General features: G+C 64.4%; 52 protein-coding genes, 4 tRNA genes and 1 pseudogene (2 of these 57 running past the window's edge). 41 read left to right on the plus strand and 16 right to left on the minus strand.

Going from position 1 to position 56,239, the window contains the following annotated elements; translation table 11 throughout:
- The 4 genes from moeA to AC1DQ3_RS18135 all read right to left on the minus strand — a co-directional run.
- Positions 1-329, minus strand: partial view of a molybdopterin molybdotransferase MoeA gene (gene moeA, locus AC1DQ3_RS18120; protein ID WP_477121543.1) — the start only. 949 nt of this gene lie to the left of the window's left edge; only the first 329 of its 1,278 coding nucleotides appear in the window; the start codon lies at positions 327-329; its stop codon lies off the left edge, out of view.
- A 35-nt stretch (positions 330-364) separates the two neighbouring features.
- Entirely contained in the window at positions 365-964 is a 600-nt protein-coding gene (gene mobA / locus AC1DQ3_RS18125) for a molybdenum cofactor guanylyltransferase MobA (protein WP_477121544.1), read from the minus strand.
- 50 nt (positions 965-1,014) lie between these two features.
- Complete coding sequence (moaA, locus tag AC1DQ3_RS18130; RefSeq protein ID WP_477121545.1) at positions 1,015-2,139, minus strand: GTP 3',8-cyclase MoaA; 1,125 nt, start codon at positions 2,137-2,139, stop codon at positions 1,015-1,017.
- 255 nt (positions 2,140-2,394) lie between these two features.
- The gene (locus tag AC1DQ3_RS18135) at positions 2,395-5,547 is read right to left on the minus strand and encodes an Rne/Rng family ribonuclease (protein ID WP_477121546.1); all 3,153 of its coding nucleotides are present in this window, start codon (positions 5,545-5,547) and stop codon (positions 2,395-2,397) included.
- 766 nt (positions 5,548-6,313) lie between these two features.
- Here AC1DQ3_RS18135 and AC1DQ3_RS18140 point away from each other — a divergent pair.
- Genes AC1DQ3_RS18140 through AC1DQ3_RS18155 form a run of 4 tightly spaced genes read left to right on the plus strand, consistent with a single transcriptional unit; the run spans position 6,314 to position 9,566 of the window.
- The gene (locus tag AC1DQ3_RS18140) at positions 6,314-7,315 is read left to right on the plus strand and encodes an RluA family pseudouridine synthase (protein ID WP_477121547.1); all 1,002 of its coding nucleotides are present in this window, start codon (positions 6,314-6,316) and stop codon (positions 7,313-7,315) included.
- Positions 7,316-7,340: 25 nt separating this feature from the next.
- On the plus strand, positions 7,341-8,000 hold the full coding sequence (locus AC1DQ3_RS18145; RefSeq protein ID WP_477121548.1) for an HAD-IA family hydrolase: 660 nt from the start codon (positions 7,341-7,343) through the stop codon (positions 7,998-8,000).
- Entirely contained in the window at positions 7,993-8,412 is a 420-nt protein-coding gene (locus tag AC1DQ3_RS18150) for a Rieske (2Fe-2S) protein (RefSeq protein ID WP_477121549.1), read from the plus strand. The genes AC1DQ3_RS18145 and AC1DQ3_RS18150 overlap by 8 nt, the downstream gene beginning before the upstream one ends.
- Entirely contained in the window at positions 8,409-9,566 is a 1,158-nt protein-coding gene (locus tag AC1DQ3_RS18155) for a S49 family peptidase (RefSeq protein WP_477121550.1), read from the plus strand. The genes AC1DQ3_RS18150 and AC1DQ3_RS18155 overlap by 4 nt, the downstream gene beginning before the upstream one ends.
- Positions 9,567-9,624: 58 nt before the next feature.
- Here the strand turns inward: AC1DQ3_RS18155 and AC1DQ3_RS18160 are convergent, their stop codons facing one another.
- Together AC1DQ3_RS18160 and AC1DQ3_RS18165 are read right to left on the minus strand one after the other, a co-directional pair.
- Complete coding sequence (locus AC1DQ3_RS18160) at positions 9,625-10,356, minus strand: SAM-dependent methyltransferase (RefSeq protein ID WP_477121551.1); 732 nt, start codon at positions 10,354-10,356, stop codon at positions 9,625-9,627.
- A 57-nt stretch (positions 10,357-10,413) separates the two neighbouring features.
- Complete coding sequence (locus tag AC1DQ3_RS18165) at positions 10,414-11,013, minus strand: Maf-like protein (protein ID WP_477121552.1); 600 nt, start codon at positions 11,011-11,013, stop codon at positions 10,414-10,416.
- Positions 11,014-11,246: 233 nt separating this feature from the next.
- Here AC1DQ3_RS18165 and AC1DQ3_RS18170 point away from each other — a divergent pair, with 233 nt between their 5' ends.
- The 23 genes and pseudogenes from AC1DQ3_RS18170 to nagZ all read left to right on the plus strand — a co-directional run bounded on the left by AC1DQ3_RS18170 (position 11,247) and on the right by nagZ (position 31,543).
- A complete protein-coding gene (locus AC1DQ3_RS18170; RefSeq protein ID WP_477121553.1) occupies positions 11,247-11,843 on the plus strand; it encodes a DUF177 domain-containing protein in 597 nt (198 codons plus the stop codon).
- Between the two features lie 120 nt (positions 11,844-11,963).
- Positions 11,964-12,143 carry a 50S ribosomal protein L32 gene (gene rpmF, locus AC1DQ3_RS18175; protein WP_045235589.1) on the plus strand — a complete coding sequence of 60 codons (180 nt, stop codon included), beginning with the start codon at positions 11,964-11,966 and terminating at the stop codon, positions 12,141-12,143.
- Positions 12,144-12,466: 323 nt separating this feature from the next.
- On the plus strand, positions 12,467-13,543 hold the full coding sequence (plsX, locus tag AC1DQ3_RS18180; RefSeq protein ID WP_477121554.1) for a phosphate acyltransferase PlsX: 1,077 nt from the start codon (positions 12,467-12,469) through the stop codon (positions 13,541-13,543).
- A gap of 59 nt (positions 13,544-13,602) precedes the next feature.
- A complete protein-coding gene (locus AC1DQ3_RS18185; protein WP_477121555.1) occupies positions 13,603-14,583 on the plus strand; it encodes a beta-ketoacyl-ACP synthase III in 981 nt (326 codons plus the stop codon).
- A 72-nt stretch (positions 14,584-14,655) separates the two neighbouring features.
- Entirely contained in the window at positions 14,656-15,591 is a 936-nt protein-coding gene (gene fabD / locus AC1DQ3_RS18190; protein ID WP_477121556.1) for an ACP S-malonyltransferase, read from the plus strand.
- A 14-nt stretch (positions 15,592-15,605) separates the two neighbouring features.
- On the plus strand, positions 15,606-16,355 hold the full coding sequence (fabG, locus tag AC1DQ3_RS18195; RefSeq protein WP_477121557.1) for a 3-oxoacyl-ACP reductase FabG: 750 nt from the start codon (positions 15,606-15,608) through the stop codon (positions 16,353-16,355).
- Positions 16,356-16,523: 168 nt separating this feature from the next.
- Positions 16,524-16,763 (plus strand): acyl carrier protein, encoded by a 240-nt coding sequence (gene acpP, locus AC1DQ3_RS18200; protein ID WP_008644813.1) that lies wholly within the window; start codon positions 16,524-16,526, stop codon positions 16,761-16,763.
- A gap of 199 nt (positions 16,764-16,962) precedes the next feature.
- Positions 16,963-18,195: a beta-ketoacyl-ACP synthase II gene (fabF, locus tag AC1DQ3_RS18205; protein WP_477121558.1), complete on the plus strand. Its 1,233-nt coding sequence runs from the start codon at positions 16,963-16,965 to the stop codon at positions 18,193-18,195.
- A gap of 52 nt (positions 18,196-18,247) precedes the next feature.
- On the plus strand, positions 18,248-18,715 hold the full coding sequence (locus AC1DQ3_RS18210) for a hypothetical protein (protein WP_477121559.1): 468 nt from the start codon (positions 18,248-18,250) through the stop codon (positions 18,713-18,715).
- Between the two features lie 129 nt (positions 18,716-18,844).
- A complete protein-coding gene (rpoE, locus tag AC1DQ3_RS18215) occupies positions 18,845-19,444 on the plus strand; it encodes an RNA polymerase sigma factor RpoE (protein WP_045235582.1) in 600 nt (199 codons plus the stop codon).
- Positions 19,445-19,590: 146 nt separating this feature from the next.
- Entirely contained in the window at positions 19,591-20,220 is a 630-nt protein-coding gene (locus AC1DQ3_RS18220) for a sigma-E factor negative regulatory protein (protein ID WP_477121560.1), read from the plus strand.
- An 8-nt stretch (positions 20,221-20,228) separates the two neighbouring features.
- The gene (locus AC1DQ3_RS18225; RefSeq protein WP_477121561.1) at positions 20,229-21,302 is read left to right on the plus strand and encodes a MucB/RseB C-terminal domain-containing protein; all 1,074 of its coding nucleotides are present in this window, start codon (positions 20,229-20,231) and stop codon (positions 21,300-21,302) included.
- A 155-nt stretch (positions 21,303-21,457) separates the two neighbouring features.
- Positions 21,458-22,927 (plus strand): DegQ family serine endoprotease, encoded by a 1,470-nt coding sequence (locus tag AC1DQ3_RS18230; protein ID WP_477121562.1) that lies wholly within the window; start codon positions 21,458-21,460, stop codon positions 22,925-22,927.
- 10 nt (positions 22,928-22,937) lie between these two features.
- Positions 22,938-23,073, plus strand: a pseudogene (locus tag AC1DQ3_RS18235) (glutaredoxin family protein); the annotation flags it as partial.
- A gap of 297 nt (positions 23,074-23,370) precedes the next feature.
- Positions 23,371-25,164: a translation elongation factor 4 gene (gene lepA / locus AC1DQ3_RS18240; protein WP_477121609.1), complete on the plus strand. Its 1,794-nt coding sequence runs from the start codon at positions 23,371-23,373 to the stop codon at positions 25,162-25,164.
- Between the two features lie 84 nt (positions 25,165-25,248).
- Positions 25,249-26,148, plus strand: coding sequence for a signal peptidase I (gene lepB / locus AC1DQ3_RS18245; RefSeq protein WP_477121563.1), 900 nt, complete (start codon positions 25,249-25,251; stop codon positions 26,146-26,148).
- A gap of 51 nt (positions 26,149-26,199) precedes the next feature.
- A complete protein-coding gene (locus AC1DQ3_RS18250; RefSeq protein ID WP_477121564.1) occupies positions 26,200-26,610 on the plus strand; it encodes a DUF4845 domain-containing protein in 411 nt (136 codons plus the stop codon).
- 1 nt (position 26,611) lies between these two features.
- The gene (gene rnc, locus AC1DQ3_RS18255; RefSeq protein WP_020205117.1) at positions 26,612-27,382 is read left to right on the plus strand and encodes a ribonuclease III; all 771 of its coding nucleotides are present in this window, start codon (positions 26,612-26,614) and stop codon (positions 27,380-27,382) included.
- On the plus strand, positions 27,379-28,314 hold the full coding sequence (gene era / locus AC1DQ3_RS18260) for a GTPase Era (protein WP_477121565.1): 936 nt from the start codon (positions 27,379-27,381) through the stop codon (positions 28,312-28,314). The genes rnc and era overlap by 4 nt, the downstream gene beginning before the upstream one ends.
- Positions 28,307-29,185 carry a DNA repair protein RecO gene (gene recO, locus AC1DQ3_RS18265; RefSeq protein WP_477121566.1) on the plus strand — a complete coding sequence of 293 codons (879 nt, stop codon included), beginning with the start codon at positions 28,307-28,309 and terminating at the stop codon, positions 29,183-29,185. Before era ends, recO begins: the two co-directional genes overlap by 8 nt.
- A gap of 83 nt (positions 29,186-29,268) precedes the next feature.
- A complete protein-coding gene (gene pdxJ / locus AC1DQ3_RS18270) occupies positions 29,269-30,051 on the plus strand; it encodes a pyridoxine 5'-phosphate synthase (protein ID WP_477121567.1) in 783 nt (260 codons plus the stop codon).
- A complete protein-coding gene (gene acpS / locus AC1DQ3_RS18275; protein ID WP_477121568.1) occupies positions 30,048-30,497 on the plus strand; it encodes a holo-ACP synthase in 450 nt (149 codons plus the stop codon). Before pdxJ ends, acpS begins: the two co-directional genes overlap by 4 nt.
- Positions 30,494-31,543, plus strand: a complete 1,050-nt coding sequence (gene nagZ, locus AC1DQ3_RS18280) for a beta-N-acetylhexosaminidase (protein ID WP_477121569.1) — start codon at positions 30,494-30,496, stop codon at positions 31,541-31,543. The genes acpS and nagZ overlap by 4 nt, the downstream gene beginning before the upstream one ends.
- A gap of 96 nt (positions 31,544-31,639) precedes the next feature.
- Here nagZ and efp read toward each other — a convergent pair whose 3' ends face one another.
- A complete protein-coding gene (gene efp, locus AC1DQ3_RS18285; RefSeq protein ID WP_477121570.1) occupies positions 31,640-32,197 on the minus strand; it encodes an elongation factor P in 558 nt (185 codons plus the stop codon).
- A gap of 216 nt (positions 32,198-32,413) precedes the next feature.
- Entirely contained in the window at positions 32,414-33,616 is a 1,203-nt protein-coding gene (gene earP / locus AC1DQ3_RS18290) for an elongation factor P maturation arginine rhamnosyltransferase EarP (RefSeq protein ID WP_477121571.1), read from the minus strand.
- A 111-nt stretch (positions 33,617-33,727) separates the two neighbouring features.
- Between earP and uvrC the strand changes: the two genes are divergently transcribed.
- From uvrC to AC1DQ3_RS18325, 7 genes are all read left to right on the plus strand, one after another.
- Positions 33,728-35,845 (plus strand): excinuclease ABC subunit UvrC, encoded by a 2,118-nt coding sequence (gene uvrC, locus AC1DQ3_RS18295; protein ID WP_477121572.1) that lies wholly within the window; start codon positions 33,728-33,730, stop codon positions 35,843-35,845.
- A 102-nt stretch (positions 35,846-35,947) separates the two neighbouring features.
- Positions 35,948-36,550, plus strand: a complete 603-nt coding sequence (pgsA, locus tag AC1DQ3_RS18300; protein ID WP_477121573.1) for a CDP-diacylglycerol--glycerol-3-phosphate 3-phosphatidyltransferase — start codon at positions 35,948-35,950, stop codon at positions 36,548-36,550.
- Positions 36,551-36,717: 167 nt separating this feature from the next.
- A tRNA-Gly gene (locus AC1DQ3_RS18305) sits at positions 36,718-36,793 on the plus strand.
- A 69-nt stretch (positions 36,794-36,862) separates the two neighbouring features.
- Positions 36,863-36,938, plus strand: a tRNA-Gly gene (locus AC1DQ3_RS18310).
- 104 nt (positions 36,939-37,042) lie between these two features.
- Positions 37,043-37,116 (plus strand) — tRNA-Cys (locus AC1DQ3_RS18315).
- 371 nt (positions 37,117-37,487) lie between these two features.
- Complete coding sequence (locus tag AC1DQ3_RS18320) at positions 37,488-37,949, plus strand: pilin (RefSeq protein ID WP_477121574.1); 462 nt, start codon at positions 37,488-37,490, stop codon at positions 37,947-37,949.
- Positions 37,950-38,610: 661 nt separating this feature from the next.
- The gene (locus AC1DQ3_RS18325; protein WP_477121575.1) at positions 38,611-39,849 is read left to right on the plus strand and encodes a cation:proton antiporter domain-containing protein; all 1,239 of its coding nucleotides are present in this window, start codon (positions 38,611-38,613) and stop codon (positions 39,847-39,849) included.
- Positions 39,850-39,867: 18 nt separating this feature from the next.
- Here AC1DQ3_RS18325 and AC1DQ3_RS18330 read toward each other — a convergent pair whose 3' ends face one another.
- Positions 39,868-40,770: a LysR family transcriptional regulator gene (locus AC1DQ3_RS18330; RefSeq protein ID WP_477121576.1), complete on the minus strand. Its 903-nt coding sequence runs from the start codon at positions 40,768-40,770 to the stop codon at positions 39,868-39,870.
- Between the two features lie 125 nt (positions 40,771-40,895).
- On the opposite strand from AC1DQ3_RS18330, the gene AC1DQ3_RS18335 reads away from it, so the two are divergent.
- On the plus strand, positions 40,896-41,987 hold the full coding sequence (locus AC1DQ3_RS18335) for a YeiH family protein (protein WP_477121577.1): 1,092 nt from the start codon (positions 40,896-40,898) through the stop codon (positions 41,985-41,987).
- Between the two features lie 76 nt (positions 41,988-42,063).
- Here AC1DQ3_RS18335 and AC1DQ3_RS18340 read toward each other — a convergent pair.
- Positions 42,064-42,150, minus strand: a tRNA-Leu gene (locus AC1DQ3_RS18340).
- Between the two features lie 214 nt (positions 42,151-42,364).
- Between AC1DQ3_RS18340 and AC1DQ3_RS18345 the strand changes: the two genes are divergently transcribed.
- The 3 genes from AC1DQ3_RS18345 (at position 42,365) to AC1DQ3_RS18355 (ending at position 43,855) form a co-directional block, all read left to right on the plus strand.
- On the plus strand, positions 42,365-42,706 hold the full coding sequence (locus AC1DQ3_RS18345; RefSeq protein WP_477121578.1) for a hypothetical protein: 342 nt from the start codon (positions 42,365-42,367) through the stop codon (positions 42,704-42,706).
- Between the two features lie 279 nt (positions 42,707-42,985).
- On the plus strand, positions 42,986-43,252 hold the full coding sequence (locus AC1DQ3_RS18350) for a hypothetical protein (protein WP_477121579.1): 267 nt from the start codon (positions 42,986-42,988) through the stop codon (positions 43,250-43,252).
- A gap of 195 nt (positions 43,253-43,447) precedes the next feature.
- Positions 43,448-43,855 (plus strand): GlcG/HbpS family heme-binding protein, encoded by a 408-nt coding sequence (locus AC1DQ3_RS18355; protein ID WP_477121580.1) that lies wholly within the window; start codon positions 43,448-43,450, stop codon positions 43,853-43,855.
- Between the two features lie 281 nt (positions 43,856-44,136).
- Here AC1DQ3_RS18355 and AC1DQ3_RS18360 read toward each other — a convergent pair whose 3' ends face one another.
- The 4 genes from AC1DQ3_RS18360 to AC1DQ3_RS18375 all read right to left on the minus strand — a co-directional run bounded on the left by AC1DQ3_RS18360 (position 44,137) and on the right by AC1DQ3_RS18375 (position 46,599).
- The gene (locus AC1DQ3_RS18360; protein WP_477121581.1) at positions 44,137-44,469 is read right to left on the minus strand and encodes a hemin uptake protein HemP; all 333 of its coding nucleotides are present in this window, start codon (positions 44,467-44,469) and stop codon (positions 44,137-44,139) included.
- A 265-nt stretch (positions 44,470-44,734) separates the two neighbouring features.
- Entirely contained in the window at positions 44,735-45,148 is a 414-nt protein-coding gene (locus tag AC1DQ3_RS18365; protein ID WP_477121582.1) for an ExbD/TolR family protein, read from the minus strand.
- Positions 45,149-45,177: 29 nt separating this feature from the next.
- A complete protein-coding gene (locus AC1DQ3_RS18370; protein ID WP_477121583.1) occupies positions 45,178-45,906 on the minus strand; it encodes a MotA/TolQ/ExbB proton channel family protein in 729 nt (242 codons plus the stop codon).
- Between the two features lie 36 nt (positions 45,907-45,942).
- The gene (locus AC1DQ3_RS18375; protein WP_477121584.1) at positions 45,943-46,599 is read right to left on the minus strand and encodes an energy transducer TonB; all 657 of its coding nucleotides are present in this window, start codon (positions 46,597-46,599) and stop codon (positions 45,943-45,945) included.
- Between the two features lie 433 nt (positions 46,600-47,032).
- On the opposite strand from AC1DQ3_RS18375, the gene AC1DQ3_RS18380 reads away from it, so the two are divergent.
- Positions 47,033-49,333: an AAA family ATPase gene (locus AC1DQ3_RS18380; protein ID WP_477121585.1), complete on the plus strand. Its 2,301-nt coding sequence runs from the start codon at positions 47,033-47,035 to the stop codon at positions 49,331-49,333.
- Positions 49,334-49,357: 24 nt separating this feature from the next.
- On the opposite strand, the gene murI is transcribed toward AC1DQ3_RS18380, so the two are convergent.
- Both murI and AC1DQ3_RS18390 read right to left on the minus strand, forming a co-directional pair.
- Positions 49,358-50,170 carry a glutamate racemase gene (murI, locus tag AC1DQ3_RS18385; RefSeq protein ID WP_477121586.1) on the minus strand — a complete coding sequence of 271 codons (813 nt, stop codon included), beginning with the start codon at positions 50,168-50,170 and terminating at the stop codon, positions 49,358-49,360.
- A 115-nt stretch (positions 50,171-50,285) separates the two neighbouring features.
- A complete protein-coding gene (locus tag AC1DQ3_RS18390; RefSeq protein WP_477121587.1) occupies positions 50,286-51,809 on the minus strand; it encodes a fumarate hydratase in 1,524 nt (507 codons plus the stop codon).
- A gap of 401 nt (positions 51,810-52,210) precedes the next feature.
- Between AC1DQ3_RS18390 and acs the strand changes: the two genes are divergently transcribed.
- Positions 52,211-54,193 (plus strand): acetate--CoA ligase, encoded by a 1,983-nt coding sequence (acs, locus tag AC1DQ3_RS18395; RefSeq protein WP_477121588.1) that lies wholly within the window; start codon positions 52,211-52,213, stop codon positions 54,191-54,193.
- Positions 54,194-54,280: 87 nt separating this feature from the next.
- Positions 54,281-56,239 carry the 5' portion of a sodium:solute symporter family protein gene (locus AC1DQ3_RS18400; RefSeq protein WP_477121589.1) on the plus strand. It continues 93 nt past the right edge of the window, so the window shows 1,959 of its 2,052 coding nt (coding positions 1-1,959); the start codon lies at positions 54,281-54,283; its stop codon lies off the right edge, out of view.

Genomic DNA, 56,239 nt, shown 5'->3' on the forward strand with positions numbered 1-56,239 from the left:
CGTACCGCCTGGCCGCGTGCGACCGGTGGCTCAGACGCCGCGCCGGCGAAGGCGCTGCCGGCTACCGTCAGCGCAATCTCGCCGCCGGCGGCCAGCTCGCTGCTGGCAAACGCATAGCCGTCCATGGCGGAGTTATCGTGCGCCGGCACATCCAGCGTGGAAACCACGTCTTCGGCCAGCACGCGGTCGAGTGCCGAGCGGATGGCGACCTGCTCGGTGCCGCGCACCGGCTCGACCACCTCGCCGATGATCTGGTTGGCGTGCGCCACCGGCAACGCGCCGGGGTCATAGTCGGACAGGCAGGAAATGACGGATTGTAGCGATGGCATGGACCGTTCCCGGGGCAGCGGCCTGGCAGGGTTGTTCAGCGCGCTTCCAGCGTGCGCAACTCGTCCAGGGTATTGATATTGGCGAAGGCGCCGGCGTCTTCGAATAGCACTTCGGCAAGGCGATGGGAGGCGGCCCAGGTTTCGATCTTGCGGCCGCCGCCGTTCAGGAACGCCAGCAGGCCATCGTGGGCCGAGACCGGCATCAGGCAAAACACCGGCTGGGTTTGCCGGCGGCCGTCCGCGTCGATGGTAACCGGGATAGCCATCTCCGCGCCCTGCTCGTCGATGGCGCGCGCCAGGCGCGCCGCCAGGTCGGTCGGCAGGAAAGGCGAATCGCAGGGGGCGCTCAGCATCCAGCCTGTCTGGCATTGCTCCAGCCCGGCCAGCATGCCGGCCAGGGGGCCGGCGAAGTCCGGTACCGAATCGGTGATAACCGGCGCGCCGAAGGACTCATACGCGGCCAGGTTGCGGTTGGCGTTGATCAGCATGCCGCCGGTCTGCGGCGACAGGCGCATCAACGTGTGCATCGCCATGGGCGCGCCGCGGAAGGGCTGCAGGCCCTTGTCGGTGCCGCCCATTCGGCTGCCCCTGCCGCCGGCCAGGATCAGGCCGGTAATGTCGTCGCGTGAAATCATCGAAGTCAGGTGGTAGTCTTGGGCGGCACGGCCGCGGGGGAGGTTGAGCGTCAACCGCCGATATACGACATTTCGATCTTCTTCTCGGCGCGGGCCTGGCGCACGGCGGGGTCGGTGCGCTGTTCGGAGTAATGATCGGTGCGCCCCTGCCAGACCCCGGCAATGGCATTGGAGATTTCCAGGTCGCTGTGCCCGCCACGCAGCAGCGCGCGCAGGTCGTAGCCCTCGGTGGCGAACAGGCACAGGTAGAGCCGGCCTTCAGTCGACAGGCGGATGCGGCTGCAGTCGCCGCAGAAGGCGTGGGTGACGCTGGAGATCACACCGATCTCGCCGGCGCCGTCGCGGTAGCGCCAGCGCTCCGCCGTCTCGGCACTGTAGTTGGCGGGGATGGCTTCGAGTGCAAAGGCTTCGTCGATGCGGCGGACCACCTCGGCAGAGGGCAGTACTTCGTTCATCTGCCAATGGTTGCTGGCACCCACGTCCATGAATTCGATAAAGCGCACGATGATGCCGCTGCCGCGGAAATGCGCGGCCATCGGCACGATTTCCGCGTCGTTGGTGCCGCGCTTGACCACCATATTGACCTTGATCGGCGCCAGCCCGACAGCCTGGGCGGTCTCGATGCCATCCAGCACGTCGCGTACCGCGAAGTCGACATCGTTCATGCGGCGGAAGGTGGCATCGTCGATGGCGTCCAGGCTCACGCTCACGCGCGACAGCCCGGCATCGCGCAGCGCGCGCGCCTTGCGGGCCAGCAGCGAGGCATTGGTGGTGAGGGTGAGGTCGAGCGGCTTGCCCGAGACCGTCTCGATGCGCGCCAGCATCTCCACCAGCTTCTCGATGTTCTTGCGCAGCAGCGGCTCGCCGCCGGTCAGGCGGATCTTTTCGACCCCGTGCGCAACGAACAGGCGCGCGGTGCGCTCGATTTCCTCGAAGCTCAGCAACTCGGAGTGCGGCAGGAAGGTGTAGTCCTTGTCGAACACTTCCTTGGGCATGCAGTACACGCAACGGAAATTGCAGCGGTCCGTGACCGAGATGCGCAAATCGTGCAGCGGCCTGCCGCGCGTGTCGGCAACCAGGCCGGACGGTGTGGTGAGCACATCCGGGATGCTGGGCGTCATCGAGCGGTAGCGGTGGTCGCGCAGTTCGAAAATGGGAATGACGGTTTCGGTCATGGCCTGGGGGCGTGGCAATGCAGTGACGGGCGGCTTTGGCGCGGTTGCGCGGGGGCAAGCAGCGCCCGTTCGGGACACTATCGTGCGGGTGCCATCTATCTGTCATTCTAGCTGAGCTGAGCATGATAGCGCTGGCGTCACCCTGCGCAGAACCAGGAAATGCGCGGGCGAGCCTCGGCCGATTCGGCCCGCGCATGAAAAAGGGACGGCATCGCCGTCCCTTGTCCTTTTCCTGTCAACCCGCGAGGGTATCGCTTACTTCTCCTGCTTCGCTTGCTCGCTGTCGGCGGCGGTCTCGACCATGACCATCGGACCCTCGGGCAGCGGCGGCAGGGGTTTGCGCTCACGCACCACGCGCGGTGCCGGCGCGATGCTGGCGGCCGCTTCCTGCGCGGCGCGCAGTTTGCTGGTGTCGGTGTTGACCCACTCCAGGCCAGCCGAAGCCAGCATCGGCTGCAGGCTTTCCACGGCCACTGGCGCGGCGGCTGCCGCAGCGACCGGGGCTGCGACCGGCACGGGGACCGGGGCGGCGGCGGATGCTGCTACCGCCACTTCAACGACCGGTGCCACGACAGCGGGCGCGGGCGTGATGGGTTCCGCGATGGGTTCCGCCACGATGGCCGCGGGCTCATAGGCGACCGGGCTTGCAACAGGCGCTTGGGCCACCGGTTCAGCCACCACCTCGGCCACCGTTTCGACGACCGGCGCCGATGCCGGTGCTGCGACAGGCGCGGCCGGCTCCGGCGTGATCACCGCAGCCTCGACGGGCTGGTATGCCGGGGCGACGGGAGCGGGTTCGGCAACCTTCAAGGCGGGGGATTCCACCCCGACGGTTTCGGCGGCCACGGCCGGGGCGGCGATTTCAGCGCTTTCGCGGACTTCGCGGACTTCGCCCGTGTCTTCGCCTTCACCGCTTTCAACGGCCTGGACGCTGTCGTCGCGCTCGCGGCGGTAGCGATTGCGGCCACGGCGATTGCGGCGGCGGCGTTCTTCGCCTTCACCGTTCTCGCTGCCTTCCGACGCTTCCAGCAGGTCGGCGCGTGCGTTGTCAGCATCGTCGTGCGAGGCAACGGCTGCCGCGACGGCAGGGGCCGCCACGGCTGCGGCTACCGCCGCGGTGCCAAGTGCTTCGGCAGCCAGGGTTTCGCTGGCTTCGCCTTCGCGCGGCGCGTCGCCGCGTTCACGCTGGCGGTCGCGCTGGCGCTCGCGGCGTTCCTGGTTACGGTCGCGGCGGCCTTCGCCACGGCCTTCCGCACGCTCGGCAGGTGCGCCTTCGGGCTGGCGGGCCGGCTGGGCTTCCAGCGCAGCCTGGCGCGGGGCACGGTTGCCACGCTCGCCACGCTCGCCACGTTCTCCGCGCTCGCCACGCTCACCACGTGCCTCGACACGTTCGCCGCGTTCGGTACGTTCGGTGCGCTGTTCGCCACGTTCCGTCCCGCGCTCGGTGCGCTCGCCACGATCCTGGGGCGCGCGCTCGCCGCGCTGGCCGCGGCCCTGGCGCTCGCCACCACGTTCGCCGGCACGCTCACCGCGCTGGCCACGCTCGCCGCGGCCTTCGCCACGTTCACCACGCTGGCCGCGCTCGCGGCGGCTTTCGGCGCTGCGTTGTTCCGCATCCACCGGTTTGGCTGCCTCGACAGCGGGCGCTGCCGGCTTGGCGCCGAACAGGTTCTTGAGCCAGCCCATGAATCCGCCGCCGGTCACCGGCTGGGTAGCGAGCACCGGACGTGCGGCAGCCGCTGCTTCCGGGCGCGGAGCGCGCTCGGCGCGCGGCACCGAGACCGGGGCCGGCTGTTCCGGGGTGATGCCCTTGACGGCAGCTTCCTGGCGCGGCTTGGCGTCTTCCTTCTTGCGGCTGCTGTAGCTGGTGTCGGCTTCCAGTTCCTTGGCGGCGGCTTCAGCCATCTTGTAGCTGGCGGTGCCTTCTTCCAGGCGCGGGTCGTCGTGGCGCAGGCGCTCCAGCTTGTAATGCGGGGTCTCGAGGTGCTTGTTGGGGATCAGCAGCACGTTGACCTTGAAGCGCATCTCGATCAGGTTGATGTCCTGGCGCTTCTCATTGAGCAGGAACGCAGCCACTTCCACCGGTACCTGGCAGTGGATGGCGGCGGTGTTTTCCTTCATCCCTTCTTCCTGGATGATGCGCAGCACCTGCAGGGCGGAGGATTCGGTGTCGCGGATATGGCCGGTGCCGTTGCAGCGCGGGCAAGTGATGTGCGAGCCTTCCGACAGCGACGGGCGCAGGCGCTGGCGCGACAGCTCCATCAGGCCGAAGCGGCTGATCTTGCCCATCTGCACGCGGGCGCGGTCATGGCGCAGGGCGTCCTTCAGGCGCGTTTCCACGTCCTTCTGGGCCTTGCTGGCTTCCATGTCGATGAAGTCGATCACGATCAGGCCGCCCAGGTCGCGCAGGCGCAGCTGGCGGGCGATTTCGTCGGCGGCTTCGAGATTGGTGCGCAGCGCGGTTTCCTCGATGTCGGCGCCCTTGGTGGCGCGGGCCGAGTTCACGTCCACCGACACCAGGGCTTCGGTATGGTCGATCACGATGGCGCCGCCCGAGGGCAGCATGACCATGCGCGAGTAGGCCGACTCGATCTGGTGCTCGATCTGGAAACGCGAGAAGAGGGGGACGTCGTCCCGGTACTTCTTCACGCGGTTCATGTTGTCGGGCATGACCACGCTCATGAAGGCGCGGGCCTGCTCGTAGATTTCATCGGTGTCGATCAGGATCTCGCCGATATCCGGCTGGAAGTAGTCGCGAATGGCGCGAATCACCAGGCTGGATTCGAGATAGATCAGCAGCGGGGCCTTGTTGTCGCCGGCGGCGCCGTCGATGGCCTTCCACAGTTGCAGCAGGTAGTTCAGGTCCCACTGGAGTTCTTCGGCCGAGCGGCCGATGCCGGCGGTGCGGGCGATGATGCTCATGCCCTCGGGCACGGTCAGCTGGCCCATGGTCTCGCGCAGTTCCTGGCGGTCCTCGCCCTCGATGCGGCGCGATACGCCGCCCCCGCGCGGGTTGTTGGGCATCAGCACCAGGTAGCGGCCGGCCAGCGAGATAAAGGTGGTCAGCGCCGCGCCCTTGTTGCCGCGCTCTTCCTTCTCCACCTGGACGATCAGTTCCTGGCCTTCGTGCAGCGCGTCCTGGATGCGCGCGTTGCGCACGTCCACGCCTTCCTTGAAGAAGGCGCGCGCCACTTCCTTGAAGGGGAGGAAGCCGTGGCGTTCTTCGCCGTAATTGACGAAGCAGGCCTCCAGCGACGGTTCGATGCGGGTGATGACGCCCTTGTAGATGTTGCCCTTGCGCTGTTCGCGCCCGGCAGCTTCGATGTCGATATCGATCAGTTTCTGACCGTCGACGATGGCGACGCGCAATTCTTCCTGTTGCGTCGCGTTAAACAGCATGCGTTTCATCGCATTACCTCACTCAATGCCGAGGATTGCACCGGCATGCGGTGCCCGCGGCGGTCCGTGGAGCACGCGAGGGAGCGAGTGAGGGCGCGAGAATTGCCGAGAGCGCCGGCGCGCAAATGGGCGCGGCCGGCTGGGCGCGGGTGAAAGAGAGGTAACGACGTCGAAAGCGCCGTCCGCATGGTCGGAGAGAACGCCGGTAAGCTGCTCTGCGCAGCGATCCGGCGGGTTTCCGGCTGGCATGGCGGCGGTGCGGGCGCAAAGGGGCGCCGTCGCATCGCGGCCGGCCGCGGAAGGCCTGGACGCGTCAAAGAGCAAGTTTGTCGTCACGGCAATGCTGCTTCGCTACCTGACATCTCCTGGCGGGCGCACCTACTACTTCTTGGAGTTCTGCGACCGGGCGCCGGTATAACCAGTCAGGCGGCGTCGGAAGCATGCCGGCGGCACCGTTTCCCGGTGCGGGCGGGACTTCTCTCACCTGAGCGGATGCCGTAAGGGCACCCGCTATCAAATTCTGTTCTACCTGAACACTACATTCCCACGTGACCGCCGTCAGCGCCGAAGTTGCCTTTGGGCGACTTCCTGCGCGGGCGATACCGTGCGTGCTGCGTTTTTGCTGCCATTCACCAACCCGGCGCTCGCGTGGTACGCAAAGAAGCGGGAGGCTGGCAGGGCTGGCGGCAACCCGAAGTGTAAAATACGACGAATCGTCTACACCTGACTTGCGCTGCCGGTCTTTGGCCGGGACAGCGAGGAAATTATATTGAAAATGAATGAGTTACGCCATCAAATTGAAAAAGAGGTGCGGCCCGCCGCGGCCGGACCCCAGGTGGCGTACGTAACCATTGGCGACGAGGCCGACGGGCAGCGGATCGACAACTTCCTCCTGAAGCTCTCGAAAGGGGTGCCGAAGAGCCATGTCTACCGCATCCTGAGATCAGGGGAAGTGCGCGTCAACAAGGGCCGGGTCGATGCCACCTACCGCCTGCAGCTTGGCGATGTCGTGCGGATTCCGCCCATGCGTGTGGCGGCACCGGCGCCTGAAGGCGGCAAGTTCGTCCCGCCGGCCAGCTTCCCGGTGGTCTTCGAGGATGAATACCTGCTGGTGATCAACAAGCCCGCCGGCGTGGCCGTGCACGGCGGGTCCGGCGTGGCGTTCGGCGTCATCGAGCAACTGCGGCGCGCCCGTCCGCAGGCCCGATTCCTCGAACTGGTACACCGGCTGGACCGCGAGACCTCCGGCCTGCTGGTGCTGGCGAAGAAACGCACGGCGCTGGTCAACCTCCATGAACAGATGCGCGGCAGCGCGCTGGACAAGCGATATTTTGCGTGCGTGGCGGGTCACTTCGAAAACGCCCGGCAGCACGTGAAGCTGCCGCTATATAAATACACCACTCCCGAGGGCGAACGCCGGGTGCGCGTGCAGGACGACGGCATTGCCTCGCATACCGTGTTTAACCGGCTCGAGGTCATGCCTGGCTTCACCTTGCTCGAGGCCGAGCTGAAGACCGGGCGGACCCACCAGATCCGGGTCCACCTGGCGCATTCCGGCTTCCCGATCCTCGGCGACGAGAAATACGGCGATTTCGCCCTCAACAAGGCGCTGGCCCGCAGCGGCGCCAATCCTGGGCTCAAGCGCATGTTCCTGCACGCGCACAGCCTGACGTTTACGCATCCGATAAGTGGTGAAATCACCACTGTCGTTGCACCCATGCCGCCGGAGTGCGAAGCGTTCCTGCAGCAAGCCCGCAACCAGCGCGCCCGCGACTAGGGCGCCCACGAGGATATCAATGTCAATGGCAAGGCAACGTTTCGACCTGATCGTGTTCGACTGGGATGGAACCCTGATGGACTCCACCCCGACCATCGCCAAGTGCATCCAGCTCGCCAGCCGCGATCTCGGGCTGCCGGTGCCCGACGACAGTGCCGCCAGCCACGTGATCGGCCTGGGGCTCAAGGATGCGCTGTCCTACGCCGTGCCCACGCTCGATCCCGCCGACTACCCCAAGCTGGCCGAGCGTTACCGCTTCCACTTCCTGACCCGCGACGCCGAGCTGGTGCTGTTCGACGGGGTACGGGAGATGCTGGAGGCGCTGCACGCCGAGCACTTTTTCCTCGGCGTGGCCACGGGCAAGACCCGCGTCGGCCTGCAGCGCGCCCTTGAGGCGACCGGCCTTGTGCGGCTGTTCGACGGCACGCGCTGCGCTGACGAAACCTTCTCCAAGCCCCATCCGGCCATGTTGCAGGAGCTGACCCGGGAACTGGGGCAGGATATGGCCCGCACGGTCATGATCGGCGATACCACGCATGATCTGCAGATGGCGGCCAATGCCGGCGCGGCGGGGATCGGTGTCGGTTATGGGGCGCATCCGGCCGAGGCCTTGCGCGCGATGGCGCCGCTGCATTGCGCGTCCTCGATCGCCGACCTGAAAAACTGGCTGTTGACGCATGCCTGATGCAGCCGGCATGCGCCACTTGTGCGCGACTGAAGACCTGGCCGAGGGCGGCGCCGGGGTGCGCTTCATGGTCGACATCGGCGGCCGTCCCGTGGGCGCGTTCGTCGTACGCTTCGAGGGCGGTGTCCACGGCTACCTGAACCAGTGCGCCCATGTGCCGATGGAGCTGGACTGGCAGGAGGGACAGTTTTTCGAGTCCTCGGGCCTATACTTGATGTGCGCGACACATGGCGCGATTTATGCACCAGACAGTGGCCTGTGCCTGGGCGGCCCTTGCCGGGGCGCTTCGCTGTCCAAGCTGCGCGTCGAAGAGCGTGACGGCAACGTGTACTGGTTGCCGGAAAGCCCCTACGCAGTACCTGCTGGCCAGCCTGCCGGCACCCTTACTCCTAATCAAGAGCCAATTGCATGACTGAACAGCAAAAACCGCCTCAGGACGAATCCGGCACCACGCCGGGTCCGGCCGCGTCTACCGGGGCAGGGGCGGACGATCGGCTGGAGACCGCTTCCCAGGCGGACTTCCCGCTGGAGCAAGACCTGCGCGCCGGGGATGCTGCCGCGGAGAAGGAAGTCAGCCAGCGCAAGGCGCGCCTGGCCGGCCGCGACGTCGGACCGGTTCCGACCGGGTCCGGCTGGGAGCGGGATGTGCTGGAAAAGGTGCTGATGGCGACCTTGCGCGAGCAGCGTGCCGCGCGCCGGTGGCGTATCTTCTTCCGCTTTGTCGGCATCGCCTTGCTCGCGCTGATTTTCTTGGCCATTTTCGATTTCAAGGGCGACGGCGGCATCACGACCACCGGCCGCCATACGGCCATGGTGTCGCTGGATGGCGAGATCGCAGCCGGCACACCGGCCAGCGCCGAGTCGATCAACGCAGCGCTGCAAGCCGCGTTCGCGGATACCAATGCGGCCGGCATCATCCTGAAGATCAATTCGCCAGGCGGTTCGCCAGTGCAGGCCGGCATGATCAACGACGAGATCCGCCGGTTGCGGACCCTCTACCCGTCCAAGCCGTTCTACGTGGTGGTGGAGGAAATCTGTGCCTCGGGCGGGTACTATGTGGCGGCGGCGGCGGACAAGATCTATGTCGACAAGGCCAGTATCGTCGGCTCGATCGGCGTGCTGATGGATGGTTTTGGCTTCACCGGCCTGATGGACAAGCTGGGCATCGAACGCCGGCTTTACACCTCCGGCGCCAACAAGGGCATGCTCGATCCCTTCTCGCCGCAAGTGCCGCGGCAGAAGCAATTTGCCGAGACCATGCTCAAGCAGATCCACCAGCAGTTCATCGATGTGGTCAAGCAAGGCCGCGGCAATCGCCTGAAGGACGACCCGGATATGTTCTCGGGCTTGTTCTGGTCCGGCGAGCGCAGCGTGGAACTGGGCTTGGCCGATGGGCTGGGCAATGCGGACTACGTGGCGCGGGATCTCTTCAAGGCCGAGGATATCGTCGACTACACCGTCAAGGAAAACATCGCGGAGCGGTTGGCCAAGCGCTTTGGCGCGGCGGTGGGTACGGCGGCGATGAAGACCATGCTGTTCGGCTCGCGCTTGCAGGCCATCCGCTGAGCGCGATGCAACGGAAAATGGGGCGGCGATGCCCCATTTTTCGCCTCGCCCCCAGCCTTCAGGCTGCCAGCAGCGAAAAAATGGCCGGGCGCTTGTTCAGGTCCAGCCGTTCCGGGCGCCATTCGGAAATCGGCAGCGTCACGATCGTTTCTCCCGGCAGGGTCAGGTCCACCGCGATCGACAGCAAGCTGGTGCCGGCGCAATGCTGGCGCATGGCTTCCAGCAGCGGGCCATTGCGGTAAGGCGTCTCGATCCAGACCTGGGTCTGGTGCGCCTTGCGCGAAAGCTGCTCCAGTTCGCGCAGGCGCTTGGCGCGCTCGGCGGCGTCCACCGGCAGGTAGCCGTTGAAGGCAAAGCTCTGGCCGTTCAGGCCGGATGCCATCACGGCCAGCAGGATCGAACTGGGCCCCACCAGCGGGCGCACGCGCACGCCCCTTGCATGGGCCAGCCGCACCAGGTTGGCGCCGGGATCGGCCACCGCCGGCACGCCGGCTTCGGATAACAGGCCGCCATCGCGGCCCGCGCGGATCGGCGCCAGCAGGTCGGCCAGGGCGCCGTCGCGGGTGTTGACGTTGAGTTCGCGAATCTCGATCTGCTGGATCGGCCTGGCCAGCGGGCAGGTCTCGCCCAGTTTCTTCAGGAAGGCGCGCGCCGTCTTGGCATTTTCCGCCACCAGGTAATCCAGCCCCGCGGCGATTTGCTGTACGCCCGCCGGAATCACATCCGGCAGGGGATCGGTATCGTCGCGCTTGCCCAAGGTGTTGGGGATCAGATATAGGGTGCCGCTCATGCGTGGGTTCTCGTATGTCTTGTTCTTGTGTTGCTTCAGCGTGGGTGAGGCAGAACCTCAATCCAGGAAGAGGGGATAGCCGGCCTGGCGCAGCATGGTCGTCAGCGCAATCAGGGGCAAGCCTACCAGCGCCGTGGGATCGTCCGACTCCATGTGCGAAAGCAGGGCAATGCCCAGGCCTTCGGACTTCGCGCTGCCGGCCACGTCGTAGGGGCGCTCGATGCGCAGGTAGGCCTCCAGTTCGTGATCGGGAAGCTCGCGGAAGGTCGCGCGGGTCTGGACATCCGCAAGCTGGGCCTCGCCGTTGCGACCGTCAAGCAGGCATAGCGCGGAATGGAAAGTGACGGTGCGGCCACGCATCAGTTGCAATTGCGCCAGGGCCTGTTCGTGCGAGCCAGGCTTGCCGATCTGCCTCCCGTCCAGCGTGGCCACCTGGTCGGAACCGATGACCAGGGCGCCGGGATGCCGTTCAGCAATAGCCTGCGCCTTGCTGCGGGAGAGCCGCAGCGCGGTGGCATCCGGGCTTTCGCCTGCCAGCGGGGTTTCATCGATGTCGGGGGTCGCCACCTCGAAGGGGATGCGCAGCCGCTGCAGCAATTCGCGGCGATACGGCGAACTGGAGCCGAGGATCAGGGTGGGGCGGGAAGTTTGCGACATAAGTAATTGAGCGAGAAGGGAAAGCGGCGTATGACCGGCTTCCAAAATTTTGACCGCGACAGCGAAATCGACGTATAATCTCGCGTTTAGCCAAGCAAGGCCGGCGCAATCCGTGTGTTTACCGGTTTTGTGCGGCGCCCGGGTCACGTTTCGGTGGTGTTGGTGTATGGATGGTGTATACACCGATTCGATCGATCGAAACCGGGTGCCCCGGCAAGACGGCACCATAAGACATGACCCAGCCGATTGACCTGCGCGCGCTCGATCTCTTCGCTTTTTGCCGCGCTGGTGGCGAAGCCACCGGCGAAGTCGCTGCGCGCGATTTGCCGCGCATCATAGCCGAGACCGCCGCGCAAGCGCCAGTGTCGGCGCCGGACGAGGTCTTCAGCTATTCGCTCAGTGGCTTTGTCGAGGAAGAGGCAAGCGAACCCGGTACGCCGGCAACGCAGCACCTTTACATCGATCTGGCCGTGAATGGCCGGGTCTGGCTGGATTGCCAGCGTTGCCTGGGGATCTACGCGCAGGCGATTGCCACCGACATGTGCTTCGCGGTGGTCGCCAGCGAGGAAGAGGCCGATACGGTGCCCATGGACGATGACGAGCTCGATGTGATCGTCGGCTCCAAGCGTTTCGACCTGCTGACGCTGATAGAAGATGAAGTGCTGCTGGCCTTGCCGGTGGCGCCCAAGCATGACGTTTGCCCAACGGTGCATGAGAGCCTCGTGACCGGGGTGGACGGACAGGCGGAACCCGAACCCGAGGTTTTGCCGGAAGAAGAAAAACGGCCTTCGCCCTTCGCGGCGCTGGCCGGCCTGAAAACTAAGCACTGAAGCCGGTTCACCGGCATCTGGCAGCGGTTTCAAGGCACCAGGATCAGCATCCGGCCGGGCCCGGCTACGCCTCGTGCGGGATGCGTGTGTTACCATTGAAAAATTCTCGAAGGAGTCATCATGGCAGTTCAACAGAACAAGAAGTCGCCCTCCAAGCGCGGCATGCATCGCTCGCACGACCACCTGACGGCGGCAGCGCTGGCAGTGGAGCCGACCACGGGCGAGACCCACCTGCGTCACCACGTGAGCCCGAACGGCTACTATCGTGGCCGCAAGGTCATCAAGACCAAGAACGACTGACAGATCGTTCGGCGTGACTTTGCGTCTCGTACGCGCACGTTGGTAGGTCAAAAACAGAAAAGCGGCAAAATCGTTGCCGCTTTTTTGTTGCGCGCTTGCAGCGCAAACCGTAGCGCAGGCTTCCGTCAGGCCGGTTTGCGTCGCTTGCTCAAGCCCAGTGCATGGCCGCAGGCCATGCGTGGCGGCAAGAGGGGCGCCGGATTCCGTCGTCGAGCGCTCCGGGAGTGCCGTCAGGTTGCCACCGGCCGGTCGGGGTCAGCCCCGACCGCCCTGGGAGCCGGGTCCTCCAGTCACGCCGACAAGCGCTTCTGCACCAGGAAACAATGACGATCAAACTAGCTATCGACTGCATGGGTGGCGATCACGGGGTCTCCGTGACGGTGCCGGCGGCGATCAGTTTTCTCTCCAGCCATGGCGACGCCGAAGTGGTGCTGGTCGGCTTGCGCGAAAGCATCGAGCCGCAGCTCAGGAAGCTGCACGCGCTCGACCATCCCCGCGTGAGCATCGTGACCGCGACCGAAGTCATCACCATGGATGACCCGGTCGAGGTGGCACTGCGCAGGAAGAAGGATTCTTCCATGCGCGTGGCTGTGACTCAGGTGAAAGAGGGGCTGGCGGGCGCTTGCATTTCGGCGGGCAACACCGGGGCGCTGATGGCGGTGTCGCGCTATGTGCTCAAGACGCTCGAGGGCATCGAGCGGCCGGCGATCGCCACCACCATTCCCAACGAGCAGGGCTGGGGCACCACGGTGCTCGATCTCGGCGCCAATGCCGACTGCGAGCCCGAGCACCTGCTGCAGTTCGCGCGCATGGCGGAGGCCATGGTAGCGGTGGTGGACCACAAGGAGCGCCCCAGCGTCGGCCTGCTGAACATCGGCGAGGAAGTGATCAAGGGCAACGATGTGGTGAAGCGCGCCGGCGAACTGCTGCGCGCTTCCGAGCTCAACTTCTACGGCAACGTGGAAGGCAACGACATCTTCAAGGGCACAACCGACATCGTGGTATGCGATGGCTTCGTCGGCAACGTCGCGCTGAAGAGCAGCGAAGGACTGGCCAAGATGATCGCCAACATGATCAGGGAAGAATTCACGCGTTCGTGGTTCACCAGGCTGCTGGCGGTCCTCGCCTTGCCGGTGCTCAAGCGGCTGTCCCGGCGGCTGGACCCGGCTCGCTATAACGGCGCTTCCCTGCTGGGCCTGCGCGGGCTGGTCATCAAAAGCCACGGCTCCGCCGACGCGCACGCTTTTGAGTGGGCTATCAAACGCGGGTATGATGCGGCCAGGAACGGTGTTATCGAACGCACCATTCAGGCTTTCGCCAATAAGTCAGGTAACAGCACTCCTGCTACCGGCCCGCAGTCAGGCGCCCAGGATTCCAGTCCAAGCCCGCACGCCGCCTGAGGTCTTGATGTAGATGCCGCGGGCAATGACCCGTGGCCACACGATCGATCCGACATTACATGACAAGCTACGCAAAAATCACCGGAACCGGGAGCTATTTGCCTCCGCGGCGCGTCACCAACCACGATCTCGCGGTGCAACTGGCTGAGAAGGGCATCGAGACCAGCGACGAATGGATTTTTTCGCGCAGTGGCATCTCGGCCCGCCACTGGGCCGAACCGGATGTCACCAGCAGCGACCTGGCCGTCAAGGCGGCAGAGCGCGCACTGGAGGCATCGGGCATCGACCGCCAGAGCATCGACCTGATCATCGTTGCCACGTCCACGCCTGATTTCGTCTTTCCCAGCACCGCCTGCCTGGTGCAGCAGAAGCTTGGCATCACCAACAACTGCGCGGCGTTCGACCTGCAGGCGGTCTGCTCCGGCTTTGTCTACGCGTTGGCCACCGCCGAGAAATTCATCCGAAGCGGTTCGCACCGCAATGCGCTGGTGATCGGGTCGGAAGTGTTCTCGCGCATCCTCGACTTCAACGATCGCACCACCTGCGTGCTGTTCGGCGACGGTGCCGGCGCGGTCGTGCTGTCGGCCTCCGAGGAACCCGGCATCCTGTCGTCGGCCATGCACTCCGACGGCAACCACGTGGATATCCTGTGCGTGCCGGGCAATGTTTCGGGCGGCAATATCACGGGCAACCCTTTCCTGCATATGGACGGCCAGGCGGTGTTCAAGCTGGCGGTCACCGTGCTCGACAAGGTGGCGCGCGAAGCGCTCGCGGGTGCGCAGTTCCCGGCCGAAAAGGTCGACTGGCTGATCCCGCACCAGGCCAATATCCGCATCATGCAAAGCACCGCCCGCAAGCTCGGCCTGCCGGCGGAGCGCATGGTGGCGACGGTGCACGAGCACGGCAATACCTCGGCCGCCTCGATCCCCCTGGCGCTCGATGTGGCGGTGCGCGATGGCCGCGTCAAGGCAGGCGACCATGTGCTGATGGAAGGCGTGGGCGGGGGCTTCACCTGGGGCGCGGTACTGCTGCGCATGTAAAATTCGGGCCGGCGCCACGGTCTTGTGCCGTCACGCCGGGCTTGCGGTATTCATCTTTACGATTCGATTGCGATGAAATTCTCCTTTGTATTCCCAGGGCAAGGCTCGCAGGCTGTCGGGATGCTCAATGCATTCGCCGACAACGCGGTGGTCCGTGCCACGCTGGACGAGGCGTCCGCGGCACTCGGCCAGGACCTGGGCCGCCTGATCGCCGAAGGCCCGACCGAGGAACTGAACCTCACGACCAACACGCAGCCGGTCATGCTGACCGCGGCGGTAGCCATTTACCGTGCCTGGCTCGACGCCGGCGGCGCAGCGCCGGCCCTGGTCGCCGGCCATAGCCTGGGCGAATACTCGGCATTGGTGGCGGCCGGGGTGATTTCCTTTGCCGACGCGGTGCCGCTGGTGCGTTTCCGGGCGCAAGCCATGCAGGATGCCGTGCCGGTGGGCGAGGGCGGCATGGCGGCCATTCTCGGCCTGTCCGACGACGACGTGCGCGCGGCCTGCGCCGAGGCGTCGGCGGCGGGAATTGGTGTGGTGGAAGCGGTGAACTTCAACGCGCCTTCGCAGGTGGTGATCGCCGGCAACAAGGCTGCGGTGGAAAAGGCCTGCGAATTGGCCAAGGCGCGCGGCGCCAAGCGTGCGCTGCCCTTGCCGGTCTCGGCGCCGTTCCATTCGTCGCTGCTCAAGCCCGCTTCGGATCGCCTGCGTGAACGCATGGCCGGCATGACGTTTGCCGCGCCATCCATTCCGCTGGTCAACAACGTCGACGTGGCCATCGTCAGCGACCCGCAAGCCATCAAGGATGCGCTGGTTCGCCAGGCGGCAGCCCCGGTGCGTTGGGTCGAATGCGTGCAGAAGATCGCTGGCGAGGGCGTGACCCACGTGATCGAATGCGGCCCGGGCAAGGTGCTGGCGGGCATGACCAAGCGCATCGACGGCAACCTGGTGGGGGGGGCGATCTTCGATCCGGCCTCGCTGCAGGATACGCTGGCGCTGCTGAAGTAAACAGGATCAAGGCAATGACGAAATTTCTGGAAAACCAGGTCGCGCTGGTGACCGGCGCGTCGCGCGGCATCGGCCGCGCCATCGCGCTGGAACTGGCCGCCCAGGGCGCCACCGTGGTGGGTACCGCCACCAGCGAGGCCGGTGCCGCTGCGATCAGCGAATACCTGGCGGCAGCCGGCGGCAAGGGTCGCGGCGCCGTGCTCAACGTCAATGATGCGGCAGCTTCCGAAGCGCTGATCGACGAGCTGGTCAAGACGCATGGCAGCCTCGGCGTGCTGGTGAACAACGCCGGCATTACCCAGGACCAGCTCGCCATGCGCATGAAGGACGAGGACTGGAGTGCGGTCATCGAGACCAATATGACGGCGGTGTTCCGCCTGTCCCGCGCCGTGCTGCGCCCGATGATGAAGGCGCGTGGCGGCCGTATCATCAATATCACTTCGGTGGTGGGCTCGACGGGCAACCCCGGACAGATGAACTACGCGGCCGCCAAGGCCGGCGTGGAAGGCATGAGCCGCGCGCTGGCACGCGAGATCGGCAGCCGGAACGTGACGGTGAACTGCGTGGCGCCTGGCTTTATCGATACCGACATGACCAAGGTTCTGTCGGAGGAGCAGCATGCTGCACTGAAGACGCAGATCCCCCTGGGCCGCCTCGGGCAGCCGGAAGATATCGCGCATGCGGTTGCCTTCCTGGCCGGTCCTCAAGCGGCCTACATCACAGGTACGACGCTCCATGTGAATGGTGGCATGTACATGAATTGATCGCCTTGCGCGGTGTTGGGTTCGAGGGAGAAGCCGACAAAAGCCGTGCGAAGTGGTGTTTTTGAAAACTGATCGGGCGCTGTTCTTGCAATAGGCGGCGGGGGGCATTTTTTGGCCCAAACCTGCTAAAATGCGCCCACTTTTTGTCGAACTTCCCTGGAGGGTTACATGGACAATATCGAACAACGCGTCAAGAAAATCGTGGCAGAACAACTCGGCGTCGCCGAGGCAGACATCAAGAACGAGTCCTCGTTCGTGAACGACCTGGGCGCTGATTCGCTCGACACGGTTGAACTCGTGATGGCGTTGGAAGATGAATTCGGCATGGAAATTCCCGATGAGGAAGCCGAGAAGATCACGACCGTGCAACAGGCAATCGATTACGCCACTGCACACGTCAAGGCCTGAGCCTGTCGTATCTGAATTCCGAGCCACAGAAGGCAGGCGCGATGGCCCATGGGCCTACCGCGCTGTTTTCTGTGGCTTTCGTCTGTTCGAAGAAGCACAATTGGTATGGTTGCGCCGGCGTCGGCGTGGCCCGGCGCTGGCTGTTGGCCGGTGCCGAATCCCCTGCCAGTTCTGCTTCACGTACCCGTAGGAAATCATAGTGAGCCGTCGTCGCGTCGTCGTCACTGGGCTTGGCCTTGTGTCTCCGGTCGGAAACACGGTTGCCGAAGGCTGGGCCAACCTGGTTGCCGGCAAGTCCGGCATTGCCACCGTCACCAAATTCGATCATTCCGCGCTTGCCGTGCACTTTGCCGGCGAAGTGAAGGGGTTCAACGCCGAAGATTACATCCCGGCCAAGGAAGCCCGCCATATGGATACGTTTATCCACTATGGCATCGCCGCGGGTTCGCAGGCGCTGAAGGATAGCGGCTACGAAGTGACCGAAGCCAACGCAGAGCGCATCGGCGTGCTGGTTGGCTCCGGCATCGGCGGCCTGCCGATGATCGAGGATACCCACGCCGAGCTGACCAATCGTGGTCCGCGCCGGATCTCCCCGTTCTTTGTGCCGGGCTCCATCATCAACATGATCTCGGGCCACCTGTCCATCATCCATGGATTAAAGGGTCCCAACCTCGCTGCGGTAACGGCTTGCACCACCGGCCTGCACAGTATCGGCCTGGCGGCCCGCCTGATCCAGGCGGGTGACGCGGACGTCATGCTGGCCGGTGGCGCGGAATCCACGGTGTCGCCGCTGGGCATCGGCGGTTTCGCCGCCGCGCGCGCGCTGTCGACCCGCAACGATGACCCCGCTGCCGCATCCCGCCCGTGGGACAAGGACCGCGATGGCTTTGTGCTGGGCGAGGGTGCCGGCGTGGTCATGCTCGAAGAATATGAGTCGGCCAAGGCGCGCGGCGCCAGGATCTATGCTGAGCTGATTGGCTTCGGCATGAGCGGCGACGCGTTCCATATGACCGCGCCCGACATGGACGGCCCGCGCCGCTGCATGGCCAACGCCCTCAGGGACGCTGGCGTCAACGCGGACGAAGTCGGTTACCTGAATGCGCACGGCACCTCGACCCCGCTGGGCGACAAGAACGAGAGCGAGGCGATCAAACTGGCCTTTGGCGATCACGCCTACAAGATGGCGGTCAACTCGACGAAGTCGATGACCGGCCACTTGCTGGGCGGCGCCGGCGGACTCGAGTCGGTGTTCACCGTACTGGCGCTGCACCATCAGGTGTCGCCGCCGACCATCAATATCTTCAACCAGGATCCCGAGTGCGACCTGGACTATGTGGCCAACACGGCGCGTGACATGAAGATCGATGTGGCGGTGAAGAACAACTTCGGCTTCGGCGGCACCAACGGCACGCTTGTCTTCCGTCGCGCCTGAATCCGGCGCGCGCCGGGTGGCTTCCCTCTGGAGTTCGGCCAAGGCCCATCCTTTGCGGTGGGTTTTGGCGCTGTTTCTTGCCTGCGAACTGGCAACGTTCGCGTTGCTCGCCCGGCAGGGGTGGCAGGAGCTGGGGCGGTCGGCGCGAGGCTGGGACTTGCCGCAGTGGCTGATGGTGCTGGGCCTGGTTGCATTATGCAGCTGGCTCTCATGGCACTGGCGCGCGCTTTGGCGCGGCGCCGCGTGTACCTACGACGGGCTGGCGCAAGGGCGGGACCGCACTGGCCGGCCAGGCATCCTGGTTGGCCTGCCCGGTGGTCACCGCACGGTGGCGCGTGTCGAGTCCAGTTGGGAGTTGGGCGAGTTGGCCCTGGTGCTGGCCCTGGAGCCGGTGGCCGGGTGTCCTCCCCGGGTGCTGGTGGTCAGCCGCGCGCTCGCTGGACCCGGCGCTTTGCGGGCGCTCCGACGTACCCTCCGTGTTGCACGCCGCGAGTGCCTGGCGACAGGCGCGGCCAGTTGATGCGCCACGGCTTCGGGCATTCCTTACAATATGCGCCGCACCGCACTGATCGTGCTTATTGCAACGTAGGTAAAATACAACGTTTGTCGTGAAGACGAAACCAAGAGATACACTGCAGGTGAAATATTCGTGAGCGAACGCGAAGCCGATCAGCTCCTCGTTGAGCGCGTCCAGCAAGGCGATAAGCGAGCCTTTGAATTGCTGGTGGTGAAATACCACCGCAAGATCATCAGGCTCATTTCGCGTTTGGTGAGGGATTCGGCCGAAGTGGAGGATGTGGCACAGGACGCCTTTATCAAGGCGTATCGTGCCTTGCCGCAATTTCGCGGCGAGTCGGCGTTCTACACCTGGTTGTACCGGATTGCGGTGAACACCGCGAAGAACTACCTGGCGACCCAGGGACGCCGTCCGGAAGCCTCCAGCGATATCGATGCCGAAGAGGCTGAAACTTTTGCGGACGGTGAGCAACTAAGAGATATCAATACGCCGGAGTCGATGCTCCACACGCGCCAGGTGGCCGAGACGGTCAACCGCGCGATGGAAGCGCTACCGGAGGAATTGCGCACCGCCATCACCCTTCGCGAGATCGAAGGCCTCAGCTATGAGGAGATTGCGGAAGCCATGGGATGCCCGATCGGCACCGTGCGCTCGCGTATCTTCCGGGCGCGCGAGGCGATTGCCGAGAAATTGCGTCCGCTGCTGGGAACGGCAGAGGGCAAACGATGGTAGCAGTCAACTGTCGTAAGTGATCAGTGATCAGTGTCAAGTGGTAGAGAAAATGTCGTGCGGCCAGCGTTGCAGCCTATTCCTGCATCGAGAAACGACAAGGTAGTGACGGGATTGTCGGTGTTCAATGGTTTTTCTAGGGGCGGGAAATGGGTCAGGCTCACAAGCAGTCGGTTCATGTAGTGGAAGCAGCGGAGCAGATTTCCGTGCTGATGGATGGCGAGCTGGCGCCGCACGAAATAAACACTGTGCTGGACCTCGCGAAGTGCGAGGCGGGCATGGCTAGCTGGACCTCCTATCAGTTGATTGGCGATGCCCTGCGTTCGGAAGAACTGATGCGTGCCGGCTCGACCAAAGATTTTCTCTCCCGGTTTTCCGCCCGCCTCGACAGCGAACCGCATGTGCTGGTGCCCGCCGTCGCCAAGGCGTCGTCGGCACACCGGCTGCTCTTCAAGCCGTCTTGGGTTCGCCGCGTGATGCCGGGTACGGCCATTGCGGCCGCGGTGGCAGCCGTCAGCTGGGTAGTGGTGCCGCAGATGCGCGGTCCGGCCGATCTCGGCACGCCGGATGCCGTGGTGGCACGCGTGGCGCAACCCGCCGCGCCCAAGACCGGCGGCATCGTGGCCGTGGTGGCGGACAACGCGCAAATGATCCGCGATCCGCGTCTGGACGAGTATCTGCGTGCCCACCGCGTATCGGTTGCCACCGATGCGGTAGTGCCTACCATGCGCAATGTAGCCAACAGCGCAAACTTCTCTCAGGACAATTCGCAGGAATAATGCCGGACATGCATAAAGGATGGTCGCCCGCCAACGTAGCGGGCGCACACAGAATCAGGGCCCTTCGCAGGTCCTTTTTTCTGGCCTTGTGTCTGACTGCGGCTGCGGCAACTGCGCAGCCGCCGGACAATACGCTGGCCCGTCGCGATGCCACGGCCTGGCTCAACAAGATCCACCGCGCGGCCCAGCGCGAGAATTATGTCGGCACGCTGATCTATCAGCGCGGCAGCGTGATGCATGCTTCGCGCATCCAGCACTACAGCGATCTCGTCAACAACGAGTACGAACGGCTTGAGACCCTCGACGGCAAGCCGCGCGAAGTGCTGCGCCAGAACGATATCGTGCACAGCCTGATTCCCGAGGCCAAGCTGGTGGTAGTGGAAAAGCAGGAGGCCAAGGATCGCTTCCCGGCCCTGCTGGCCACCAGCAAGAGCGATGTGCTGGATATTTACGACATGCGCAAGCTTCCCGGCGAGCGCGTGGCTGGCGTCGAGTGCGAGGTATTCTCGCTCGAGCCGCATGACACCGCGCGCTATGCCGTGCGTCTTTGGGCCGAGAAGAATTCCGGCCTGCTGATGCGCGCCCAGACCCTGGGCGAGGGCGGCAAGGTGCTGGAGCAGGTGGCCTTCTCGCAGGTCGAGATTGGCGTGCCGTCCGAAAAGCAGCGCATCCTCACCGCCATCAAGAATTCCGGCGCCTGGAATCACTACGAGGTGACCAACCAGCCGGCCAATATTTCCGACGAAGGCTGGAGCATCGGCATTCCGGTCAAGGGGTTCCTGAAGATCCGCGAGGTACGCCGGCCGCTTGGCGAACTGCGTGCGCCGCAGGCCAACCCGCGGGGCAATGTCTTCGAAGTGCTCCAGATTGTCTACAGCGATGGCCTGACCGGTTTGTCGGTGTTTATCGAGCCGGTTTCCGAGCAGCGCGTGCGTCGCGAAGGCGTGGCTTCGCTCGGCGCCACCCAGGTGGTGGTGCGCCGCGTGGCCGATTTCTGGATCACCGTGGTGGGCGAAGTTCCGCCGGCCACAGTGAGGCAGTTTGCCTCGGCGGTAGAATACAAGCCACCGAAGGTCCACTGAGCCGGATGCTGCGTGGAGGGGCGGTGAGAGCGCCGCCACCCGCCGCCTGTCCGCCACACGCCACATCTGCCACCTACGCTTTCTTTCTCGTTTCGCTGATCTCCCGGGAGTCGATGATGTCACCAAGATCTCCAGCCTTGGCTCGGACCGTGCTCATGGCTGCCATTCTCGCCTTTGCGCCGTTTGTCGCCGAGCTAAGCCATGCGCAGGCAGCCGCCCAGTCCTATAACCTGCCCGATTTCACCGATCTGGTGGAAAAGGCGGGCCCGGCCGTCGTGAACATCCGGACCACCGAGCGCGTGCGCTCGCGTGGCACTCCCGGCACCGAAGACGACGAAATGGCCGAGTTCTTCCGCCGTTTCTTTGGCGTTCCCATGCCGGGCGCGCCGACGCCGCCGGGCGCACCAACGCCGCCGGGCGCCCCGCGCCGCGGCCAGCCGCCGCAGGGTGAAGAGCAGAGCCGCGGGGTGGGCTCAGGCTTTGTCATCAGCCAGGATGGCTATGTGATGACGAATGCCCACGTCGTCGCGGATGCGGAAACCATCTATGTCACGCTGCCCGACAAGCGCGAATTCAAGGCGAAGCTGATCGGCTCGGACAAGCGTACCGACGTGGCTTTGCTCAAGGTCGACGCGACCGGCCTGCCCAAGCTGACGCTCGGCGATTCGGACAAGGTCCGCGCCGGCGAATGGGTGCTGGCCATCGGCTCGCCTTTCGGTCTCGACAACACCGTGACAGCCGGCATCGTTTCGGCCAAAGGCCGCGATACCGGCGACTACCTGCCGTTCATCCAGACCGATGTGGCGGTCAATCCGGGTAATTCGGGCGGTCCGCTGATCAACCTGCGGGGCGAGGTGATCGGCATCAATTCCCAGATATATAGCCGCAGCGGGGGCTATATGGGCATTTCCTTCGCCATCCCGATCGACGAGGCCATGCGTGTCACGGAGCAACTCAAGGCGAACGGCAAGGTGACCCGCGGGCGCATCGCGGTGGCGATCGGCGATGTGACCAAGGAAGTTGCCGACTCGCTCGGCCTGGGCCGTGCCCGGGGTGCGCTGGTGGGCAGCGTCGAACCCGGTGGTCCCGCCGAGAAGGCAGGTATCGAGGCCGGCGACATCATCCTCAGGTTCAACGGCCGCGACATCGAGAAGGCGTCGGACCTGCCGCGCATGGTCGGCGACATCAAGCCCGGCACGCGCGTGCCGCTGCAACTCTGGCGCAAGGGCGCGACGCGGGAGCTCTCGATCACCGTGGCCGAACTCGACGCCGACACCAAGGTGCGCACGCGCGGCGGCAATTCGCCGCGCGAGGACGGCGCCGCGCCGGTTGCCAAGCCGAATGCGCTCGGATTGATCGTCAACGAAATTCCCGATGCCAAGCTGAAGGAGCTCAAGATCAAGTCGGGCGTCGAGGTGGAGCAGGCCGACGGGCCAGCGATGCGTGCCGGGATTCGTCCGGGCGACATCATCCTGCGGCTGGGCGATAGCGATGTGACCAGCCCGAAGCAGTTCAACGAACTGGTCAAGGGTCTGGACAAGGGCAAGATTGCTGCGGTGTTCGTCCGCCGCGGCGATGCCACCCAGGTGCTGACCCTTCGGCCGGGTACGATGTCCTCGCGCTGACCGGCTCGCCATGGCCGATCTCACACTGTATGGCAGGAGGTATTGCCATCCGTGCGAGGACATGAAAATCGCGCTGGAACCGCTCCGGCGCGATTTTTCCTTTGCCCCTGCACGAGGTGGACGTCGATGCCGGCCCTGGGGCCGAGGTGGCTGGCCGCACATGCAGATTCGGGAGTGGACGAGCGGATGGACGCAGGTGGGCAAGTGCGCTCCACTGGGCCTGGATTGGCTTGATGGCTGGATCGACTGCCCATTTCGCAATACGGAAGTCCTTGAAAGTACGGTAAAATCGTGGTTTGGCGCAAAGTCCGCGTCACCAACCTGCGACCGGAGCGGGGCGCGCCCGACAAGGCGCCAGTTCCAGGTTGCTCATAATTGCTGCGCCGCCAGGCGTGCCCATGCGGGCGCCTCCTGGCTCGAAGCGGCGCACCCCTGAACATCAGATGGACCATATCCGCAACTTCTCGATCATCGCTCACATCGACCACGGTAAATCGACCCTGGCCGACCGCATCATTCAACTCTGCGGAGGCCTGTCCGATCGCGAGATGGAGGCGCAGGTGCTCGACTCGATGGACATCGAGAAGGAGCGCGGCATCACCATCAAGGCCCAGACCGCGGCACTGAGCTACAAGGCGCGCGATGGCAAGGTCTACAACCTGAACCTGATCGACACCCCGGGGCACGTCGACTTCAGCTACGAAGTGAGCCGCTCGCTGTCCGCCTGCGAAGGCGCGCTGCTGGTGGTCGATGCCTCGCAAGGCGTGGAAGCGCAGACCGTCGCCAACTGCTACACCGCGATCGAGCTCGGCGTCGAAGTGGTACCGGTATTGAACAAGATCGACCTGCCGTCGGCCGATCCCGAAAACGCGATCCGCGAGATCGAGGAAGTGATCGGGATCGACGCGCACGATGCCACGCTTTGCTCGGCCAAGACCGGCCTGGGTGTGCAGGACGTCATCGAGGCGATGATTGCCCGCGTGCCGCCGCCCAAGGGCGACGCGGATGCGCCGTTGCAGGCCCTGATCATCGACTCGTGGTTCGACAACTACGTTGGCGTGGTGATGCTGGTGCGCGTGGTCAACGGCACCCTCAAGCCCAAGGACAAGGTACTGCTGATGGCCACCGGCTCGCAGCACCTGGTCGAGCAGGTCGGCGTATTCTCGCCCAAGTCACTGCCGCGCGAGTCACTGTCGGCAGGGCAGGTGGGCTTCGTGATCGCCGGCATCAAGGAACTGAAGGCGGCCAAGGTGGGCGATACCATCACCACGATGGCGCGCAAGGCAACCGCGCCGCTGCCCGGCTTCAAGGAAGTCAAGCCGCAGGTGTTCGCGGGCCTGTACCCCGTTGAGGCCAACCAGTACGAAGCGCTGCGCGAATCCCTGGAGAAGCTCAAGCTCAACGACGCATCGCTGCAGTACGAGCCCGAAGTGTCGCAGGCACTCGGCTTCGGTTTCCGCTGCGGCTTCCTTGGGCTGCTGCATATGGAGATCGTGCAGGAACGCCTGGAGCGCGAGTTCGACATGGACCTGATTACCACCGCGCCGACGGTGGTGTATCAGGTGGCAATGCGCGACGGCACCATGCTGACAGTGGAAAACCCGGCCAAGATGCCGGACCCGAGCCGTATCGAGAACATCCTCGAGCCCATCGTCACCGTCAACCTGTACATGCCGCAGGACTACGTCGGCTCCGTGATCACGCTGTGCACGCAAAAGCGCGGCACGCAGATCAATATGAGCTACCACGGCAAGCAGGTGCAACTGACGTATGAAATCCCGATGGCGGAAATCGTCATGGATTTCTTCGACCGGCTGAAGTCGGTGTCGCGCGGCTATGCTTCGATGGACTATGAGTTCAAGGAGTATCGCGCCGCCGACGTGGTCAAGGTGGACATCCTGATCAACRGCGACAAGGTCGACGCGCTGTCGGTGATCGTCCACCGCAGCAACTCGCAATACCGTGGCCGCGAAGTGGTATCGAAGATGCGCGAGATCATCCCGCGCCAGATGTACGACGTAGCCATCCAGGCCACCATCGGCGCCAACATCATTGCGCGCGAGAATGTCAAGGCGCTGCGCAAGAACGTGCTGGCCAAGTGCTACGGTGGTGATATCTCGCGCAAGAAGAAGCTGCTCGAAAAGCAGAAGGCGGGCAAGAAGCGCATGAAGCAGGTGGGTACCGTCGAGATCCCGCAGGAGGCCTTCCTGGCGATCCTGCAGGTTAGCGACAAGTAAGCTGGCGGAGTACTGCCGCGTCGGGCCGGCTCTTGCCGGCTGGCGCGGCGGACTCTAACAAAACAACACGAAGATCTAGCCGTCATGAATTTTGCACTGATCCTTTTTGTGCTGGTGGTTATCACGGGCATTGCCTGGGTGGCCGACAAACTGGTGTTCGAGAAGCAGCGGCGGCTTTCCGCCCAGTCCGCGCTGGCGGAATTCGATGCACGCCGGGCCGATCTCCAGGGACGCTATGGCGTTGGCGAGGTCGACACCTCGCGTAGCCGCCTGGCCGAGGAAAAACTGCGCCAGCCCTGGTGGCTGGAATATTCGGCCAGTTTCTTCCCGGTGATCCTGGCCGTGTTCGTACTGCGCTCCTTCGTGGTCGAGCCGTTCAAGATTCCGTCCGGCTCGATGATCCCGACGCTGCTGATCGGCGACTTCATCCTGGTCAACAAGTACGACTACGGCATCCGTCTGCCGGTGGTGAACAAGAAGATCATCTCGGTCGGCGACCCGAAACGCGGCGACGTGATGGTGTTCCGCTACCCGAAGGACGAGTCGCTCGACTACATCAAGCGTGTGATCGGGCTGCCGGGCGATGTGGTGAGCTACCAGAACAAGCGCCTGACCATCAACGGCAAGCCTGCCGACTACAGCCCGCTGCCCGATTACCTGGATGAAGAACGGCTTTCGTATTCGAAGCACTTCCGCGAGAAGCTGCCCGACGGCCCCGAACACGGTGTCCTCAACGATGCCGACAGGCCGGCCTATATCTCCGGCATGGATCCGGACTTCCCGTTCCACGAAAACTGCACTTACAATCAACAGGGCGTAACGTGCAAAGTGCCGCAAGGTCACTATTTTGTGATGGGCGACAACCGGGACAACAGCCTGGATTCACGTTATTGGGGCTTCGTGCCCGATCAGAATATTGTCGGCAGGGCATTCCTGATCTGGATGAACCTGGGCAATATCGGACGCGTGGGGGCATTCAAATAAGCCTCCCGCGATGCGTATAAATCACTCCAGTGAAGCGAGGGAAAGCGCAATATGGGTCAATCGGGTCAAGTTCGAGTGGTCGGAGCAGTCAGGGGGCAAGCGCGTCTGTCGGGGCGGCGCAAGCCGCGTGGGTTCTCCCTCGGCAGCTTGCTGGTCGTCATCCTGGTCGTCGGGGGCATCGTGATCCCGGCGGTCAGGGCCATCCCAAGCCTGCTGGAGTATTTTTCGGTCAAGCGTGCCATCAGCTATGCCAAGCAGCAGGCATCCAACAAGCGCGAAGTGGCCGATTATTTCAACAAGCAGGCGCAGATCGACCGTATCACCGCCGTGCGCAGCGACGACCTGGATATCCAGGAAGACGACAACGGCACGATCCGGTCGGTGGGCTTTTCCTACCGTAACGAGGTGCCGTTATACGGCCCTCTGAGCCTTTTGATTACCTACGCGGGAACGCAGTACTGACATGAACCTCGACGCCTTGCAGCAACGCCTCGGCTACCGCTTCAGCAAGCCAGAATTGCTGCAGCAGGCGCTGACGCACCGCAGCCACAGTGCCTTGCACAACGAACGCCTGGAATTCCTGGGCGATTCGGTGCTGAACTGCGCCGTGGCCGATATGCTGTATGGCATGTTCAGCAAGCTTGACGAAGGCGATCTGTCCCGCGTGCGCGCCAACCTGGTCAAGCAGCAGGCGCTGTATGAAATCGCGCAGATGCTGCAATTGTCCGAGGCGCTGCGCCTGGGCGAGGGGGAGCTGAAAAGCGGTGGCTTCCGCCGCCCGTCGATCCTGGCCGATGCGCTGGAAGCGATCGTCGGCGCGGTCTTCCTCGATGCCGGCTTCGAGGGCGCGCGCACCCTGATCCGCAAGCTGTATATCCCCATCCTCGAGCAGGTCGATCCGCGCACGCTGGGCAAGGATGCCAAGACGCTGCTGCAGGAGTACCTGCAAGGCCACAAGATAGCCCTGCCGCAATATAACGTGATCGCCACACATGGCGCCGCGCATAACCAGCAGTTTGAAGTCGAGTGCACCGTGCCTAAACTGGAAGTGCGGGTGTTCGGAACCGGTGCCTCGCGCCGTGCCGCCGAACAGGCCGCCGCCAAGCTGGCGCTCGACGAGGTGCAGAAGCTCGTGCCCCAGTTGCTCAAGCGCAGCCGGGCCGAGCGCACCGGCAAGACGCGCAAGCAACCGGTGCCACCCGATCCCCAGTTGTCTCTCAGGTTGAAGGAATGACCGAATCTACCGATCCGCGGCAAGACGCCGCGGGTACCCAAGCCGCTGCGTTCCGCTGCGGCACCGTGGCCATTGTCGGGCGTCCCAACGTCGGCAAATCCACCCTGATGAACGCGCTGGTTGGCCAGAAGATCAGCATCACCTCCCGCAAGGCGCAGACCACGCGCCATCGCATCGTCGGCATCCAGACCACCGGGGATGCCCAGTATGTGTTCGTCGATACGCCGGGTTTCCAGACGCGCCATGCCAGCGCGCTGAACCGCTCGCTGAACCGCGCGGTCACCTCGACGCTGTCGTCGGTGGACCTCGTGCTGTTCGTGGTCGAGGCCGGCTACTACGGCGCCGATGACGAGAAGGTGCTCTCGCTGCTGCCGAAGAAGGTCCCGGTGCTGCTGGTCACCAACAAGCTGGATCGCCTTGGCGCGGACCGGGCCGAAGTGATGATGCCCTTCCTGGAAAAGATGGGGCACCAATTCCAGTTTGCGGAAGTGGTGCCGATGTCCGCCAAGACGGTCGATCACATCGAGCGCCTGCTCGCCATCATCCGGCCCTACCTGCCGGAAGGCGAGCCGATGTACGACGCCGACTCCATGACCGATCGCAGCGAGCGTTTCATGGCTTCGGAGATCATCCGCGAGAAGGTGTTCCGCTGGACCGGTGATGAGTTGCCGTACACCAGCACCGTCATCATCGAGAAGTTCGAGACGGAAGGCCGGCTGCGGCGCATCTTCGCCACCATCCTGGTCGAGCGCGAAGGGCACAAGGCCATGATCATCGGCAACAAGGGCGCCAAGCTCAAGACCATCTCCACGGAGGCCCGCATCGACATGGAGAAGCTGTTCGACGGCAAGGTCTACCTGGAAATGTTCATCAAGGTGAAGAGCGGCTGGGCCGACAACGAAGCTGGATTGCGCGCCTACGGCTATGAATGACAGAGCGGGCGGGCCTGCCTTGAAGGCCCGCCGCAAAGATCCGGTGGTGGAAGAAGCCGCGGAACTCCTGGACAGCCACGCCGTGCCCGGCATGGAGGTGGCCGAGCAGCGCGCGATGATGGACCGCGCGCTACGCATCTTGCCGGCACGCACCGAGCTGCGCGTGGCCAACCAGCCCGGCTTCGTGCTGCATGCCTGGCCCTACCGGGAGACCAGCCTGATCCTCGACGTGTTCACGCGCGATCATGGCCGCGTGGCCATGGTGGCCAAGGGTGCCAAGCGGCCGCATTCGGCGCTGCGCCCGGTGCTGCAGCATTTCCAGCCGATCTCCCTGTCATGGAGTGGCCGCGGCGAGGTCAAGACGCTGACGCGCGCCGAGTGGGTCGGCGGCATGCTGCCGCTGGCCAGCGATGCCTTGCTCTCGGGGTTCTATCTCAACGAACTGCTGCTGCGCTTCTGCGCCCGCGAAGACGCCCACGTTACCCTGTTCCGCCAGTACATGGCCACGCTGACGCGGCTATCGCATGGCGAGCAGGCCGGCCTTGTGCTGCGCGGCTTCGAGCGCGTACTGCTGCAGGAAACCGGCTTCGCGGTCGCCTTCGATGAATGCGCCAGCTCGGGCGAGACGGTGGAGCCGGAACTGGACTATGTCTATCAGCCCGAGCGCGGCGTGCGCCGCGCGCAGGCCAGCGATCCGTCCTCGTGGCCGGTGGTTTCCGGGCAGACGCTGCTCGACATGTCGCGGGACGACTATGGCCGGACACAAACTGTCACGCAAAGTCGTGCGCTGATGCGCTTCCTGCTGCATTATTATCTGCAAGGCGCGCCGCTGAAGACGCGCCAGATCCTGATCGACCTGCACTATCTGTAAACCTATCTGTAAGCCTGTTTGTAAGCTATAAGCTTTCCCTGAGTTACCTCTGAGTTACCCCTGAGCCTTTCGAGCCTTCTCGCATGATCTTCCACGCGCATCCCGGCGTCATCGACCTTGGCGTCAATATCGACCACGTGGCCACGCTGCGCAATGCGCGCGGCACGGCCTATCCCGATCCGATCCAGGCAGCGCTGCAGGCCGAGCAGGCCGGCGCCGACCTGATCACCCTGCATCTGCGCGAGGATCGCCGCCATATCCGCGATGCCGACGTGCACGCCCTGCGTCCGTTGCTGGCCACGCGCATGAACCTGGAGTGCGCGATCACGCAGGAAATGCTCGATATCGCCTGCACGATCCGTCCGCAGGATGTCTGCCTGGTGCCCGAGCGGCGCGAGGAAGTCACCACCGAGGGCGGGCTGGACGTGGCGGGGCGCTTCGAGCAGGTCAAGGCCGCCTGCCGCCAGCTTGCCGACGCGGGCATCCGTGTTTCGCTCTTCATCGATGCACAGGCTGACCAGATCGAAGCCGCCGCCGCGTGCGGCGCACCGGTGGTCGAACTGCACACCGGCCGCTATGCCGATGCGCATTCCGCCGGGGAGCAGGCCACCGAACTTCGCCGCGTCGCCGAAGGCGTGGACATGGGGGTGCGGCTCGGCCTGGTGGTCAACGCCGGCCACGGCCTGCACTACACGAATGTGCAGCCGGTCGCCGCGCTGCATGGCATCAAGGAGCTGAACATCGGCCACGCCATCGTCGCGCATGCAGTCTTTGTCGGCTGGCAGAACGCCGTGCGCGAGATGAAGGCCATCATGGTCGCTGCGCGTCTCGGCACCACCTATGCGCGCCCGGATACCGCAGCGTGATCTACGGCATCGGCACCGACATCATCCAGATCGATCGCGTACAGGGCGTGATGGAGCGCACGCGCGGCCGTTTTGCCGAGAAGGTCCTTGGTCCGCAGGAACTCCAGAAATACCACGCCCGCAAGGCACGCTCCGAAAAGCGTGGACTGGCCTTCCTGGCCACGCGTTTCGCCGCCAAGGAGGCCTTCTCCAAGGCGATCGGCCTGGGCATGCGCTGGCCGATGACCTGGCGCGCCATGGAGTTGCTGAACCTGCCCTCCGGCGAGCCGTATCCGCATTGCCACGGCGAGCTCGACGCCTGGCTGCGCGAACGCGGCCTGGCGGTCCGGGTCAGTGTCAGCGACGAACACGATTATGCGGTCGCCTTTGCGATCGCCGAGACTGGCGGCGCCGATGTCCGCGCCAGCCTGCCGCTCGCCCCCCAGCCTAGCGAAGAATTCAAATGATCCAGAAGATTTCCGGCAAACGGCCGGGCCCGGTCGTACTCGATGTCAAAGGCAAGCATCTCGATGGGGAAGATATCCGCCGCATTGCCCACCCGCTGACCGGCGGCGTGATCCTGTTTGCGCGCAACTTCGAGTCGCGCGCGCAATTGCAGGCGCTGACGCACGAAATCCGCGCAGTGCGCGACGATGTGCTGATCTGCATCGATCACGAGGGCGGGCGGGTGCAGCGTGCCAGGACCGATGGCTTCACGCACCTGCCCGCGATGGCGCGGCTCGGCGCGCTGTGGGACCGCGACGTGCTCGCGGCAACCAGGGCGGCGGTCAGCTGCGGCTATGTGCTGGCGGCCGAATTGCGTGCCTGCGATATCGACCTGAGCTTCACGCCGGTGCTCGACCTGGACTACGGGCGCAGCGCCGTGATCGGCGACCGTGCCTTCCACGCCGACCCGCGCGTGGTGACGATGCTCGCCAATCACCTGACCCACGGCCTGCTGCTGGCCGGCATGGCCAATTGCGGCAAGCACTTCCCGGGCCACGGCTTCGTGGCCGCCGATTCGCACGTGGCGGTGCCGGTGGACGAGCGCGCTCTCGACGAGATCCTGGCGCAGGATGCCCGTCCCTACGAGTGGATGGGCATGGCGCTGTCTTCGGTCATGCCGGCACACGTGATCTATCCCAAGGTCGATCCGCAACCCGCCGGCTTCTCGCGCTACTGGCTGCAGGACGTGCTGCGCACCCAGCTTGGCTTCGAGGGCGTGATCTTCAGCGACGACCTGAGCATGGAAGGTGCCAGCGTCGCGGGGACGGTGACCGAGGCCGCACGCGCGGCGCTGGGCGCCGGCTGCGACATGGTGCTGATCTGCAACCATCCGGAGCGGGCCGACCAGTTGCTCAACGAACTCGACGTCAGCATCGGCAAGGCGTCGCAACGCCGCGTCCGCCACCTGTTCGGCCGCCGCAAGCCGCTGGCGTGGAACAAGCTGATGCAGGAGCCGGAGTACGCCGCGGCGCTGCGCGTGCTCAAGTCGCACGACCTGGTCGCCTGAGCCGACGAAGGGCAGGCGCAAATGCAGAAGGGCAGCCGAGGCTGCCCTTCTTTCCGATGCGCCATTCCCGGGGGAATGGCGGCGAACAAGCTGCGCTTAGGCGCGGCTGCGGTATTCGCCGGTGCGGGTGTCGATTTCGATCCTGTCGCCGATGCTGCAGAACAGCGGCACTTGCAGTTCGAAGCCGGTGTTGATCTTGGCGCCCTTGAGCACCTTGCCCGACGAGGTGTCGCCCTTGACGGCAGGTTCCGTGTAGACGATCTCGCGCACCAGCGTGGTGGGCATATCCACCGAGATGGCCTTGTCGTTGTAGAACACCACTTCGACGTTCATGCCGTCTTCGAGGTAGTTCAGCGAGTCGCCCATGCTGTCCTTCTCGACTTCGTACTGGTTGAAGTCGGTGTCCATGAACACGTACATCGGGTCGGCGAAGTACGAGTAGGTGCATTCGCGGCGCTCGAGCATCACGACTTCGAACTTGTCGTCGGCCTTGAAGACGGCTTCGCCCGGGGCTTCCGTCAGCAGGTTCTTGTACTTCATCTTGACCACGGCGGAGTTGCGGCCCGACTTGTTGTACTCAGCCTTCTGCACGACCATCGGGTCGGTGCCGATCATGAATACGTTGCCGACGCGGAGTTCTTGTGCGGTTTTCATCTGAACTAATTTCCTGAAAAAGAATGTCTCGGAATTCGGTATGGCGAAGGCGCGCTGCCGACGCACGGCGCTAGCGGTGTCCGCGCGCGCGACCCGTGCCCGACCCGTGCCCTTTACGCTAAGGCCCCGTGCCGCGTGTACCGTGGCGCAAGCCAGGGCCGATCGCTTGCACAGGGCGCATCCGTCTTCCGGCCCGGTCGCCATCAAATCAACCCATTATTTTACCCGATTTTCACAAAATGCCACCAGATTTGCCGCCAAGTCGCCAAGGTGCAGCAGGCTGCGCTGCCATTGCTCGACGGCATGGGCAAGGGCGGGCAGATGCGCGTGCAATCGCGGCCAGTCAGGTGATCCATCGTCCTTGTTCCAGCCGTGCCAGAAACTGGAGAGTGCACTGGCCGCCTCTGCCTGGCCGCTGCGTTCCATCCGCTGCACGAGCAGCGCCAGGAAGGCATCGAGCTTGACCATGTGCGCGGTGTCGGATTGCGGGTAGATATGCCAGACAAAGGGCCGGCCCGCCCACTGCGCGCGCACGAACGAGTCCTCGCCTCGCACGAAGTTAAGGTCGCATAGCCACAGGAGTTCATCGTAATGCTCCTGCCGCACGAAGGGCACGACCTGCACGGTCAGGCTGCCGCGCATGAACACGCTGCCCGGCGTGCAGTCGGCGGCGCCGAACCATTCGCTCGCCTGCCGGGCGGCCAGGCCAGCCGGCACCAGGCACTGGACCGGCTCCGGGCCATCGCGCCATTGCGCCAGCAGCGCCGGCAGGGCAGCGTTGGCGTAGGCGAACAGGCTGACCTTCAGTGCGCCATYGATGGGCCGGGCACCAAGGCGATGCCACAGCGCAGCCTGCGCCGCGGGGCTGGCGCGAAAATTCTCGCGCTGCATGCCYAGCATGGTTTCGCGCAGCAGCCCGCCCGTGCCGGGCTCGAAGCCGGGGAAAAAAAAGTGCTTGACCAGCGGCAGGCGCGGATGGGGCGAGGCCATGCCGTGGTGTTCCCTGACCCAGGGCTCGGCGCTCAGGTATTCGAGATTGATCCAGGCTGGCTTGGCCGCGCATGCGGCCATGGCGGCAAGAAACGGCTCCGGCAGGTCGCATGCAAAGGCTTCGATCACCGCATCGTGCGGTATGACGTCCGCGAAGCGGGCAGCGCTTTCCTGCGCGCTCTCCTGGTCCGGACGCCGCCATGGACGGATCGTCACGCCGGCAAGCTCCTGCTGGCGCGCTGCCATATCGAGGCCGGGGGCCAGGCGCGCGAAGCTGGCGAGATCGTCCACCCACAACCGCACGGCGTGGCCATGCTCCTGTGCCAGCTGGCGCGCCAGCCGCCAGCAGACGCCGATATCGCCGAAATTGTCGATAACGGTACAGAAGATGTCCCAGGAGCGGATGGCACGGTCGGGGTGGGCAGGCATGGTGGCGTGTGTCGGCAAGGATTTGCTCTAAACTTGCGATTTTAGAGCCTGTTGCGCGTGGCCTCGCGGCGCACGTATGAAACGGGCCCCCTCACGGCCAACCCCCTCCCGATGTCCCAGCAGGAACCCGAACCCGAAACCCACGATCAAGGCGCGCCCGCCGCCGGCCAGCCGGAAGACCAGCGCGCGCTGCCGCACGAAGCGGCTCCCGAGGCTGCAGCCGCGTCCGAGCCGGAGGTCCCGTTCGATGCCAAGGCCGTCATTGCCCAGTTGCCCGGATTGCCCGGCGTCTATCGCTACTTCGATGCTAACGGCAATATCCTTTACGTGGGCAAGGCACGCGACCTGAAGAAACGCGTCGCCAGCTATTTCAACAAGACCTTGTTGTCGCCGCGCATCGCCATGATGGTGGCCAGGATCGCGCGCATCGATACCACGGTGGTGCGCACCGAGGCCGAAGCCCTGCTGCTCGAAAACAACCTGATCAAGGCACTGGCGCCGCGCTACAACATCCTGTTCCGCGACGACAAGTCGTACCCGTTCCTCAAGCTGACCGGCCATCGCTTCCCGCGCATGGCTTACTACCGCGGCGCCACCGACCGCAAGCACCAATACTTTGGGCCGTTCCCGAGCGCGCACGCGGTGCGGGAAAGCATGCAGATCCTGCAGCGGGTGTTCCAGCTGCGCACCTGCGAGGATACGGTCTTCAGCAATCGCACGCGGCCGTGCCTGCTGCACCAGATTCATCGCTGCACCGGCCCTTGCGTGGGCGCTATCAGCGAGGCGGATTACGCGCGCGATGTCGGCAATGCGGCGCGCTTCCTGCAGGGCCGGCAGAACGAGGTGCTCGAAGGCCTGCAGGCGAAAATGGAAGAGCATGCCGGCCGCCTGGAATTCGAGCAGGCGGCAGCGGTGCGGGACCAGATCGGGGCACTGTCCACCGTGCTCAAGCGGCAGGCCGTGGAGGAGGTCGGGCAGGCCAGCGACATCGACGTGCTCGCGGTGGCGGTGGAGGGCGGTCGCGCCTGCGTCAACCTGGCGATGATCCGTGGGGGGCGGCATTTGGGCGACAAGGCCTACTTCCCGGCGCACGTCGAGGAAGGCGCCATGATCGTCGAGGAAGAGGATGAAGCCGCCGCGGGCGCGGCGTCCGAGGCCGCTGGTGAACGCGCGGCCAGTGCTCCCGCCGGCGTACCGGTCGAGCGCATTGCCGCCGAGGTGTTGTCCGCCTTCATGGCGCAGCACTATCTGGACCAGGCCGTGCCGCCGATTATCGTGGTCAGCCACCTGCCGCCGGACAAGACCTTGCTGGAGGCGCTGTCGCTGCAGGCCGGGCGCAAGGTCACGCTGGTCCGCCAGCCGCAGGGGCAGCGCCGGGCCTGGCTGGAAATGGCCCAGCAAGGCGCGGCACTGGCGCTGTCCCGCCGCCTGGCGGAGCAGGGCAGCCAGCAGGCCCGCACGCGCGCACTGGCGGAGACGATTGGCCTCGACATGGAAGACCTGGCGCTGCTGCGGGTGGAATGCTTCGACATCAGCCACACTGCCGGCGAGGCCACGCAGGCCTCCTGCGTGGTCTTTCATCATCACGAGATGCAGAACGCCGAGTACCGCCGCTACAACATCCAGGACATCACGCCCGGCGACGATTACGCCGCCATGCGCCAGGTGCTGACACGGCGCTACCAGAAGCTGGTGGAGCTGATGGAGCAGGCACAGGAGCCCGTCCCCGAAGGCGGCGATTCAGGTGTGGCCGGTGCGGCCGGTGCGCCTGCCGCGTCATCGCTGATGCCCACTGTGGTCCTGATCGATGGCGGCAAGGGCCAGGTGGAAGTCGCGCGCCAGGTCTTCGAGGAGCTTGGCCTCGATATCGGCGCGCTGGTCGGCGTGGCCAAGGGCGAAGGCCGCAAGGTCGGGCTGGAGACGCTGGTATTCGCCGATGGCCGGCCCTCGCTGGAACTGGGGCAGGGCAGCGCGGCCCTGATGCTGGTGGCGCAGATCCGCGACGAGGCGCACCGCTTTGCCATCACCGGCATGCGCGCGCGCCGCGCCAAGGTGCGCACCACCTCGCGGCTGGAGGAGATCGAAGGTGTCGGCGCCCGCCGCAGGCAGAAGCTGCTCACGCGCTTCGGCGGCCTGCGCGGCGTCATCGGGGCCAGTATCGATGAGCTGGCCAGCGTCGACGGCATCTCGCATGCGCTGGCCGAGGAAATCTATCGGCAGCTGCATTGATCTGGACACATCCAGGGCCCCTGTTGCAGGAAATGATCGGCTTTCGTTGAAATAGGCGACAATCCCGGCATTGCCATTGCTGTTGTCACGTTCCGAGCCCCCATGCCGCTGAATATACCGATCCTGCTGACCTGGCTCCGCGTTGCCATGATTCCCCTTGTGGTAGGCGTGTTCTACTTGCCCGAGGCATGGCTGCCAATGCATGCCAAGAACATGACGGCAGCGGGTTTCTTCATCATTGCCGCGGTCACCGACTGGCTGGACGGTTTCCTGGCAAGGCGCTGGAACCAGACATCCTCCTTCGGCGCCTTCCTCGACCCGGTGGCGGACAAGCTGATGGTGGCGGCGGCATTGCTCTCCCTGCTGGCGCTGGGCCGGGTCGCCGACCTGATCGCGCTGGTGATCATCGGCCGGGAGATCACCATCTCGGCGCTGCGGGAGTGGATGGCGCAGATCGGCGCGTCCAAGAGCGTGGCGGTGAATTTCCTCGGCAAGCTCAAGACCACCTTCCAGATGATCGCGATACCGCTGCTGCTCTTCAACGACAGCCTGTTCGGCATCGTCGATGCCTCGGTGCTGGGCGCGTGGCTGATCTATGTGGCGGCGGTGCTGACGCTGTGGTCGATGTTCTATTACATGAAGCTGGCATGGCCGCAGATTCGCGAGCGCAGCGGCCTGAGTGGCGAGGCCACCGCACAAAAGTGATGAGCTACTGAAAAATATGCTTGACGAATGCCGCGCCGGTTTGCCATAATCCTGTTCTCGCTTCTGACGAAACAAACCGAACGAAGCGAAAAGCAGCAAGAATGCAGCGTGATGTGAGCACTATGAGCACAAAAGTTGCGTTCCAGGTAAGAAGTCAGCAGGATCCTGCGGGAGTAGCTCAGTTGGTAGAGCGCAACCTTGCCAAGGTTGAGGTCGCGAGTTCGAGCCTCGTCTCCCGCTCCAGGTTTCCGTTGCTTTTGGAAGGCCCGGTGCATACCGTGGAATTCCAGATCGGCACGCAGAGTAGTCAATGCGGGAGTAGCTCAGTTGGTAGAGCGCAACCTTGCCAAGGTTGAGGTCGCGAGTTCGAGCCTCGTCTCCCGCTCCAGTCCCAAAGGGAAGCACCGCTTCCCTTTTTGTTTGTGATGGTGGTACGCAGGCGCGCCCGGCAGGGTCAGGCGAATGCGGCTACAATCCCAGCAGCCGTCACCCGGCGGGGTGGCAGAGTGGTCATGCAGCGGCCTGCAAAGCCGTGTACGCCGGTTCGATTCCGACCCCCGCCTCCAATTTGAAGCCCTGATTTATCAGGGCTTTTCCTTTTGTGCCTTCCGCGCAATACGCTCGAACCCGGTCGAAAGGTACCTCCACCTATTTCGACAAGGATGGCATTGTGCGTGGCCAGCAGGTGAAGACCGACCTGGACGGGTGGGGAGGAAATCGAAACTGGTAAAATCTGATGTCAAAGCGCCTTAATGCGCATGCCAGAATTCGTCACAGGGACTGACAAGATCTGTCAGGATGCCTCTGATACATGAAGTTACAACTGACGCAGTTTGTCACAAACGTCCGACATTCAGCTCAAATGAGCCTGGCACGAGCGTTGCGTATAGGGTTGACGCAGCAAGTTGCTGCTTACAAATAACAGGGGTCAGTCACCATGAAAAAAGCACGGATGGGAATCAAGCGGGTACAAAAGGGCTTCACGCTGATCGAACTGATGATCGTGATCGCGATCATCGGTATTTTGGCGGCGATTGCGATTCCGCAGTATCAGACTTACACGGCGAAAGCACGATTTGCTGAAGTCATCCAAACGACGGCACCCCTTAAGGTTGCGGCCGAAGTGTGTTTGCAACAGGACGGCGCCATCGCAAACTGTGGCGTCCCGGGCGCTAACGGTATTCCTGCTACGCCGGTTGCCGCAGGCTACACGGCTTCAGTTGCATTGGCCGGCGACGCTGTTCCTGCAACCAAGATTGTTATTACCGCGACCGCGATTGCCACCAGCGGCTTGGGCGGCGCAACGTACATCCTGACCGGCACTCCTAACGCTGGTGGGTCCGCAACCGCGATGACGTGGGTGGTCTCCGGCACTTGCAAGACCTCTGGTCTCTGCTAAACAGAGTTCGTTTGCTATTAGGTGATTACAAGAGAAAGCGCTTTCGGGCAAGGTAAGGCCATCGCTTAGATTTTTTGAAGCGGCTTGCCTGATTAGGCAAAACACCCCAGTGAGTCAAGGACTTACAGGGGTGTTTTCATGTTGGGTCTGGGGCCCCGCCAAGGCAATAGCAAATTCGATTCCGAAAGCATCTCGCCACTCGGCGGGGTGCCGCCCCCGGCCGGGGGCATTCGTCCGATCCAAGTCAACCTCTGTCCAAAAGCCTCGTCTGCGCCAACATCGAAATCCGCCTCGGCGCGGCGAGGGGAAGCCGGAACATGAAAGGGCCACATCCAGCCCGGATTCCGCGCTTTGCCGATGTGGTGATCGTGTTACATTCCATATACGTCGTCTTCGCGGGGCGTTCAGGGGAAATCCGACCTGGACTGCGCGCCATTGTCGTCCGGATGGACCAGTGCCGCGCTATGGCCTCCGGGCTCTATAGCACTCCCGTTCCCGTTTTCCCTCAATCAACGCGGTACCGCTTGGCCACTGCGCAGCGTTCGACGCTGCGAGGAAGGCAAGGGGACGCTTTGTGGTCCCCGCCGGTTTTTTCCGGAGGAGGGCGAGTGGGTCCATCCATTCAACGCCGTCAAGACCACCCACGAGGAACCCCCAACGCATGCATCACGCTACCCCGCTCATCAGCACCATCGTTGGCGGCCTCGTCCTGGCGTTTATTCTGGGCGCGCTGGCCAACCGGCTCAAGCTGCCGCCGCTGATCGGCTACCTGTGCGCGGGCATCGTGGTGGGTCCGCATACGCCGGGCTATACCGCTGACCAGGCTTTGGCTCCACAGTTGGCGGAACTCGGGGTGATCCTGCTGATGTTCGGGGTTGGGTTGCATTTTTCCCTCAAGGACCTGATGGCGGTGAAGACGATCGCCATTCCTGGCGCGGTGGTGCAGATCGCCATCGCTACCCTGCTTGGCATGGGCGCGGCCTGGGGCTTCGGTTGGGAGTGGGGACCGGGCCTGGTCTTTGGGCTGGCACTCTCGGTGGCGAGCACGGTGGTGCTGCTCAAGGCATTGCAAGAGCGCGAGCTGGTGGAGTCGGCGCAGGGCCGGATCGCGGTCGGCTGGCTGATCGTGGAGGACCTGGCCATGGTGCTGGTGCTCGTGCTGCTGCCAGCGCTTGCGGGCTTGCTGACGCCGTCTGCCGATGTGGCGGGCTCGGACGCCGCCGCAGCAGGCTCGGCACAAATCCTGTTGACGGTGTTCGCCACCTTGGGCAAGGTGGCCGCCTTTGTCGCCGTGATGCTGGTGATCGGCCGGCGCTTTATTCCATGGATGCTGGAGCGCATCGTCTGGACCGGCAGCCGCGAATTGTTCCGGCTGGCGGTGCTGGCCACGGCGCTCGGCGTGGCCTTCGGCGCCTATGCGCTGTTCGGCGTGTCGTTCGCGCTGGGTGCATTCTTTGCCGGCATGGTGCTGGCGGAGTCGGAGTTCAGCCATCGCGCGGCCGAAGAGTCGTTGCCGCTGCGCGATGCGTTCGCGGTGCTGTTCTTCGTCTCGGTGGGGATGCTGTTCAACCCCATGGTACTGATCACCGATCCCTGGGGCGTGCTGGCCACGCTGTTTATCATCGTGGTGGGCAAATCGCTCGCTGCGCTGTGCATCGTGCGGGCATTCGGGCATTCCACCCGCACCGGCATGACCATCGCGGTGAGCCTGGCCCAGATCGGCGAGTTCTCCTTTATCCTTGCCGGCCTGGGCGTCTACCTGAAAATCCTGCCCGAGCGCGGGCAGGCGCTCATCCTGGCTGGCGCACTGCTTTCCATCGTGCTCAATCCGCTGCTGTTCCACCTGCTCGATCGCTACAACGCAAGGCATGCGGGCGAGGCCGATCCGCAGCCAGCCTGAGCGTAGGCGCGCGGCTGTTCAGTGGCCGGCGGCAGCGTCGCGGCGGAGGTACTCGGTGAAGGCCAGCAGGCCCTGCGTCGGGTATTTGTCCTGGTGGACCACCAGATGCAGCGGTCTCACCACGTCAGGCAAGCCTTCGCGCAGCGCTACCAGGGTGCCGCGCTGCAATTCTTCCTCCACGACTTGCAGCGACAGGCAACTCACGCCAAAGCCGCTCATCACGGCACGCTTGATCGCTTCGGAATTGCCCAGTTCCAGCGCAAAACGCAGCTCGCCCAAAAGGGGCGCCAGGCGCTGCTCGATGATCTCGCGCGTCCCCGAGCCCGGTTCGCGCACGACCCAGTCCGCCTCACGCAGGGCATCGAGGTCGCCAGGCCTGTTCGCCAGGGGATGCGCCGGGCTGACCACGACCACCATCACATCGTCGCGCCAATGCGCGCTGCGCAGGTCGCGCTCGTGGCAGGTGCCTTCGATCAGCCCGATATCCGCCTCGAACTGGAGCAGCGCCTGCAGCACTTCGCGCGTGTTGCCGATGCGCATGTCGAGCGCGCAAGGTCCGCTCTGCGCGTGGCGAAAGCCCGCGAGCAGGCCGGGCAGGATGTAGCTGCCAATGGTGTTGCTGGCCGCAATGCGCAGTTGCACGCCGGGCTGGACGGTGAAGCGTTCGAGTTCATGCGCCTGGTCCAGCAGCGACAGCGCGCGCGGGAAAAACAGCCGGCCGGTCTCATTGATGCTGAGCCGGCGCGCAATCCGGTCAAACAGCGCGCCGCCCAGCGCGGTCTCCAGATCCGCCAGCGCGGCGCTGACCGCGGATTGGGACATGGCCAGCGCGCTGGCCGCCGCTACGGTGCTGCCGTGCTGCGCAACCGCGACAAAAACCGAGAGCTGGCGCAAGGTCAGGCGGAGAGGGCGCTGGTTCATATCTGAAATTTAGGTAAGGTATAGCTATATTACCTGTTTTACAGATTTAGGCGTGCCAACTACGCTTGGAACATGCTCAATAAGCGCCCAGAAGCCGCCAGGCTGAAGGGGCAGGGAACCCCGCCATGTCCATCACCCCTTCGACCGCAACTGCCAATCTCGTCGCCGAGCCGCCTTCGTGGCCGACACGGATCCTGACCCTGGTACCGCTGGGTGTCATCGCCTGGCTGGCCATGGCCATCTCGGCCCACCCGGCCGTATCGCACCTTGGCATGAGCGCGCTGACACTGGCCATGTTCGCCGGCATGGTGGCAGGCAATACCCTGCCGCAACGCTGGCTGACGCCGCTGGGGCCCGGAATGCAGCTGGCGCGCCAGCACTTGCTGCGGCTCGGCGTGGCCTTGTACGGCCTGCGACTGACCTTCGGCGCTATCGCCGACCTGGGCCTTGCCGGCGTGCTGGTGCCGTTGGCCATGCTTGTGTCGACCATGCTGGTGGGCATCTGGATCGGTACCTCGCTGCTTGGTCTGAGCCGCCGGGAAGCGATCGTCGTCAGCGCGGGCAGCGCGGTATGCGGCGCCGCTGCGGCGATCGCGGTCGCATCGGTAGTGCGCACCGACGACCGCCAGACGGCGGTAGCCGTGGCCACGGTGGTGTTGTTCGGCACGGCCGGCATGCTGCTGTACCCGTATCTGTTCGAACTTGCCACGCAGCACTGGCACGTGGCCATCAGCGAGCGTTCGTTCGGTATCTATATGGGTGCCACCCTGCACGAGGTGGCCCAGGTCATCGCATCGGGCAAGATGGTCAGCGATGCCACCGCGGATGCCGCTGTGGTTACCAAGATGGTGCGCGTGCTGGCGTTGGGGCCGCTGTTGCTGGTGCTCGCGCTGTTGCCGAAGGGGGCCAGCGGCGTGGCAGGCGAAAAGGCAGCGGGCGCGCGGCCGTGGGGCGCGATCCTGAAGGCAGTGCCGTGGTTTGCGGTGGGTTTCGTGGCGGTCATGGCGGTACACTCCGCCGGCCTCGTGCCCGAGGAATGGAAACCCAACCTGCTGTCGTTCGACAATTGGCTGCTCGCTTGCGCGATGCTGGCGATTGGCCTGCACACCCGTATCGGCACCTTGCTGCACGCTGGACGCAAGCCCCTGATACTGGCTGGCCTGCTCTTTGTATTCCTGATGGGAGCGGGCGCGCTGCTGTGCGCGGCGGTAGTCTGAGCGGGCCGGGCCGCGTCGCGCCGCCCGATCGCGGAATGCGGCGAGATGCCTTGGGCGGGCCTGGTGAGGTGGATGCTGGTGCGGCCGACGGGAATCGAACCCGTAAGCCCGTAAAGGCGGCAGATTTTAAGTCTGCTGAGTCTACCAATTTCTCCACGGCCGCACGGCAAGCCCGATATTGTGGTCGGTTGAGCGCAGTGATGCAAGTTCCGCGCGGTTTGCGCCGATTGGCGCCAGGCGGAAGGTGGAGGGTCGAACGCGCCGCCATGTGCCTATTGTTACGCCCGGTAACAATGTAGCGTCCGCGGTTTCACCTGGAATCTCTGAAGAATCTACAATACGCCTTATCGAATAACGACTTGCAAGAGGCAAGGATCATGAAACGTTGGATGCTCGCAGGACTCGCTTTGCTTGGGGCGCTGGCATCAGGTGCGGCAATGGCGCATGTGAGCGTTGGCGTTGCCATTGGTGTGCCCGGCGTGGTAGTGGGCGGCCCGGCGTACTATCCGCCGCCCGCCTATTATGCCCCGCCACCCGTGATCGTGGCTCCGGCACCTGTCTACTATGGTCCCCCCGCCGTGGTAGTGCGTCCGGCCCCGGTTTACTACGGTCCGGCCTACTATGGCGGTGGCTATTACGGCCGTGGCTACCGCGGCCGTGGCTACTACGGCCCGCCGGGACGTTGGGAGCATGACCGTGACCACCGCCACTGGCGATAAGCGTGAATGATCTGCCGCGCGCAGGTCAGCAGAAAGGGCCCTCCGGGGCCCTTTCGTATTTCAGGTGTGGCTTGCAAAGGCAAGCTGTATGCGGCGATCGGGTCAAGGTTCCATAGTTGCCGGCAGGGTCAAAAAATTTGAAGAGTCAGATCAAACCATTGTGCGTGTCGATCCTAGGGTTTTCCCCTATACTGCTGCTGTGACGCCGTGATGAAAAGATTCCGCAAAGCTCGCATCCGGTGCCTTTCCAGCCAGCACGATTCCAAAGAGGACCCACCCATGAAAGTCAAAAGCACTCTGGTGGCGATTGCAGCAATGACCGCCCTTTCCGCACTCTCCGCATCCGCCTTTGCCGCAGGCATCAACAAGCGCGACCCGTACACCGATGGCGCCAAGGTCGGCAAGGTCGACCCTTACACCGATGGCGCCAAGGTGGGCAAGGTTGACCCGTTCACCGACGGCGCCAAGGTTGGCGACCGCCGCGACGCGTTCACCGACGGCGCCAGGGCGAATGATCGCCGCGACCAGTTCACCGACGGAGCCTGAGTTCGCTGGACACAAGTCCGTGGCGCCTGTGGGCCACGGCAGTCCGCACACCGCAACCGTGACAACGCAGAAGGCCCGCCCAGCGCGGGTCTTTTGCGTTTCCACGGCCTTCGCGCGGGCGCCCGGCCCATGGTCATGCAAAGGGCTGTGGCGCTATACTTCCGGCTCACTGAAATGATATTCGAGGAGAATGGTATGCAGCAAAAGACCGTGCTGACGGCAGATGACGTGAAGAAGGTGCTGGCCGCAGCCGAGCTCGAGGCCAAGAATCACCAATGGGCGGTGTCGATCGCCATCGTCGACGATGGCGGCCACCTGCTGGCGCTGCAGCGCCTGGATGGCGCCGCGCCGATCTCGAGCTACATCGCTACCGAGAAGGCACGCACGTCGTCGCTGGGCCGTCGCGAATCGAAGGTCTACGAAGACATGATCAACAACGGCCGTCACTCGTTCATGACCGCGCCGGTGCTGCAGGGCATGCTGGAGGGTGGTGTGCCTATCGTGGTCAACGACCAGGTGGTGGGTGCGGTTGGCATATCGGGCGTGAAGTCGACCGAAGACGCGCAGATCGCGCGCGCCGGCATTGCCGCCCTGGGCGTCTGAGACTTGCTTGCCAGCCTGAATCAAGCGTAGTGCCGCGACAGTGAGCCTGGCTCATTGTCGCGGCACCCATTGCTGGATCACTGATGGTGGGCTGACGTCCTTGTCGGCCCGATGCGAAGCCTGCCGAGGGGTTTCGCGGCCAGGCTGCCGGTCCCGGTAGCCAGATTTTCCCCTTCGCATGCTCCCGTCGTTAGCTCACTGCACGGCTGCCGCCAGTGCAGCGGGAAATGCTTGTGCCTGCAGCGCCGCGACGTTCGTCGCGGCGCTGCAGGCATGGCGCACTACTTGGTCAGGATCAGCCTGCCGTGGCGCGTGATGCGCAGCGTGTAGACCTCGCCGTTGTGCAGGATAGGCAGCAGTTTGGCGCCCCGCATCAGCGTATCCAATGGCACGGCATCGCCAGCCGGCGCTGCGCCGAGGCCGTCGCGCATCAGGGCTTCGAGCCGGGCGGGCAGGGCAGCGACGGCGGATTTCATCGTTTCGATAGCCGCGCTGGCCGGGTTCTCACGCCGCGCTTGCGCCGCTTTTTTGGGGGTGACTTCGATCCGGCGCAGGGAAAGACGGCGGCGGGTGACTTCATGCGGTTGCGACAGCGGCAGGGTCAGGGTGCTCATCGGTAGGCTCCGGGCCGGTGGTCCGTGGCGGCTGCGCGGGACTGCGAGCTGCCACGATCGGGTTCAGGGTGGCTTGATATTAAATGGGAATCGTTATCATTACAATAGGAATTTTTCATTGCGAAGAGCCGGATCGGGCACCGTCCCGGTACCTCCGACGCGCGGGTCGGCGAGCGGTCCGGCAAAGAAAAAAGGGCACCCCAACGGAGTGCCCTTCTACTTATGCGGCGCAATCAGCCCAAACAGGCAGGTGATCGCTGAAACGTCACTGCTTGGGCTCGGTGATGAACCCGATTTTGCCCAGTCCACCGTGCTGCGCGGCGGCCATGACTTGCGCCACGCGTTCATAACGCACGTCGCGATCGGCGCGCAGGTGCAGTTCCGGTTGCGGTTGCTGCTGCGCGGCCTGGGCGATTTTGGCCTCGAGCGTGGGCTCGTCGATTTCAGCCTGGTTCCAGAAGACCTTGCCGCTGGCATCGATGCTCAGGTTGATGTTCTGCGGCTTGGACTCGTTGGGCGTGTTGGTCGCGCGCGGCAGGTCGATCTTGACCGCGTGGTTGATCACGGGAATGGTGATGATGAAGATGATCAGCAACACCAGCATGACGTCGACCAGCGGCGTCATGTTGATTTCGCTCATTACCTCGTCATCGTCCGAGTCGAGAGTACCGAATGCCATGATGACTTCCTTGTTGCCTTGCTGCGGCCTTACTGGTTCTTGACGGCGAGGCGCACGCTGCCATCGTCCGTGCGGGCGTTGGTCGGGCGCACGCGGGCGCCGGTGATGAAGTAGGCATGCAGGTCATGGGCGAAGCGGTTGAGCTTCGAGATCACGCCCTTGTTGCCTCGGCTCAGCGCGTTGTAGCCAAGCACTGCGGGGATCGCAACGGCCAGGCCGAAGGCGGTCATGATCAGCGCCTCGCCCACCGGACCCGCCACCTTGTCGATGGTTGGCACGCCGGAGGCGCCGATATTGATCAGCGCGTGATAGATGCCCCACACGGTGCCGAACAGGCCGACGAAGGGTGCGGTGGAGCCGACGGAGGCCAGCACTGCCAGGCCCGATTGCATGCGCGAGACGGCTTCGTCGATGGCGCTCTTCAGCGAGCGGGTGATCCAGTCAGAGATGTCCATCACGTCATGCAACTGGGGCTGGCTGGCGCGGTGGTGCTGCGCGGCTTCCTTGCCGGTGATGGCGAGCGTGCGGAATGGGTTCGCATCGCTGCTGCCCAGCGTTTCGAGGGCGTGGTCGAAATCGTCGGAGTGCCAGAATTGCTTTTCGGCACCATGCGCCATCTTCTTCAGCCGGACGAGATCCCACGCCTTCGTGAGAATCACGATCCACGAAGCCAGCGACATGATGAGCAGAATGATGGCGGTGGTACGCATGACGAAATCGCCTTGCGTCCAGAGATGCGAGAGTCCGAGGTCCTGCATGTTGGTTCCTGGTGAGGTCGGTATTGAATATTGAAATCAGTTGAGTTCGAACCCGATCGGCTGCTGGGCGGTAACCGCCACGGCGCGACCGTTGTCCAGATAGGGCTTGCAGCGCATGCGCTGGACTGCGTCCACGGCGGCCTGGTCCAGGCGGGACGAACCGCTTGAAGTGACCACGGCGGTCTTGACCACCTTGCCGGTCTCGTCCGTAGTCAGGCGTACCACGGCCTTGCCGGTTTCACCCATGCGGCGCGATTGCGACGGATAGGTGGGTTGCGGCGCGCTGCACTGGATTTCGCCGATGCCAACCGCACGTGGCGCTGCCGACACAGGAGCAGGCGGCTCGGCGGCCGGCGCCGGAGGTGCCGGCGGGGCGGGCGGCGCGGGCGGCGCTTCCACGGCATTGGGCGTCGGCGGCAGCGAAGCCACTGGCGTCGGGGTGGGGTGCGGTTGCGGCGGAGTCGGCCTCGGTGTGGTCACCTTTACTTGCTTGGGCGGGGTTTCCGGCTTGGGCATGGGTGTTTCGACCGCGGGCTTCTGGACTGGTTCGAGCGGGATGATGCGGGCGACGATTTCCGGCGTTATCACGGCCTCCGTGATCTTGCGCCCCAGCCCGCTCTGGATCAGGTAAAGCAGGCCGACGTGGAACAACAGGACGGCGAGCGTGATCTTGAAAAAACGTTGATCGAACATGAGAAAGCAGCAGATGTCGGCGAATCGGCGCGGCGCCGGCTTTTTATTAGCAATAAGACTTATTTGCGATAGAACAGGATCAGCGAGATGCCACAACCGACCAGCAAGCTAAGCAGCAATTCCATGATAAACGCTCCTTCAACAATGATGCCGGTGGGGAGCGCCGCTCTCGAGGCAGCGTGTCAGGAGCGAAGTATAAACGATAATGATTCTTATTTGGTGACTTTTTGTGCACCGCATTGCCTCGCTGCGGCACAGCCGTCTTTATACGCCGATTTGGTCCTGTCTTGCCGGCGCGGCGACGAAATGCGTGCTCTCGCACCGCACAGGGTTGCCGGCAATGCCCGATCTGCCACAAAGCGCGCTAGCATAGGGAAAAGAGGAGCAATTCGCCGCGCCGGCGACGGCGCTCCCCGTGCGAGAGGACCAGGCCATGGACTTCACCCGTTTCGCCGATGACGACCGCTCGACACTCCTGCGCGCCGCCACTGGCGCGCCGTGCACCTCCGCGCTCGACTGGATGTGCGCCCAGTTCGCCTTGCGTGTCGTCTGCTCGCTGGGACYGCGATTCAACCTGCGCAGCAATATCAACGACATCCTGACGGTCAGCGCCCAGGAGATGGTGTGGCCCTATGGCGTGGTGCTGCGCGTGCAGCGTTTCCTCGCCGCGCGCTGCGCCGATATGCCTGCCTGGAAGGGCGCCGCGCGCCTGACGCCGGAAGAATTCCTTGAGCGGCACGGACAATGGAACAGTGCTTTCGACGAAAGCGCGCTGTTCTATTACCTGGACGAGTACGTCAAGCATCATGCCAAGGATATGTTCGCCGTGTTCGACGTGTCGGTGGCGGCCCTGGCCGCGCGGCTGGACGGCGAACGCGTGTTGCTGGTGCGCAATATCGACATGCTCAGCCATGTGCTGGATCTGCCCGAGCACGAGCGCAAGCTGCTGCTCTACGCCGCGCTGGCCAAGTACAAGCGCGACCTGCGCGCGGTGATGGTGGATTGCAAGGTGGCGCACAGCCAGGAGGCTTTCCAGATCCTGGCTGGCCTGACCGGTGCCAGCCCGGCCGCGGTGGCCGTCTCGCTGCGGCCCGGCTCGCGCCTGGAGACACTCAACCTGATCGAGCAGCCTCTGCCCGAGAACAGCGTGACCGATCTCGGCGACCTGATGCGTTTGTCGGATCGCCTGTTGCACGTGCTGCTTGGCAACTACGCCAACGAGGCCGAGATGATGGCGGTGTTCACGCGCCCGGCGGCTGCACCCACGCTCGGCACCACCGACTATCCGCATGTCGAGACCGATGCGCGCTATCTCTCGGCCCTGCTCGCGAACGCCACGCAGCAGCACGCCAGCGGCGTCAACGTGCTGATCTACGGGCCGCCCGGCACCGGCAAGACCGAGTTTGCGCGGCTGCTCGCGCGCGAGGCGGGCTGCGAGCTGTACGAAGTGGATTGCCTGGACCGCGACGGCAACAGCCTGTCGGGCAAGGACCGTTACCGCTCGCTGCAGGTATCGCAGGCATTCCTGCGCGGCCGTCCGCGCACGGCCTTGTTGTTCGACGAAGTCGAGGATGTGTTCCCCGGCAGTGCGCGCGAGCTGACCAGCTTGTTCGGCCAGGAGGACACGCGTGGCTCGGTGAACGGCAAGGCATGGGTCAACCAGACGCTGGAGCAGAATCCGGTGCCGGTGATCTGGATCTCCAATTCGATTCGCCAGATCGATCCGGCCTACCTGCGCCGCTTCCAGTTTCACCTGGAACTGAAGATTCCGCCGCCGCTGGTGCGCGAGAACATCATTCGCAAGCACCTCGGCACGCTGGACGTGAGCGACGCCTTTATCGCCTCGCTGGCGGCGCGCAAGACCCTGACCCCGGCGCAGGTCCAGTCGGCGGCGCGCTTCGTGCAACTGGCGGGGCCCGGCGTGGCCGAGCCGGTGGAGGCGCTGATCCTGCGGCAGCTCGAGCATGCCGACCGCGCCATGGGTTTGCGCCCGGAAGTGGAGGGGCGGCCGGTGGTGACGCATTACCGCCTGGATTACCTCAACCTGGAAACGCGCTACGAAGTCGGCAAGATCGTGCAGGCGCTCAAGGCGCGCGCGCGCGGCACCCTGTGCTTCTACGGACCGCCGGGCACCGGCAAGACCGCGCTGGCCGAGCATATCGCGGCCGCGCTCGAACAGCCGCTGATGATCCGCCGCGCCTCCGACCTCATGAGCAAATACGTGGGGGAAACCGAGCAGCAGATCGCCGCCATGTTCGCGCGCGCCGAAGAGGACGGCGCGGTGTTGTTGCTCGACGAGGCCGACAGCTTCATGCAAAGCCGGCAGAATGCGGTGCGCAACTACGAGGTGTCCGAGGTCAACGAGATGTTGCAAGGCATGGAGCGCTTCAACGGCATCTTCGTCTGCACGACCAACCTGTTCGAGCGCATCGACGAGGCCGCGCTGCGGCGTTTCTCGTTCAAGATCCGCTTCCTGGCGCTCAAGGCGGAGCAACGTGCCGCGATGTTCATCGAGGAGGCGCTCGATGCCGATGCAAGCCGCCTGGAGGTGGCCATGGGCGAGGAACTCGCGAAGATGGATTGCCTGACGCCGGGCGACTTTGCCACGGTAAAGCGTCAGTGCGTGTTGTTGGGGGAAACCTTGACGCCCGATGAATTCCTGGCGCAGTTGCGCCAGGAGCATGCGGTCAAGCCGGAAGTGCGACAGCACCGGCCGCTGGGTTTCCTGCAGTAGCCAGCCGCGATCGCGCCGCCGCGCTCAGTCGAGCGAGGGCGCGGGCTCGATCGCCAGGGTCTCGGCCAGCGTGTCCACATGCAGCAGCGCGGCGGCCATGGCGCGCAGGTGGGCGGCGTCCTTGGTGGACGTGTAGCGATCGGCTGGCGCGGCATCCGGATCGGCGGCGATGCCGTGTTCGGCCAGCCTGCGCTGCAATTGCCGTGCGATGGCGTCGCCGGTATCGACCAGCGTCAGGCGATCGCCCACCAGCTCGCGCACGGTGTCCGACAGGAATGGGTAGTGGGTGCAGCCGAGCACCAGCGTATCGGCGCCGGCTTCGAGCATCGGCGACAGGTAGGCGGTGAGTTTCTCGCGCACGGCCGGCCCGTCGATATCGCCTTGCTCGATCAGCGGGACCAGCCCGACGCCAGCTTCGCAAAGGAAGCGGCTCTCGTTCTCCAGCGAGGCGAGCAGGCGGCCGAACTTGGCGCTCTTCAATGTATTGCCCGTGGCCAGCACGCCGACGACTTTGCTGCGGCTTGCGGCGGCCGCCGGCTTGAGGCCGGGCTCGACACCAATGATGGGCAGCGCCAGCCGTTCGCGCAGCGTATGCACCGCATGCATGGTGGCGGTGTTGCAGGCGATCACCAGGGCCTTGCAGCCCTGCGCCACCAGCCATTCGCAAACCTGCAGCGTGCGGGCTTCGACAAAGCGCTCTGGCTTTTCGCCATAGGGCGCGTACTTCGAGTCGGCCACGTAGAGCAGCGATTCATGCGGCAGCAGCGCGCGGATCTCGCGCAATACCGACAGGCCGCCGAGGCCGGAATCGAAAATGCCGATGGGTGCGTTGTTCACGGGAAGGGCAGAAGTGAATTCAGGCAATCAGGAAGTCAGGTAGCAAAAAGCCGGGTCGGAGGACCCGGCTTTCGCTGACAGCATGGCTGTCGCGGCTGTCATGGCGCAATGCGATTTACAGCGCGGCGACCGGGATCTTGCCGATCCTGGCCTGCCATTCGGCGGGGCCGGTCTTGTGCACCGAAGTGCCTTCGCTGTCCACGGCCACCGTCACGGGCATGTCCTTGACATCGAACTCGTAGATGGCTTCCATGCCGAGGTCTTCGAAACCGACCACCTTGGCGTGCCGGATGGCCTTGGCCACCAGGTAGGCCGCGCCGCCGACCGCCATCAGGTAGGCCGACTGGTGCTTCCTGATGGCCTCGATCGCCACCGGGCCGCGTTCGGCCTTGCCGATCATCGAGATCAGGCCGGTTTCGGCCAGCATCATCTCGGTGAACTTGTCCATGCGGGTGGCGGTGGTCGGGCCTGCCGGGCCGACGGCTTCGTCGCGCACGGGGTCGACCGGGCCCACGTAGTAGATCACGCGGTTCTTGAAGTCCACCGGCAGCTTCTCGCCCTTGGCCAGCATGTCGGCGATGCGCTTGTGCGCGGCGTCGCGGCCGGTCAGCATCTTGCCATTGAGCAGCAGGGTCTGGCCCGGCTTCCACGAGGCGACTTCCTCGGGCGTCAGGGTGTTCAGGTCGACGCGCTTGGAGGTTTCGGTGTTCGGTGCCCACTCGACCTTCGGCCAGGCCGACAGGTCAGGCGCTTCGAGCCTGGCCGGGCCGCTGCCGTCCAGCGTGAAATGCACGTGGCGGGTGGCTGCGCAGTTCGGGATCATCGCCACCGGCTTGGAGGCCGCATGGGTCGGGTAGCCCATGATCTTGACGTCGAGCACGGTGGCCAGGCCGCCCAGGCCCTGCGCGCCGATACCCAGCGCATTGACCTTCTCGTACAGCTCGACGCGCATTTCCTCGATCCAGTCCTGCGGGCCGCGGGCGATCACGTCCTGGATGTCGATCGGGTCCATCAGCGATTCCTTGGCCATGACCATCGCCTTCTCGGCGGTGCCGCCGATGCCGATGCCCAGCATGCCCGGCGGGCACCAGCCGGCGCCCATGGTCGGCACGGTCTTGAGCACCCAGTCGACGATGGAGTCGGACGGGTTGAGCATGACGAACTTGGACTTGTTCTCGGAGCCGCCGCCCTTGGCCGCCACCTGGATGTCCACCGTATTGCCCGGCACCACTTCATAGTGGATCACGGCGGGGGTGTTGTCCCTGGTGTTCTTGCGGCCGCCTTCGGGCGGGCTCACGATAGAGGCGCGCAGCACGTTGTCCGGGTTGGTGTAGCCGCGGCGCACGCCTTCGTTGATCATGTCCGACAGCCCCATGGTGGCGCCATCCCAGCGCACGTCCATGCCCACCTTGACGAAGATCGTGACGATGCCGGTGTCCTGGCAGATCGGACGCTTGCCTTCGGCGCACATGCGGCTGTTGGTCAGGATCTGCGCGATCGCATCCTTGGCGGCAGGACTCTGCTCCAGCTCATAGGCGCGGCCCAGGCTGGTGATGTAGTCCATCGGGTGGTAATAGCTGATGTATTGCAGGGAGTCGGCGACGCTCTGGATGAGGTCTTCTTGTTTGATGACAGTCATGTTATGGGGAGGACAGTCGAGGGGAAATTCAACCCGAAATCATACACCTAGCCGGAGTGGGATGCCGTGTTGCATGCGGCTGTCGACAGTCCCGCCGGTGACTTTGGCGGCGCATTGCGACTGTCGTTCCAGCGTGGAAGCCTGGCACCGCAATGATGGCGTGTATCGGGGCCGCAGCCCAATGTTCGGGATAGGACTCGCGGCATATAGCTGTGCTAGCCTAATGGAGCAGGCTGCACATCCTTGCGCGCTGGCCTGGCCCGACGGTTGTTCATGCTGCGTTGCCGCATCCGGAACGCAGTCGTGGGCAGGGTCAGTGCCGGGTTTGCAGCGTCAGGTTTAAGTAAGCCGTCGAGCGTAAGTTCGCAGCCAGGCCGCCACGCTATATCAGGAGACAAACAATGTCCGCCATCGAGTCCGTGATGCAGGAGCATCGCATTTTCAATCCCCCGGAGTCATTCGCCAGGCAAGCCGCGATCCCCAGCATGGAGGCTTACCAGGCGCTATGCGCAGAAGCCGAGCGCGACTACGAGGGTTTCTGGGCGCGCCACGCCCGCGAGCAACTGCATTGGAGCAAGCCCTTCACCAAGGTGCTGGACGAGAGCGATGCGCCGTTCTACAAGTGGTTCGAGGACGGCGAGCTCAATGCCTCCTATAACTGCCTGGACCGCAACCTGGACAACGGCAATGCAGAGAAGGTGGCCATCGTCTTCGAGGCCGACGACGGCGCCGTCACCAGGGTCACCTATCGCCAGCTGCATGCCAAGGTGTGCCAGTTTGCCAACGGACTGAAGGCGCTCGGCGTCAGGAAGGGCGACCGCGTGGTCATCTACATGCCCATGTCCATCGAGGGCGTGGTGGCAATGCAGGCCTGCGCCCGCCTCGGCGCCACCCATTCGGTGGTGTTCGGCGGTTTCTCCGCCAAATCGCTGCAGGAACGGCTGGTCGACGTGGGCGCGGTGGCGCTGATCACCGCCGACGAGCAGATGCGCGGCGGCAAGGCGCTGCCGCTCAAGGCCATCGCCGATGAAGCGCTGGCGCTGGGCGGCTGCGAAGCCGTGAAGAACGTGATCGTGTATCGCCGCACCGGCGGCAAGGTCAACTGGACCGAAGGCCGCGACCGCTGGATGGATGAAGTCGCAGCCGGCCAGCCCGAGACCTGCGAAGCGGAACCCGTCAGCGCGGAGCATCCGCTCTTCGTGCTCTATACATCCGGCTCCACCGGCAAGCCCAAGGGCGTGCAGCACAGCACCGGCGGCTACCTGCTATGGGCGCTGATGACGATGAAGTGGAGCTTCGACATCAAGCCCGACGACATGTTCTGGTGCACCGCCGACATCGGCTGGGTCACCGGGCACACCTATATCGCCTACGGCCCGCTGGCCGCCGGCGCGACCCAGGTGCTGTTCGAAGGCGTGCCCACCTATCCCCACGCCGGCCGATTCTGGGACATGATCGCGCGCCACAAGGTCAGCGTCTTCTACACCGCGCCGACCGCGATCCGTTCGCTGATCAAGTCAGCCGAAGCGGACGAGAAGGTGCATCCCAAGCAATACGACCTCTCCAGCCTGCGACTGCTGGGCACCGTGGGCGAGCCCATCAACCCCGAAGCCTGGATGTGGTACTACCGCAATATCGGCGGCGAGCGCTGCCCGGTGGTCGATACCTTCTGGCAGACCGAGACCGGCGGCCATATGATCACGCCGCTGCCTGGCGCCACGCCGCTGGTGCCGGGCTCCTGCACCTTGCCGCTGCCCGGCATCATGGCGGCCATCGTCGACGAGAGCGGCCAGGACGTGCCGAACGGCAGCGGTGGCATCCTGGTGATCAAGCGCCCGTGGCCAGCGATGATCCGCACCATCTGGGGCGACCCGGAGCGCTTCAAGAAGAGCTACTTCCCTGAGGAACTTGGCGGCAAGCTTTACCTGGCCGGAGACGGTTCGATCCGCGACAAGGACACCGGCTACTTCACCATCATGGGCCGCATCGACGACGTGCTCAACGTCTCGGGCCACCGCATGGGCACGATGGAGATCGAGTCCGCGCTGGTGGCCAACCCGATGGTGGCCGAAGCCGCAGTGGTGGGCCGCCCGGACGACATGACCGGTGAGGCCGTCTGCGCCTTCGTGGTGCTCAAGCGTTCCCGCCCGAACGAGGAAGAGGCCAGGCAGATCGCAGCCGAGCTGCGCAACTGGGTGGGCAAGGAAATCGGCCCGATCGCCAAGCCCAAGGACATCCGCTTCGGCGACAACCTGCCCAAGACGCGTTCCGGCAAGATCATGCGGCGCCTGTTGCGCTCGCTCGCCAAGAACGAGGAAATCACCCAGGACACGTCCACCCTGGAAAACCCCGCCATCCTGGACCAGCTCAAGCAGGCACAATAACGCGGTCACAAGCCAGTCTGCCGGCGCGCCATGCGCGTGCCGGCAGGTTCCTGCCGCATCCACCCTGCCTGTTTAACCACTGCTCCCATGCCCGACGAACAGTCGCGCTTTGGCCGTCGGCTGCTGCTGTACTACGGCTTGTTCACGGTCGGTTTGTTTGTCTTTGTCGGCATGATGGGCTTGCTGGAGCATTCCAGCGGCGACGCGCTCTGGCTCGGCTACGTCTTCCTGTTCGTCACCATCGCCATCTATGCGTGCATCGGGCTGATCTGCCGGACCTCGGACCTCAATGAATACTATGTAGCCGGACGGTGCGTGCCCGCGCTGTTCAACGGCATGGCCATCGCCGCCGACTGGATGAGCGCGGCGTCCTTCATCGGCCTGGCCGGCATTCTGTTCGCGTCGGGCTACGAAGGCCTGGCCTATGTGATGGGCTGGACCGGGGGCTATTGCCTGGTGGCCTTCCTGCTCGCGCCCTATCTGCGCAAATACGGCGGCTACACCATTCCCGATTTCCTGGCGGCGCGCTACGGCAACGGCAAGCCCGGCGGCAATATGCCGGTGCGTGCGATCGCCGTGCTGGCGGCTTCGCTGTGTTCCTTTGTCTACCTGGTGGCGCAGATCCAGGGGGTAGGGCTGATCGTCACCCGCTTTATCGGCGTGGAGTTTGCCGTCGGCGTATTCTTCGGCCTGGCCGGCATCCTGGTCTGCTCCTTCCTTGGCGGCATGCGCGCGGTGACGTGGACCCAGGTCGCGCAGTACATCATGCTGATCGTGGCCTTCCTGGTCACGGTCTCATCGATTGCCTGGAAGCACCATCACGAAGCCCTGCCGCAACTGAGCTACGGCACGCTGCTGCAGCAGATCGACACGCGCGAGCGCAGCATCGAGCGCGACCCGGCCGAGCAGGCCGTGCGCGAATACTATCGCCAGCAGGCCATCCAGATGCAGGAGCGCATCTCCAGGCTGCCGCAATCGTTCGACGTGGAACGCAATGCACTGGCAGCGCGGCTGCAGGAGCTGCGCTCGCGCAACGCGCCGCTGCGCGAGATCAAGACGGCCGAGCGCGAACGGGTCGAGTATCCGCGCGACGTAGCCGCCGCCCATCAGCAATGGAGCCAGCTGCGCGAGGAAGCGCTGGCGCGCAGCAAGCCCTCCATCCCGCCGACCGAACCGTACCCGTCGCCCTCGGAGGAGGAGCGCAAGACCAAGCGGCTGAATTTCGTATTGCTGGTGTTCTGCCTGATGCTCGGCACGGCCAGCCTGCCGCACATCCTGACCCGGTTCTACACCACGCCCTCGGTGAAGGCGTCGCGCAACTCGGTGGCCTGGGCCGTGTTCTTTATCGCGCTGCTCTACGTTTCCGCGCCGGCGCTTGCGGCGCTGGTCAAGTACGAATTCTTCCAGCACCTGGTCGGCACGCCGTATGCGGAATTGCCGCAGTGGGTGGTGCAGTGGCGCAAGGTCGACCCGCAGGTCTTCGGCATTCGCGACGTCAACGGCGACGGCATCGTGCAATGGGCGGAGATCCTGATCCAGCCCGACATGATCGTGCTGGCCGCGCCGGAGATCGCCGGCTTGCCCTATGTGATCTCGGGGCTGGTTGCCGCCGGCGCGCTGGCGGCGGCGCTGTCCACCGCGGACGGCCTGCTGCTCACCATCGCCAATGCGCTTTCGCACGACGTTTTCTATCACATGGTCGACCGTACCGCGAGCCACCAGCGGCGTGTCACCACCGCCAAGATCGTGCTGCTCGGCGTGGCGCTGTTTGCCTCCTACGTCACGTCGCTGCGTCCCGGCAATATTCTTTTCCTGGTCGGTGCTGCCTTCTCGCTGGCTGCGTCCAGCTTCTTCCCGGTGCTGGTGCTGGCCATCTTCTGGCGCCGTACCACGGCAGCGGGCGCGGTGGCGGGCATGGTGGCCGGACTCGGGGTGGCGGTCTATTATATTTTCGTCAACTACCCGTTCTTTACCCGCATGACCGGCATCTTCGGCAACCGCTGGTTCGGCGTGGACCCGATCGCCTCCGGCGCGTTCGGCGTACCA

It is taken from the genome of Cupriavidus sp. 01T418 (assembly GCF_056398885.1).

Excerpts from the sequence above, each read along its gene's own strand:
- mobA (WP_477121544.1), bottom strand. The coding sequence starts at position 964 with ATGATTTCACGCGACGACATTACCGGCCTGATCCTGGCCGGCGGCAGG.
- moaA (WP_477121545.1), bottom strand. The coding sequence starts at position 2,139 with ATGACCGAAACCGTCATTCCCATTTTCGAACTGCGCGACCACCGCTAC.
- AC1DQ3_RS18135 (WP_477121546.1), bottom strand. The coding sequence starts at position 5,547 with ATGAAACGCATGCTGTTTAACGCGACGCAACAGGAAGAATTGCGCGTC.
- AC1DQ3_RS18140 (WP_477121547.1), top strand. The coding sequence starts at position 6,314 with ATGAATGAGTTACGCCATCAAATTGAAAAAGAGGTGCGGCCCGCCGCG.
- AC1DQ3_RS18145 (WP_477121548.1), top strand. The coding sequence starts at position 7,341 with ATGGCAAGGCAACGTTTCGACCTGATCGTGTTCGACTGGGATGGAACC.
- AC1DQ3_RS18150 (WP_477121549.1), top strand. The coding sequence starts at position 7,993 with ATGCCTGATGCAGCCGGCATGCGCCACTTGTGCGCGACTGAAGACCTG.
- AC1DQ3_RS18155 (WP_477121550.1), top strand. The coding sequence starts at position 8,409 with ATGACTGAACAGCAAAAACCGCCTCAGGACGAATCCGGCACCACGCCG.
- AC1DQ3_RS18160 (WP_477121551.1), bottom strand. The coding sequence starts at position 10,356 with ATGAGCGGCACCCTATATCTGATCCCCAACACCTTGGGCAAGCGCGAC.
- AC1DQ3_RS18165 (WP_477121552.1), bottom strand. The coding sequence starts at position 11,013 with ATGTCGCAAACTTCCCGCCCCACCCTGATCCTCGGCTCCAGTTCGCCG.
- AC1DQ3_RS18170 (WP_477121553.1), top strand. The coding sequence starts at position 11,247 with ATGACCCAGCCGATTGACCTGCGCGCGCTCGATCTCTTCGCTTTTTGC.
- rpmF (WP_045235589.1), top strand. The coding sequence starts at position 11,964 with ATGGCAGTTCAACAGAACAAGAAGTCGCCCTCCAAGCGCGGCATGCAT.
- plsX (WP_477121554.1), top strand. The coding sequence starts at position 12,467 with ATGACGATCAAACTAGCTATCGACTGCATGGGTGGCGATCACGGGGTC.
- AC1DQ3_RS18185 (WP_477121555.1), top strand. The coding sequence starts at position 13,603 with ATGACAAGCTACGCAAAAATCACCGGAACCGGGAGCTATTTGCCTCCG.
- fabD (WP_477121556.1), top strand. The coding sequence starts at position 14,656 with ATGAAATTCTCCTTTGTATTCCCAGGGCAAGGCTCGCAGGCTGTCGGG.
- fabG (WP_477121557.1), top strand. The coding sequence starts at position 15,606 with ATGACGAAATTTCTGGAAAACCAGGTCGCGCTGGTGACCGGCGCGTCG.
- acpP (WP_008644813.1), top strand. The coding sequence starts at position 16,524 with ATGGACAATATCGAACAACGCGTCAAGAAAATCGTGGCAGAACAACTC.
- AC1DQ3_RS18220 (WP_477121560.1), top strand. The coding sequence starts at position 19,591 with ATGGGTCAGGCTCACAAGCAGTCGGTTCATGTAGTGGAAGCAGCGGAG.
- AC1DQ3_RS18225 (WP_477121561.1), top strand. The coding sequence starts at position 20,229 with ATGCATAAAGGATGGTCGCCCGCCAACGTAGCGGGCGCACACAGAATC.
- AC1DQ3_RS18230 (WP_477121562.1), top strand. The coding sequence starts at position 21,458 with ATGGCTGCCATTCTCGCCTTTGCGCCGTTTGTCGCCGAGCTAAGCCAT.
- lepB (WP_477121563.1), top strand. The coding sequence starts at position 25,249 with ATGAATTTTGCACTGATCCTTTTTGTGCTGGTGGTTATCACGGGCATT.
- AC1DQ3_RS18250 (WP_477121564.1), top strand. The coding sequence starts at position 26,200 with ATGGGTCAATCGGGTCAAGTTCGAGTGGTCGGAGCAGTCAGGGGGCAA.
- rnc (WP_020205117.1), top strand. The coding sequence starts at position 26,612 with ATGAACCTCGACGCCTTGCAGCAACGCCTCGGCTACCGCTTCAGCAAG.
- era (WP_477121565.1), top strand. The coding sequence starts at position 27,379 with ATGACCGAATCTACCGATCCGCGGCAAGACGCCGCGGGTACCCAAGCC.
- recO (WP_477121566.1), top strand. The coding sequence starts at position 28,307 with ATGAATGACAGAGCGGGCGGGCCTGCCTTGAAGGCCCGCCGCAAAGAT.
- pdxJ (WP_477121567.1), top strand. The coding sequence starts at position 29,269 with ATGATCTTCCACGCGCATCCCGGCGTCATCGACCTTGGCGTCAATATC.
- nagZ (WP_477121569.1), top strand. The coding sequence starts at position 30,494 with ATGATCCAGAAGATTTCCGGCAAACGGCCGGGCCCGGTCGTACTCGAT.
- efp (WP_477121570.1), bottom strand. The coding sequence starts at position 32,197 with ATGAAAACCGCACAAGAACTCCGCGTCGGCAACGTATTCATGATCGGC.
- uvrC (WP_477121572.1), top strand. The coding sequence starts at position 33,728 with ATGTCCCAGCAGGAACCCGAACCCGAAACCCACGATCAAGGCGCGCCC.
- pgsA (WP_477121573.1), top strand. The coding sequence starts at position 35,948 with ATGCCGCTGAATATACCGATCCTGCTGACCTGGCTCCGCGTTGCCATG.
- AC1DQ3_RS18320 (WP_477121574.1), top strand. The coding sequence starts at position 37,488 with ATGAAAAAAGCACGGATGGGAATCAAGCGGGTACAAAAGGGCTTCACG.
- AC1DQ3_RS18325 (WP_477121575.1), top strand. The coding sequence starts at position 38,611 with ATGCATCACGCTACCCCGCTCATCAGCACCATCGTTGGCGGCCTCGTC.
- AC1DQ3_RS18330 (WP_477121576.1), bottom strand. The coding sequence starts at position 40,770 with ATGAACCAGCGCCCTCTCCGCCTGACCTTGCGCCAGCTCTCGGTTTTT.
- AC1DQ3_RS18335 (WP_477121577.1), top strand. The coding sequence starts at position 40,896 with ATGTCCATCACCCCTTCGACCGCAACTGCCAATCTCGTCGCCGAGCCG.
- AC1DQ3_RS18345 (WP_477121578.1), top strand. The coding sequence starts at position 42,365 with ATGAAACGTTGGATGCTCGCAGGACTCGCTTTGCTTGGGGCGCTGGCA.
- AC1DQ3_RS18350 (WP_477121579.1), top strand. The coding sequence starts at position 42,986 with ATGAAAGTCAAAAGCACTCTGGTGGCGATTGCAGCAATGACCGCCCTT.
- AC1DQ3_RS18355 (WP_477121580.1), top strand. The coding sequence starts at position 43,448 with ATGCAGCAAAAGACCGTGCTGACGGCAGATGACGTGAAGAAGGTGCTG.
- AC1DQ3_RS18360 (WP_477121581.1), bottom strand. The coding sequence starts at position 44,469 with ATGAGCACCCTGACCCTGCCGCTGTCGCAACCGCATGAAGTCACCCGC.
- AC1DQ3_RS18365 (WP_477121582.1), bottom strand. The coding sequence starts at position 45,148 with ATGGCATTCGGTACTCTCGACTCGGACGATGACGAGGTAATGAGCGAA.
- AC1DQ3_RS18370 (WP_477121583.1), bottom strand. The coding sequence starts at position 45,906 with ATGCAGGACCTCGGACTCTCGCATCTCTGGACGCAAGGCGATTTCGTC.
- AC1DQ3_RS18375 (WP_477121584.1), bottom strand. The coding sequence starts at position 46,599 with ATGTTCGATCAACGTTTTTTCAAGATCACGCTCGCCGTCCTGTTGTTC.
- AC1DQ3_RS18390 (WP_477121587.1), bottom strand. The coding sequence starts at position 51,809 with ATGACTGTCATCAAACAAGAAGACCTCATCCAGAGCGTCGCCGACTCC.
- acs (WP_477121588.1), top strand. The coding sequence starts at position 52,211 with ATGTCCGCCATCGAGTCCGTGATGCAGGAGCATCGCATTTTCAATCCC.